55 protein-coding genes are annotated in these 56615 nt (G+C 61.2%); 25 read left to right on the plus strand and 30 right to left on the minus strand.

Annotation, left to right across the window (positions count from 1 at the left end; translation table 11 throughout):
• Positions 1–2 precede the first annotated feature (2 nt).
• Complete coding sequence (locus tag JV201_RS25990) at positions 3–314, minus strand: DUF6124 family protein (RefSeq protein WP_178903047.1); 312 nt, start codon at positions 312–314, stop codon at positions 3–5.
• A 399-nt stretch (positions 315–713) separates the two neighbouring features.
• Between JV201_RS25990 and JV201_RS25995 the strand changes: the two genes are divergently transcribed.
• From JV201_RS25995 to JV201_RS26025, 7 genes are all read left to right on the plus strand, one after another.
• Positions 714–1358: an NAD(P)H-dependent oxidoreductase gene (locus JV201_RS25995; protein ID WP_177021483.1), complete on the plus strand. Its 645-nt coding sequence runs from the start codon at positions 714–716 to the stop codon at positions 1356–1358.
• Complete coding sequence (locus JV201_RS26000) at positions 1297–1689, plus strand: MerR family transcriptional regulator (protein WP_219406193.1); 393 nt, start codon at positions 1297–1299, stop codon at positions 1687–1689. Before JV201_RS25995 ends, JV201_RS26000 begins: the two co-directional genes overlap by 62 nt.
• Positions 1690–2104: 415 nt before the next feature.
• Positions 2105–3244, plus strand: coding sequence for a Fic family protein (locus JV201_RS26005; protein WP_219406194.1), 1140 nt, complete (start codon positions 2105–2107; stop codon positions 3242–3244).
• A gap of 88 nt (positions 3245–3332) precedes the next feature.
• The gene (locus JV201_RS26010; protein WP_003209964.1) at positions 3333–3575 is read left to right on the plus strand and encodes an exodeoxyribonuclease VII small subunit; all 243 of its coding nucleotides are present in this window, start codon (positions 3333–3335) and stop codon (positions 3573–3575) included.
• Positions 3572–4459: a (2E,6E)-farnesyl diphosphate synthase gene (ispA, locus tag JV201_RS26015; RefSeq protein WP_177055603.1), complete on the plus strand. Its 888-nt coding sequence runs from the start codon at positions 3572–3574 to the stop codon at positions 4457–4459. Before JV201_RS26010 ends, ispA begins: the two co-directional genes overlap by 4 nt.
• 110 nt (positions 4460–4569) lie before the next feature.
• Positions 4570–6468 carry a 1-deoxy-D-xylulose-5-phosphate synthase gene (gene dxs, locus JV201_RS26020; RefSeq protein WP_219406195.1) on the plus strand — a complete coding sequence of 633 codons (1899 nt, stop codon included), beginning with the start codon at positions 4570–4572 and terminating at the stop codon, positions 6466–6468.
• A 142-nt stretch (positions 6469–6610) separates the two neighbouring features.
• Positions 6611–8506: a TonB-dependent receptor domain-containing protein gene (locus tag JV201_RS26025; protein WP_219406196.1), complete on the plus strand. Its 1896-nt coding sequence runs from the start codon at positions 6611–6613 to the stop codon at positions 8504–8506.
• Positions 8507–8613: 107 nt separating this feature from the next.
• Here the strand turns inward: JV201_RS26025 and JV201_RS26030 are convergent, their stop codons facing one another.
• The 10 genes from JV201_RS26030 to nrdR form a co-directional block, all read right to left on the minus strand.
• The gene (locus tag JV201_RS26030; RefSeq protein ID WP_219406197.1) at positions 8614–9411 is read right to left on the minus strand and encodes a cobalamin-binding protein; all 798 of its coding nucleotides are present in this window, start codon (positions 9409–9411) and stop codon (positions 8614–8616) included.
• Complete coding sequence (locus tag JV201_RS26035; RefSeq protein ID WP_008436498.1) at positions 9411–9830, minus strand: nuclear FMR1 interacting 1 family protein; 420 nt, start codon at positions 9828–9830, stop codon at positions 9411–9413. The genes JV201_RS26030 and JV201_RS26035 overlap by 1 nt, the downstream gene beginning before the upstream one ends.
• Positions 9827–10444: a GTP cyclohydrolase II gene (gene ribA / locus JV201_RS26040; protein ID WP_003209983.1), complete on the minus strand. Its 618-nt coding sequence runs from the start codon at positions 10442–10444 to the stop codon at positions 9827–9829. Before ribA ends, JV201_RS26035 begins: the two co-directional genes overlap by 4 nt.
• Positions 10445–10572: 128 nt before the next feature.
• Positions 10573–11526, minus strand: a complete 954-nt coding sequence (gene thiL / locus JV201_RS26045) for a thiamine-phosphate kinase (RefSeq protein WP_008436495.1) — start codon at positions 11524–11526, stop codon at positions 10573–10575.
• 18 nt (positions 11527–11544) lie between these two features.
• Positions 11545–12045 carry a transcription antitermination factor NusB gene (gene nusB / locus JV201_RS26050; protein WP_003209985.1) on the minus strand — a complete coding sequence of 167 codons (501 nt, stop codon included), beginning with the start codon at positions 12043–12045 and terminating at the stop codon, positions 11545–11547.
• Positions 12042–12518, minus strand: coding sequence for a 6,7-dimethyl-8-ribityllumazine synthase (gene ribE / locus JV201_RS26055; protein ID WP_003209986.1), 477 nt, complete (start codon positions 12516–12518; stop codon positions 12042–12044). The genes nusB and ribE overlap by 4 nt, the downstream gene beginning before the upstream one ends.
• A 90-nt stretch (positions 12519–12608) precedes the next feature.
• A complete protein-coding gene (gene ribBA, locus JV201_RS26060; RefSeq protein WP_003209987.1) occupies positions 12609–13700 on the minus strand; it encodes a bifunctional 3,4-dihydroxy-2-butanone-4-phosphate synthase/GTP cyclohydrolase II in 1092 nt (363 codons plus the stop codon).
• Between the two features lie 16 nt (positions 13701–13716).
• Positions 13717–14394, minus strand: a complete 678-nt coding sequence (locus tag JV201_RS26065; RefSeq protein ID WP_003209988.1) for a riboflavin synthase — start codon at positions 14392–14394, stop codon at positions 13717–13719.
• Positions 14395–14428: 34 nt separating this feature from the next.
• Positions 14429–15565, minus strand: coding sequence for a bifunctional diaminohydroxyphosphoribosylaminopyrimidine deaminase/5-amino-6-(5-phosphoribosylamino)uracil reductase RibD (gene ribD / locus JV201_RS26070; RefSeq protein WP_003209989.1), 1137 nt, complete (start codon positions 15563–15565; stop codon positions 14429–14431).
• Positions 15562–16032, minus strand: coding sequence for a transcriptional regulator NrdR (nrdR, locus tag JV201_RS26075; RefSeq protein ID WP_003209990.1), 471 nt, complete (start codon positions 16030–16032; stop codon positions 15562–15564). The genes ribD and nrdR overlap by 4 nt, the downstream gene beginning before the upstream one ends.
• 139 nt (positions 16033–16171) lie before the next feature.
• Between nrdR and JV201_RS26080 the strand changes: the two genes are divergently transcribed.
• From JV201_RS26080 to trxA, 4 genes are all read left to right on the plus strand, one after another.
• A complete protein-coding gene (locus tag JV201_RS26080) occupies positions 16172–16630 on the plus strand; it encodes a YbaY family lipoprotein (RefSeq protein ID WP_003209991.1) in 459 nt (152 codons plus the stop codon).
• Entirely contained in the window at positions 16627–17280 is a 654-nt protein-coding gene (locus JV201_RS26085; RefSeq protein ID WP_177051298.1) for a methyltransferase, read from the plus strand. The genes JV201_RS26080 and JV201_RS26085 overlap by 4 nt, the downstream gene beginning before the upstream one ends.
• Positions 17281–17549: 269 nt before the next feature.
• Positions 17550–18551 carry an Abi family protein gene (locus tag JV201_RS26090; protein ID WP_219406198.1) on the plus strand — a complete coding sequence of 334 codons (1002 nt, stop codon included), beginning with the start codon at positions 17550–17552 and terminating at the stop codon, positions 18549–18551.
• A gap of 72 nt (positions 18552–18623) precedes the next feature.
• A complete protein-coding gene (gene trxA, locus JV201_RS26095) occupies positions 18624–19496 on the plus strand; it encodes a thioredoxin (protein WP_003209995.1) in 873 nt (290 codons plus the stop codon).
• Between the two features lie 3 nt (positions 19497–19499).
• Here trxA and JV201_RS26100 read toward each other — a convergent pair whose 3' ends face one another.
• Positions 19500–19847: a hypothetical protein gene (locus tag JV201_RS26100; protein ID WP_003209997.1), complete on the minus strand. Its 348-nt coding sequence runs from the start codon at positions 19845–19847 to the stop codon at positions 19500–19502.
• 135 nt (positions 19848–19982) lie between these two features.
• Between JV201_RS26100 and JV201_RS26105 the strand changes: the two genes are divergently transcribed.
• The 5 genes from JV201_RS26105 to JV201_RS26125 all read left to right on the plus strand — a co-directional run bounded on the left by JV201_RS26105 (position 19983) and on the right by JV201_RS26125 (position 24048).
• Entirely contained in the window at positions 19983–20594 is a 612-nt protein-coding gene (locus JV201_RS26105) for a DUF2796 domain-containing protein (protein WP_219406199.1), read from the plus strand.
• Positions 20595–20742: 148 nt separating this feature from the next.
• Complete coding sequence (locus tag JV201_RS26110; protein WP_003210001.1) at positions 20743–21453, plus strand: ABC transporter ATP-binding protein; 711 nt, start codon at positions 20743–20745, stop codon at positions 21451–21453.
• 1 nt (position 21454) lies between these two features.
• Complete coding sequence (locus JV201_RS26115) at positions 21455–22720, plus strand: ABC transporter permease (RefSeq protein ID WP_219406200.1); 1266 nt, start codon at positions 21455–21457, stop codon at positions 22718–22720.
• Between the two features lie 11 nt (positions 22721–22731).
• Positions 22732–23253 carry a DUF3299 domain-containing protein gene (locus JV201_RS26120; protein ID WP_008436468.1) on the plus strand — a complete coding sequence of 174 codons (522 nt, stop codon included), beginning with the start codon at positions 22732–22734 and terminating at the stop codon, positions 23251–23253.
• Positions 23254–23349: 96 nt separating this feature from the next.
• On the plus strand, positions 23350–24048 hold the full coding sequence (locus JV201_RS26125) for an OmpW family protein (protein ID WP_102369992.1): 699 nt from the start codon (positions 23350–23352) through the stop codon (positions 24046–24048).
• Between the two features lie 98 nt (positions 24049–24146).
• Here the strand turns inward: JV201_RS26125 and JV201_RS26130 are convergent, their stop codons facing one another.
• The 4 genes from JV201_RS26130 to JV201_RS26145 all read right to left on the minus strand — a co-directional run bounded on the left by JV201_RS26130 (position 24147) and on the right by JV201_RS26145 (position 28325).
• On the minus strand, positions 24147–24509 hold the full coding sequence (locus tag JV201_RS26130) for a response regulator (RefSeq protein ID WP_102605740.1): 363 nt from the start codon (positions 24507–24509) through the stop codon (positions 24147–24149).
• Between the two features lie 24 nt (positions 24510–24533).
• The gene (locus JV201_RS26135) at positions 24534–25976 is read right to left on the minus strand and encodes an ATPase domain-containing protein (RefSeq protein ID WP_177068931.1); all 1443 of its coding nucleotides are present in this window, start codon (positions 25974–25976) and stop codon (positions 24534–24536) included.
• A gap of 90 nt (positions 25977–26066) precedes the next feature.
• The gene (locus tag JV201_RS26140; RefSeq protein ID WP_134327390.1) at positions 26067–27191 is read right to left on the minus strand and encodes an ATP-binding protein; all 1125 of its coding nucleotides are present in this window, start codon (positions 27189–27191) and stop codon (positions 26067–26069) included.
• Between the two features lie 243 nt (positions 27192–27434).
• A complete protein-coding gene (locus tag JV201_RS26145) occupies positions 27435–28325 on the minus strand; it encodes a sugar nucleotide-binding protein (RefSeq protein ID WP_008436463.1) in 891 nt (296 codons plus the stop codon).
• Between the two features lie 446 nt (positions 28326–28771).
• Between JV201_RS26145 and JV201_RS26150 the strand changes: the two genes are divergently transcribed.
• Positions 28772–33052, plus strand: coding sequence for a DEAD/DEAH box helicase (locus tag JV201_RS26150; protein ID WP_219406201.1), 4281 nt, complete (start codon positions 28772–28774; stop codon positions 33050–33052).
• A gap of 131 nt (positions 33053–33183) precedes the next feature.
• On the opposite strand, the gene JV201_RS26155 is transcribed toward JV201_RS26150, so the two are convergent.
• A complete protein-coding gene (locus JV201_RS26155) occupies positions 33184–35298 on the minus strand; it encodes a mechanosensitive ion channel family protein (protein ID WP_219406202.1) in 2115 nt (704 codons plus the stop codon).
• A gap of 177 nt (positions 35299–35475) precedes the next feature.
• Between JV201_RS26155 and JV201_RS26160 the strand changes: the two genes are divergently transcribed.
• The 5 genes from JV201_RS26160 to JV201_RS26180 all read left to right on the plus strand — a co-directional run bounded on the left by JV201_RS26160 (position 35476) and on the right by JV201_RS26180 (position 40844).
• Complete coding sequence (locus tag JV201_RS26160; protein WP_008436460.1) at positions 35476–36678, plus strand: MFS transporter; 1203 nt, start codon at positions 35476–35478, stop codon at positions 36676–36678.
• 213 nt (positions 36679–36891) lie between these two features.
• Positions 36892–37818, plus strand: coding sequence for a DUF72 domain-containing protein (locus tag JV201_RS26165; RefSeq protein ID WP_102605439.1), 927 nt, complete (start codon positions 36892–36894; stop codon positions 37816–37818).
• A complete protein-coding gene (locus JV201_RS26170) occupies positions 37815–38591 on the plus strand; it encodes an endonuclease/exonuclease/phosphatase family protein (RefSeq protein WP_003210026.1) in 777 nt (258 codons plus the stop codon). The genes JV201_RS26165 and JV201_RS26170 overlap by 4 nt, the downstream gene beginning before the upstream one ends.
• Positions 38588–39886, plus strand: coding sequence for a cardiolipin synthase ClsB (clsB, locus tag JV201_RS26175; RefSeq protein WP_219406203.1), 1299 nt, complete (start codon positions 38588–38590; stop codon positions 39884–39886). Before JV201_RS26170 ends, clsB begins: the two co-directional genes overlap by 4 nt.
• Positions 39864–40844, plus strand: a complete 981-nt coding sequence (locus JV201_RS26180) for a lysylphosphatidylglycerol synthase domain-containing protein (RefSeq protein WP_219406204.1) — start codon at positions 39864–39866, stop codon at positions 40842–40844. The genes clsB and JV201_RS26180 overlap by 23 nt, the downstream gene beginning before the upstream one ends.
• Here JV201_RS26180 and JV201_RS26185 read toward each other — a convergent pair.
• From JV201_RS26185 to JV201_RS26195, 3 genes are all read right to left on the minus strand, one after another.
• Positions 40831–41583, minus strand: coding sequence for a S9 family peptidase (locus tag JV201_RS26185; protein ID WP_003210032.1), 753 nt, complete (start codon positions 41581–41583; stop codon positions 40831–40833). The genes JV201_RS26180 and JV201_RS26185 overlap by 14 nt on opposite strands.
• Entirely contained in the window at positions 41573–42682 is a 1110-nt protein-coding gene (locus JV201_RS26190) for a DUF3182 family protein (RefSeq protein ID WP_219406205.1), read from the minus strand. Before JV201_RS26190 ends, JV201_RS26185 begins: the two co-directional genes overlap by 11 nt.
• A gap of 171 nt (positions 42683–42853) precedes the next feature.
• Entirely contained in the window at positions 42854–43834 is a 981-nt protein-coding gene (locus JV201_RS26195; protein WP_102605436.1) for a GlxA family transcriptional regulator, read from the minus strand.
• A 95-nt stretch (positions 43835–43929) separates the two neighbouring features.
• Here JV201_RS26195 and JV201_RS26200 point away from each other — a divergent pair, with 95 nt between their 5' ends.
• Positions 43930–44481 (plus strand): cysteine hydrolase family protein, encoded by a 552-nt coding sequence (locus JV201_RS26200; protein WP_178965318.1) that lies wholly within the window; start codon positions 43930–43932, stop codon positions 44479–44481.
• A 12-nt stretch (positions 44482–44493) separates the two neighbouring features.
• On the opposite strand, the gene tam is transcribed toward JV201_RS26200, so the two are convergent.
• Positions 44494–45255 carry a trans-aconitate 2-methyltransferase gene (gene tam / locus JV201_RS26205; protein ID WP_102370003.1) on the minus strand — a complete coding sequence of 254 codons (762 nt, stop codon included), beginning with the start codon at positions 45253–45255 and terminating at the stop codon, positions 44494–44496.
• 103 nt (positions 45256–45358) lie between these two features.
• Between tam and JV201_RS26210 the strand changes: the two genes are divergently transcribed.
• Positions 45359–46267, plus strand: a complete 909-nt coding sequence (locus JV201_RS26210) for a LysR family transcriptional regulator (RefSeq protein ID WP_178965316.1) — start codon at positions 45359–45361, stop codon at positions 46265–46267.
• Positions 46268–46358: 91 nt separating this feature from the next.
• On the opposite strand, the gene JV201_RS26215 is transcribed toward JV201_RS26210, so the two are convergent.
• Complete coding sequence (locus JV201_RS26215; protein WP_003210042.1) at positions 46359–46877, minus strand: single-stranded DNA-binding protein; 519 nt, start codon at positions 46875–46877, stop codon at positions 46359–46361.
• Between the two features lie 9 nt (positions 46878–46886).
• Positions 46887–48281, minus strand: coding sequence for an MFS transporter (locus JV201_RS26220; RefSeq protein WP_003210044.1), 1395 nt, complete (start codon positions 48279–48281; stop codon positions 46887–46889).
• Positions 48282–48459: 178 nt separating this feature from the next.
• Between JV201_RS26220 and uvrA the strand changes: the two genes are divergently transcribed.
• On the plus strand, positions 48460–51294 hold the full coding sequence (gene uvrA / locus JV201_RS26225) for an excinuclease ABC subunit UvrA (protein WP_219406206.1): 2835 nt from the start codon (positions 48460–48462) through the stop codon (positions 51292–51294).
• Between the two features lie 68 nt (positions 51295–51362).
• Here the strand turns inward: uvrA and bfr are convergent, their stop codons facing one another.
• The 7 genes from bfr to rpsM all read right to left on the minus strand — a co-directional run bounded on the left by bfr (position 51363) and on the right by rpsM (position 56546).
• A complete protein-coding gene (bfr, locus tag JV201_RS26230; RefSeq protein WP_003210048.1) occupies positions 51363–51827 on the minus strand; it encodes a bacterioferritin in 465 nt (154 codons plus the stop codon).
• A gap of 155 nt (positions 51828–51982) precedes the next feature.
• Positions 51983–53431, minus strand: coding sequence for a catalase (locus tag JV201_RS26235; RefSeq protein WP_219406207.1), 1449 nt, complete (start codon positions 53429–53431; stop codon positions 51983–51985).
• Positions 53432–53678: 247 nt separating this feature from the next.
• Positions 53679–54065 carry a 50S ribosomal protein L17 gene (gene rplQ / locus JV201_RS26240; protein ID WP_003210053.1) on the minus strand — a complete coding sequence of 129 codons (387 nt, stop codon included), beginning with the start codon at positions 54063–54065 and terminating at the stop codon, positions 53679–53681.
• Positions 54066–54106: 41 nt separating this feature from the next.
• The gene (locus tag JV201_RS26245) at positions 54107–55108 is read right to left on the minus strand and encodes a DNA-directed RNA polymerase subunit alpha (RefSeq protein ID WP_003176403.1); all 1002 of its coding nucleotides are present in this window, start codon (positions 55106–55108) and stop codon (positions 54107–54109) included.
• A 22-nt stretch (positions 55109–55130) separates the two neighbouring features.
• Complete coding sequence (gene rpsD, locus JV201_RS26250; protein WP_003210056.1) at positions 55131–55751, minus strand: 30S ribosomal protein S4; 621 nt, start codon at positions 55749–55751, stop codon at positions 55131–55133.
• Between the two features lie 18 nt (positions 55752–55769).
• Positions 55770–56159 carry a 30S ribosomal protein S11 gene (gene rpsK / locus JV201_RS26255; RefSeq protein ID WP_002555466.1) on the minus strand — a complete coding sequence of 130 codons (390 nt, stop codon included), beginning with the start codon at positions 56157–56159 and terminating at the stop codon, positions 55770–55772.
• A 30-nt stretch (positions 56160–56189) separates the two neighbouring features.
• The gene (rpsM, locus tag JV201_RS26260) at positions 56190–56546 is read right to left on the minus strand and encodes a 30S ribosomal protein S13 (RefSeq protein ID WP_003210063.1); all 357 of its coding nucleotides are present in this window, start codon (positions 56544–56546) and stop codon (positions 56190–56192) included.
• Positions 56547–56615 lie beyond the last annotated feature (69 nt).

The raw sequence follows: 56615 nt of genomic DNA on the forward strand, positions 1-56615 counted from the left end.
CCTCACCTCGGCTGCAAACAGTCCAGCGCTCGATCCACCACCACCTTCGACATTTCCACCAAATGCATCACCGCCCGCTGTGCGCCATTCAGCGGCTCGGTCGACGCCTGGGCGGTCGCCACGGCGCAATGCAATAACTCGGCAGCATGGGCCAGGGCATCTTCGAAACTCAGTTCGTCATCAACGGTAAACGGGTTGGGTGAAGGCTGCGCGTCCGGCGCTTTGAGGTAGTGATCGATAGCGCGCCGAGTGGCGTCATTGTCGCTCAGTAAGGCTTTACGGAAAGTGGGTGGATCGGGGGTAACTTTGACCATGGTAAATCTCCAATCAAACATTTGGAGCCACCACGCCTCGCGACTAAACGAAGGTGGCAGCTGTACGCAGGTTAGTCGACCGGTCGATTGGAAACCCGGCGCGCCCGAGGGCGCCCTGCGCACAGCCACCATAAAAGTGCAGGCGAAAAACGGCCTGACTCATGAACTGATCGTGCGCCAATCGAATCCGGGCGACTAAACCCGATCACTGAATATGCAGTGACGGAACGCAGACTAGTCGCGGGATTTTGCTGGCGCAAGCGCCTGGAATTCTCTAGGAAACGTCCTGCAAATGAAAGGGATCAGTCTTCCTGGCCATTCCCAATCACCGCCTCTTCTTGACTCTCCCCCTAAGGTCACACCTCACCCTGAATCCCCAACTTTCAGGACCCCACCACCATGAGCCAACGCATCCTGGTCATCCTCGGCCACCCTTCCAGCACCAGCTTCTGCTCTGCCCTCACCGACACCTACATCACCAGCGCCAAAAACGCCGGCCACGAAGTACGCATCCTGCGTCTGGGTGAACTGGCCTTCGACCCTATCCTCCACAACGGCTACAACCAGGCCCAGCCTCTGGAACCCGACCTGCTCAACGCTCAATCCGACATCCTGTGGGCCAATCACCTGACGTTTGTTTTCCCCATCTGGTGGGGTGGAATCCCTGCGTTGATGAAAGGTTTTATCGACCGAATTTTCCTATCCGGTTTCGCCTTCAAATACCGCAAGGGAAAGGCCTTCCCCGACAAACTCCTGAAGGGCAGAACCGCGCACTTGCTGGTGACCCTGGACACGCCGCCGTGGTATTACAGGTGGTTCTACCGCATGCCCGCGCTGCACCAGATACGCAAGACGACGCTGGAGTTTTGTGGCATCCAGCCGATCAAGACGTTGCAGTTCGGGCCGGTGCTTGGCTCTACGCCAGCACAGCGGGAACAGTGGCTGAAACAGGCCGGCGCACTCTTTGGGAAAAGGATTTTTCATGTACATCGGCAAAGCCGCGCAACTGTCGGGCACAACCATCAAGGCGATTCGTCACTATGAGGCCATCGGCCTGTTGCCAGCGCCACAACGGGAAGGTCGTTATCGCATTTATTCCCCCCAGAGCGTCGAGCTGCTGAGTTTTATCAAGTGCGCCCAGCAGTTGGGTTTCAAGCTCAAGGAGTTGCAGGTGATTCTGGGTGGGCATCCTGGTGATGGATTGCCTTGGGAGCTGGCGGACATGGCAATCACCAACAAAAAGCAAGAACTGATGAGGCAAATCGAAGCGCTGCAGAAGATGCACAGGGGATTGGTCGAATTTGAAGCCAACCTCAAGGACGCTCAGGGTCAATGCAGCGCACCACTGAAAACCTCGCTGCAGTCAATGAGCTGAATCGCTGTTTTACGTAGTGCCGGGCAGCCGCTCGGTACGGAAAAAGCTTCGCAAGCAATGGGGTGGTTTCCGGCCGCACTGGGAAAGGTCCACTTCAAGCGCGATTGGCAATGGCGTGCTGGCGGGAAGTTGGGCGGCGATCAGCGGGGTGTGGGACGCCATCAAGCAGGTGCAGGAGATCTTCAAGGACCCCGGCAGCTGTTTGAAAGCCTCGGGGCGAAAGCCAGCGAATTGATGGAGCTGGCTCGCACTGCGCCAAAAGTTATGGAACAAGCGATGCTGCTGGCCAGTGATGAGGCGGCGCTGTACCTGATGTGCGCATCTGACTGGACGATGAGCCGAATAGCTTGCACAATCGGCTCACCAAATGAGCCGATTAAGCCTTCTATTCGGCTCACACACCGAGCATGCCCCAATGGATCACCCGAACTGGATCTGGCAACAACCCGACTGGCCGCACTTTCACTGGCAACCTGAGCGCCTCGCAGCGTTATTGCGAGAGTGCACGCAGGCGCAAGGAAAGTTGCTGGGCATGCTCGGTTCGGTAAGCCAGGCACAGAATTCAGAGAATGAACTGGATGCGTTGCTGCAAAACATTCTGACCTCTTCGGCAATCGAGGGTGAGCAGCTGAATGTGGGCTCGGTACGTTCCTCTTTGGCCCGACGCCTGGGCCTGGAGCAATTGCAAGACGGCTCCGTGAGCCGACGTAGCGAGGGTCTGGCTGACTTGATGCTGGACGCCACGCAACAGTTTGCTCAACCGTTTACCCTCACCCGTCTATTCAAATGGCATCGATGGTTGTTTCCCGCCGAGGAAGCCCGCTTTTCCACCCACGGCTTGAACGTAGGCGCGTTAAGGGGGGATGAGCCTATGCAGGTTGTATCGGGAAGACTGGACCGACCCACTGTGCATTTCGAGGCCCCACCCCGCCAAGGACTGGAGCAGTCGCTGGACGATTTCATCGAATGGTTTGAAGCCAGCCGGAATCATGCGGCCCTTGACCCATTGCTCCGCGCAGGCCTGGCGCATTTCTGGTTCGTCACCCTGCACCCCTTCGATGATGGCAACGGTCGTCTGACGCGGGCTATTACTGACCTCGCGCTTGCCCAGGCGGAGAACCAGGCGATCCGCTTCTACGCCATGTCGGCAAGCATCCTTGAAGACCGGGCAGGCTATTACCGTGCACTGGAAACCAGTCAAAAAGCCACGCTGGATGTCACCGATTGGCTAGAGTGGTTCCTGCAAACCCTGCTTCGTAGCCTGCAGCAGGCGATGGCGCGGATCGACCGGGTGCTGGGTAAAACTCGCTTCTGGCAACGGCATCGAGACCACGCACTCAGCGCCGAGCAGACAAAAGTCTTGAATCGCTTGCTCGACGGCGGCGAGAAGGGCTTTGAGCACGGGATCAGCGCGGCCCAATATCAGGCGGTGGCCAAAGTGTCCAAGGCAACGGCGACCCGACATCTGGCCGATCTTCTGGAAAAAAACTGCCTGGTTCGGCTACCCGGCGGCGGCCGCAGCACCCGCTATCAAATCAACACCCAAGGCGATTGATTTACAAGGCAAATCCCCCCACTCATTTGCCCCAATCCCCCATGTCTGCTAGTGTCGCGCCGGTTTACCGTCTACCGGAATAGCCGCCATGGCCCGCAAAAAAGTTGCACTCGATTTCGAACAATCCCTCGCCGACCTGCAAACCCTGGTCGAGCGGATGGAGAACGGCGAGTTGTCGCTGGAAGACTCGTTGACCGCATTCGAGCAAGGCATCGGCCTGACCCGCGACTGCCAGAGCGCCCTGGCGCAGGCGGAGCAGAAGGTCCAGGTGTTGCTGGAACGCGATGGGGAGTTGGCCGAAGAACCTTTCGATGCGGAACAGCCTGAATGATCGACGCTTATCAGGCCGGCAGCCAGGCCCGGGTCAATGCTGCGCTGGAACCGCTGTTTATTGCGCCCAGCCCCGAGCTGAACCGTCTGTATGAGGCTATGCGCTACAGCGTGATGAACGGTGGCAAACGCGTTCGCCCCTTGCTCGCCTATGCGGCCTGCGAAGCACTCGGCGCCCAGGCCGAGGAAGCCAACGGCGCCGCCTGTGCGGTGGAGTTGATCCACGCTTACTCCCTGGTACACGACGATTTGCCGGCGATGGACGACGACGATCTGCGTCGCGGCCAACCCACTACCCATAAAGCCTTTGATGAAGCCTGCGCGATTCTCGCCGGTGACGGCCTGCAAAGCCTGGCGTTCAGCGCCCTGCTGGACCCGCGCCTGAGCAGCGTCAACGCCGAGATCCGTCTGCGCATGGTTACCGCGCTGGCGCTGGCCGCAGGGCCTGCCGGCATGGTCGGCGGCCAGGCGATTGACCTGGGCTCGGTCGGTTTGAAGCTCGATCAACAAGCCCTGGAATACATGCACCGCCACAAGACCGGCGCGCTGATCGAGGCCGCCGTGCACCTCGGCGCCCTGGCCAGTGGCCGTGCCGAAGCGGCGCAACTGGCGGCGCTGCAAACCTACGCGCGGGCCATCGGCCTGGCGTTCCAGGTGCAGGACGATATTCTCGACGTTGAAAGCGATACCGCGACCCTCGGCAAGCGCCAGGGTGCTGATATCGCACGGGACAAGCCGACTTATCCTTCGCTTCTCGGGCTGGAAGCCGCCAAGGCGTACGCCCTGGAGCTGCGGGATCAGGCCCTGGATGCCCTGCGACCTTTCGACGCGGCTGCCGAGCCACTGCGTGACCTGGCGCGGTATATCGTCGAACGTCGCCACTGACAACAGCGGCCTTTTCCACCGCATATCAGCCAAGTTCGGCGCTCTGCGTGGGCAGTTTGCGATGCTTGAGGTAAACTGCCGCCTCTTCTATACCTATAACGATTCGCCTGATGCCCACGACGTTTCAAGAGATTCCCCGCAAGCGCCCGGCCACGCCCCTGCTGGACCGTGCCAACACGCCAGCCGGCCTGCGCCGCCTGGGTGAAGCCGAGCTGGAAACCCTGGCCGATGAGTTGCGCCTGGAATTGCTCTACACGGTCGGCCAGACCGGTGGGCATTTCGGTGCCGGCCTGGGCGTCATCGAGCTGACCATTGCGCTGCATTACGTATTCGACACCCCGGACGACCGGCTGGTGTGGGACGTGGGTCATCAGGCCTATCCGCACAAGATTCTCACCGGACGCCGCGAGCGCATGGCCAGCCTGCGCCAGAAGGACGGCATCGCCGCCTTCCCGCGCCGCTCCGAGAGCGAGTACGACACCTTTGGCGTCGGCCACTCCAGCACCTCTATCAGTGCAGCGCTGGGCATGGCCATTGCCGCCCGCCTGCAAAACAGCGATCGCAAGGCGATTGCGGTGATCGGTGATGGCGCGTTGACCGCCGGCATGGCCTTCGAGGCGCTGAACCACGCGCCGGAAGTGGATGCCAATATGCTGGTGATCCTCAACGACAACGACATGTCGATCTCGCGCAATGTCGGTGGCCTGTCGAATTACCTGGCAAAAATCCTTTCCAGCCGCACTTACGCCAGCATGCGTGAAGGCAGCAAGAAGGTGCTCTCGCGTCTGCCCGGCGCGTGGGAAATTGCCCGTCGTACCGAAGAATATGCCAAGGGCATGCTGGTTCCCGGCACCCTGTTCGAAGAGCTGGGCTGGAACTACATCGGCCCGATCGACGGCCATGACCTGCCAACCCTGATCGCCACCCTGCGCAACATGCGTGACCTTAAAGGCCCGCAGTTCCTGCATATCGTGACCAAGAAAGGCAAAGGCTTCGCCCCGGCGGAAGTCGACCCGATTGGTTACCACGCGATCACCAAGCTGGAACCGCTGAACGCCCCGGCCGCCGCGCCGAAGAAGCCCAGCGGGCCAAAGTATTCCGGTGTGTTCGGCGAATGGCTGTGTGACATGGCCGCCGCCGACCCGCGCCTGGTGGGCATCACCCCGGCGATGAAGGAAGGTTCCGACCTGGTGGCGTTCAGCGAGCGTTTCCCGCTGCGCTATTTCGACGTGGCCATCGCCGAGCAACACGCGGTGACCTTCGCCGCGGGCATGGCCTGTGAAGGCGCCAAGCCGGTAGTCGCGATCTACTCTACGTTCCTGCAACGCGGTTATGACCAGTTGATTCATGACGTCGCGGTGCAGAACCTCGACGTACTGTTCGCCATCGACCGTGCGGGCCTGGTGGGCGAAGACGGCCCGACCCATGCCGGCAGCTTCGACCTCTCGTACCTGCGCTGCATCCCCGGCATGCTGGTGATGACCCCGAGCGACGAGAACGAACTGCGCAAGATGCTCAGCACCGGCCACCTGTACAACGGCCCGGCGGCTGTGCGCTATCCGCGTGGGAATGGTCCGAATGCAGTGATCGAAAAGGACCTTGAGCCTATCGAAATCGGCAAGGGTATCGTCCGCCGCCAGGGCAGCGGCGTTGCCTTGCTGGTGTTCGGCGTGCAATTGGCTGAAGCCTTGAAAGTGGCCGAGAAGATCGACGCCACGGTGGTAGACATGCGTTTCGTCAAGCCACTGGACGAGGCCTTGGTGCGCGAGATCGCCGGCAGCCATGAGCTGCTGGTGACCATCGAAGAAAACGCCATCATGGGCGGCGCCGGTGCGGCAGTCAGTGAGTTCCTGGCGCGGGAGAATATCCTCAAGTCGGTGCTGCACCTGGGCTTGCCAGATGTGTATGTCGAGCATGCCAAGCCGGCGCAGATGCTGGCTGAGTGCGGGCTGGATGAATCCGGGATTGAAGCTTCGGTTCGTCAGCGCATGGCCCTGCTGGGCCTGTAGAAACGCGATTAAAAATGTGGGAGCGGGCTTGCTCGCGAAAGCGCTGGGTCAGTCGACAGATGCATTGACTGACACNGCGCCTTCGCGAGCAAGCCCGCTCCCACATTTGTTTTATGCCAACTTCAAATGCTACGGACAGCCCATGAACCGCCTTCGCCTTGCCCTGCCCCTTCTGTTATTGCCAACCGCCGACCTGCTCGCCGACAGTTTCGAACGCGACCAAGCCCTCAAGCTGCCCGACGTGGTGATCAGCGCCAACCGCCAGGTCCAGGCGCGCAACGACAGCAGCGCCGCCAACACCGTCTTCACCCGCGACGACATCGACCGCCTGCAACCCACCAGCGTGACCGACTTGCTCAGCCGCGTGCCCGGCGTGCAGGTTTCACAGGCCGGTGGCCGTGGCAGTCTGGCAAGCGTCTACATTCGTGGCACCAAGTCGGCCCAGAGCCTGGTGCTGGTCGACGGCCAGCGCATCGGCAACTCGACTTCCGGCGACAGCAACCTGCAGCACCTGAACATCCAGCAGATCGAACGCGTGGAAGTCCTGCGTGGTTCGCGCTCGGTGATCTACGGCAGCGATGCGATTGGCGGGGTGATCCAGATTTTCACCCGGCGTGGTAACGAGTCCGGCCTGCAACCCCGCCTGCATGTGGGATTTGGCAGCAACCAGACGTGGGAACGCAGCCTGGGCTTGTCCGGCGGCGATGCGCAAACCCGCTTCAACCTCGGCGCCAGCCTGGATGACACGGCCGGAATCAATCGCACGTACGACTCCTATCCCAGCGACCGTGACCATGACGCCTATCGCAACCAGGCCATCAGTTTCAGCCTGAGCCATGCCTTCAACGATGACCTCGAAGCGGGTGTGAACGTGCTGGATAACCGCGGCAAAAGCGAATTCGACAACCCGTTCGGTCGCTTCGATTCGACCACCTTCCAAAGCTTCCAGCAAAAGCCCTACACCCACTTCACCGTGAGCAGTGTCAGCACCTATGTTGACGCGCGTATCAATGACACGTGGAAGTCCCGGCTGGAAGCGGGCCACAGCGAAAACCGCGAAGAAACCCGGGACAAGCTCAGCACCGAACGCAGCGTGTTCAACACTTACCGCAACTCACTGAACTGGCAGAACGACCTGACCCTCAATGAGCAGAACAGCCTGATACTGGGCGGCGACTGGTACGAGGACCAGGTCAACAGCAGCACAGCGTTCGCCGAAGACAGTCGCTGGAATCGAGCGGCGTTTATCCAGCACCGTTTTCAAGCCCAGTCCTTTTCCACTGAACTGGGCCTGCGTCGCGACGATAACCAACAGTTCGGCGGCCACAACAGTTGGAGCGGCACCTTCACCCTGCCGCTGAACCCGGACAATGATCTGTTGCTGAGCTACAGCGAAGGCTTCCGCGCGCCTACGTTCAACGACCTCTACTACCCGGACGAATTCGGCTTCAAAAACAGTAACCCGAACCTCAAGCCCGAGACATCGAAAAGCTACGAAGTGCAATGGCGCAGCCAGCTGAGCGACAGCAGCCGACTGGAAGCCTCGCTGTACCGCACCGATATTCAGGATGCGATCGTGTTTGCCAGCAACGGCCCGCAAAACGTCAGCGCCGCACGCATCAACGGCTTCGAGGCGGCGCTCAAGCAAGAACTGTTCGGCTGGCAAAGCAGCCTCGCCGTTGCATTGATCGACCCACGCGACCGCGACACCGGGCGCACACTGGCGCGTCGAGCCCGGCGCACCCTGAGCCTGGACCTGGATCGCCAATTCGATCAATTCGGCGTCGGCGCCAGCTGGCAAGCGGTGAGCAGCAGCTACGACGATGCGGCGAACCAGCAACGCCTGGGCGGGTATGGCTTGCTGGGGCTACGGGGCAGTTGGGCGGTGAACCATGAAGTCACGCTGGAAATGAAGCTCGATAACCTGCTGAACAAGGACTACAGCCGGGCGCTGTATCAGTATCAAGGCCAGCAATATGGCTATCGGGAAGAAGGCCGGGCACTGATGTTCGGGGTGACCTGGACGCCGGAACTCTAAGTCGCCTGCACCGGCCTCATCGCGGGCAAGCCCGGCTCCCACAGGGGACCGTGCTTATCCAGACGACTCGGTCAAATGTGGGAGCTGGCTTGCCTGCGATAGCGGTCTCACAGCCCCGGTGCAATCACCTGACACAACCGCGCCACCGCCTGCAGCATCTGCCCGCTGGGCCGTTCCAGGCCCTTGTCAGGCACCACCAGCAAACGCCCGCCAGCCACCGCCGCCACCTGGGGCCAGGCCTTCCAGGCATCCAGCTGCGCTTGGTCGCCCGCCAGAATCACCTCGGGATTACGCTGCAACACCGACTCAACGCTGACCTGCGGTGCCGGTAATTTCAGGTCATCGAACACATTGCGCGCGCCGCACACACTCAGCGCATCGCTGATGATCTGCCCGCCACCCACGGTGTACAGCGGCTGGTTCCACACCTGATAAAACACCCGCAACGGCTCGGCCCGGTGATAGCGCGAGCGCAACTCGGCCAAGCGCTGACGCAACTGCGCTGCCAATTGCCGGCCGGCGTCATCCCGCCCTAGTTGCCGGGCAATGGTTTCGACCTGTGAGGTGAGTTGTTCGAGGCTGTGGGGTTCGGCGACAAATACCGGGATGTTCAGGCGTTGCAGCTGTTCACGCTGGCCCGGGCCGACGCTGCCGGGCCAAAGCAGGATCAGGTCGGGCTTGAGGCTGAGCAGCCGCTCCATGTCCAACTGCCCGTAGTTGCCCACAGACGGCACGTTCGCCAACGCCTGTGGCCGCTCGCCGCCATCCAGCACGCCCACCAGCAAATCGGCGGCGCCCAGTTCAACGACGATTTCAGACAACGAAGGCGCAAGGCTGACCACCCGCTCGACCGCCGCAGCCTGGGCCGCGACAACCAGCAGCCACACCGCCAGCCAGACGCGCATCAACCCAACTGGCGCGGGATGCGGTAGAGGTAGAACAGCACCAGGGTCGACAGTGCCAACAGAAACAGCGGCACCGCTTCCAGCCCGACAAACACTGCCAGCGCGCCGACCCAGGCCGGCAGTGCAGCCACCAGCAACGCCACACGACGGCGGGCCGCGAGGGTGATCCAGGCAGCCGGCTCTTCAGGGGTATCGAGGGCTTTGCCGGTGGCGATCAGCGCGTGTTTATAGCCGTGAAAGTAACGCAGGCTGACAAACATCGAGGCTACGCCGGCGATAAAAAACGGCATCGCCAGCACCGGCAGCAAGGGCTCGGCCTTGCCAAACACGAGGTTGATCACAAACAACGGCGCCAGCGCCAACGCCAGGTATTGCCACCAGTTAAACGACAGCCGCCGCTTGACCTGGCCGCGCGTCACGCCCGATCGGCCTCGCCCTGGTGCTCGTTGCCCATCATGTGGTCGAGCTTGCTGGCCTTGGTGGCCAGGTAGAGCTTGTTGTGCGGGTTGTGGCCGGTGTGCAGCGGCACGCGCTCGGCGACGGTGATGCCCATGTCGGTCAAGGCTTTGACCTTGCGCGGGTTGTTGGTCATCAGCCGCAGGGATTTAACGCCCAGGTGCTGGAGCATCGGCAGGCAGATTCCATAGTCGCGCTGGTCAGCGGCAAAACCGAGGCGCTCGTTGGCTTCCACAGTGTCGGCGCCGCCATCTTGCAGCTCATAGGCGCGGATCTTGTTCAGCAGGCCAATGCCACGGCCTTCCTGACGCAGGTACAGCAACACGCCACGGCCTTCACGGGCGATGGCCTGCAGGGCGGCTTCCAGTTGCGAGCCGCAGTCACAGCGCTGGCTGAACAGCGCATCACCGGTCAGGCACTCGGAGTGCACGCGACCGAGGACCGGGGCACCGTCCGCCACGTCACCGAGGCTGAGAACAACGTGTTCGCGCCCGGTGGCTTCTTCAAGAAAGCCATTCATGGTGAACGTGGCAAAAGGGGTTGGCAGCTTGGAAGCGGCGACGAAAACGACGGGCACCTTGTGCTCCTGATTTCAGATTTCACAGGGGAGGGATTGTAACAGTAGGTTCCTACAGACGCTTAAGCTGAATTATCGCTGATAAAGATCAATAGGTTCGATTGGCCTTCAGCTTGGTTCTATGCCTTTCAGAAATGTTGATAGCCACGAATGGCCGGCGTGACGTCCTGGCCAGACGCATCCAGCAGGGTAACGCCCTGCCCCGCCTCGACCCGGCCGATTACATGCACCGGCACACCGGCGGCCAACAGCGGCGCCAGTTCGGCGGGCGGCAAGGTGAACGCCAGTACGTAGTCGTCCCCCCCGCTCAACGCGGCCACCCGGGCATCCGCTTCACCGACGAACGCCAGCAAGGCGGCGGACAACGGCAGTTTTTGCTGCTCGATCAACAAGCTGACAGCCGACGCCTTGGCGATATGCCCGCAATCAGCCAAAAGGCCGTCGGAAATATCCATGGCAGACGTGGCCTTGCCCCGCAACGCCAAGCCCAGCGCCAACTGCGGTTGCGGCGACCAGTAATGGGCCAGCAGCGGCTCGGCGATAGCCGCCTCCGCCGTGCGCTGCCCCAGGACCAGCGGCAAGGCGCCCGCTGCGTTACCCAGCTCACCGCCCACACACAGCAAGTCGCCGGGCCGCGCGCCGCTGCGGGTCAAGGCCTGGCCCGCCGGCACCCGGCCAAACACGGTCATGGTCAGGCTCAGCGGCCCACGGGTGGTGTCGCCACCTACCAGAACCACGCCACAAACCTGCGCCATGGCGTTCAAGCCCTGGGCATAGCGTTGTAGCCAATCGGCATCAACCGTCGGGGTGGTGAGGGCAAGGGTAAACGCGAGGGGATTGGCGCCCATGGCCGCCAGATCGCTGACTGCTACGGCCAGCGAGCGCTGGCCGAGCAGAAACGGATCGCAGGGGTCGGCAAAATGCACGCCGGCCACCAGGGTATCGGTAGAAATCGCCAGCTGTTCCCCGGGAGGAACAGCCAGCAAGGCACAGTCGTCGCCAATCCCCAGTGCAATGCCTTCGCCGCCCTGCGCACAGGGCGCGGCGGCGAAGTAGTTGCGGATCAGCTCAAACTCGCCCATTGAGTCAGCAAGCGCCAGTTAGCGCTTGTACGCCTTCACTTCGGCTTCACGCAGGCGCGGGGCCAGCTTGTCGAGCACGCCGTTGACGAACTTGTGACCGTCGGTGGAACCGTAGACTTTCGCCAGTTCGATCCCTTCGTTGATCACAACGCGGTAAGGCACGTCGACGCGCTTGAGCAGTTCCCAGGTGGACAGGCGCAGTACGGCCAGTTCAACCGGGTCCAGCTCTTCGATCGCCAGGTCCAGGCACGGCGTCAGTGCAGCGTCGATCTCCGCCAGGTTGGCCGGAACACCGTGCAGGATGTCGTGGAAGTAGCTGGCATCGGCCGCGCTGAAATCGTTGTCGACGCGAAACTGCGCCTCGATTTCGTTCAGCGAGGTTTTCGCCATGTGGCGCTGGTACAAAGCCTGGGTCGCGAGCTGGCGGGCCGAACGACGCTTTTCGCTTTTCGATGGCTTGCCGGCGTCTGCCGGGCGCGGGTCCTGGGGGTTGAACTGATCGCTGTCGTCGCTAATCACTTGGCCTCCAACTGCGCCAGCAGGCTGACCATTTCCAGGGCGGACAGGGCAGCTTCAGCACCTTTGTTGCCGGCCTTGGTGCCGGAACGCTCGATGGCTTGTTCGATGGAATCAACGGTCAGCACGCCAAAGGCGACCGGCACGCCGAACTCCATGGACACCTGGGCCAGGCCCTTGGTGCATTCGCCAGCCACGTATTCGAAGTGCGGAGTGCCGCCACGAATGACCGCGCCCAGGGCGATGATCGCCGCGTATTCACCCTGCTGTGCAACTTTCTGCGCAACCAGTGGAATTTCGAAGGCGCCAGGAGCGCGGATGATAGTGATGTCGCTTTCGCTCACACCGTGGCGAACCAGGGCATCCACGGCACCGCTTACCAGGCTTTCAACCACGAAGCTGTTGAAGCGGCCAACCACCAGGGCATAGCGGCCTTTGGGGGCGATGAAGGTACCTTCGATGGTCTTCAGGGTCATTCGACAAATCTCTTAAAGAGCCGGGACGCGCTTAGTGCGCGCCCCTCAGTGATATTTGAACCGCGAACAAGGGGCAAACAACGCCGGCCTTTATTCGGAGGGCACGTATTCTACTACTTCCAGGTCGAAACCGGATATGGCATTAAATTTCATTGGCGCACTCATCAGGCGCATTTTGCGTACGCCCAGGTCCCGCAGGATCTGCGAACCGGCACCGACGATGCTGTAGGTGGTCGGTTTTTTCACCGGCGCGTGGTCGGCGGTTTCGCGGATATGCGCCAGCAGCACGTCGCCGTCCAGCGGATGGCCCAGCAGCAACACCACACCGCTGCCGGCCTCGGACACCGCGGACATCGCGGCCCGCAGGCTCCAGCGCCCCGGTTGCTTGACCATCAGCAGGTCCCGCAGCGGGTCCATGTTGTGCACCCGCACCAGGGTCGGCTCTTCAGCGCAGATGGTGCCCAGGGTCAGGGCCATGTGCACGTCGCCTTCCACGGAATCACGATAGGTCACCAGGTTGAACTGGCCCAGTTCGCTGTCCAGCGGCTGCTCGGCAATCCGCTGAACGGTACGTTCGTGGATCATCCGGTAGTGGATCAGGTCGGCAATGGTGCCGATCTTGATGTTGTGCAGCGCGGCAAATTCTTCCAGCTCGGCGCGACGGGACATGGTGCCGTCGTCGTTCATCACTTCGCAGATCACACCGCTCGGCTCGAAACCGGCCATGCGCGCCAGGTCGCAGGCCGCTTCGGTGTGGCCGGCGCGAGCCAGGGTGCCACCCGGCTGGGCCATCAGCGGGAAGATGTGGCCAGGGCTGACGATATCTTCGGCCTTGGCGTCTTTCGCGGCAGCGGCTTGTACGGTGCGGGCGCGGTCAGCAGCGGAGATACCGGTGGTGACACCGGTAGTGGCTTCGATGGACACGGTGAACTTGGTGCCAAACCCGGAACCATTGCGCGGCGCCATCAACGGCAGCTTCAGCAGCTCGCAGCGCTCGCGGCTCATCGGCATGCAGATCAGGCCACGGGCGTGCTTGGCCATGAAGTTGATGTGTTCCGGCTGGCAGCACTCGGCGGCCATGATCAGGTCGCCTTCGTTCTCGCGGTCTTCGTCATCCATGAGGATGACCATCTTGCCTTGGCGGATGTCTTCAACCAGTTCTTCGATGCTGTTGAGCGCCACGCGGCACCCCCTTGGGTCAGGATTTAAGGTAGCCGTTAGCGGCTAAAAAACTTTCAGTGATGTTCCCGGCGGGCCCTTGAAGAGAGTCAGACTCTGCGGCCTTATCGCCCAACAACAGGCGCTCCAGGTAACGGGCAAGCAAGTCCACTTCCAGGTTCACCCGGCGACCCGGCTGGTACGACGCCATGATGGTTTCGCTCAGGGTGTGGGGAATGATGGTCAGTTCAAATTCGGCGCCATTCACGGCGTTCACCGTCAGGCTCGTGCCGTCGACGGTGATCGAGCCTTTGTGGGCGATGTACTTGGCCAGCTCTTTCGGTGCGCGAATGCGAAATTCCACGGCACGCGCGTTTTCGCTGCGGGCAACCACTTCGCCGACACCGTCGACGTGGCCGCTGACCAGGTGCCCACCGAGGCGGGTGGTCGGGGTCAGGGCTTTTTCCAGGTTCACCGGGCTGCCGCTCTTGAGGTCGTTCATCGCGGTGCAGTCCAGGGTTTCCCGACTGACATCGGCGGCAAAGCCGTTGCCAGGCAACTCGATAACGGTCAGGCACACACCGCTGACGGCGATGCTGTCGCCCAGTTTGACGTCGCTCAGGTCGAGCTTGCCGGTTTCAACCAGCAGGCGTACATCGCCGCCTTTTGGGGTCATTGCACGGATGCTGCCGATGGATTCGATAATGCCGGTGAACATGCCGTTCTCCTGAAGACGTGGCGCAGGCCGGGAATTATACGCTCGCTGATGGCAGAGGGATGGCAGTGACTCGCCAGTCATCTCCCACAGCGCGCATTTCAGTGATCTTGAGTTGGGGGGCGTCGGCCAGTTTCTCAAGCGGCCAGTCCAGCAAAGGCCGGGCGGCAGAGCCAAGAAACTTGCCGGCGACGAATATCACGTACTCGTCCACCAGCCCTTGCTGGGCGAAGGCACCCGCCAGGCTTGGGCCGGCTTCCACCAACACTTCGTTGACACCACGGGCCGCCAGGGCCACCAGCGCGGAACGCAGGTCGACCTGGCCGTCGACACCCGGCACCACCAGGCACTCGGGGCCTGTGGGGTACTGGTTGTCCGGCGTCACGCAGGTGATGACCAGCGCGGGGCCAGCCTTGAAGAACGGCGCATTCAGCGGCACCCGCAGGCGGCCGTCGATCAGCACACGCAGCGGCGGACGGGACATCGCCAGGGCGGTGGTTTCTTCATCCAGGCCCAGTTCGGCGGCGCGCACGGTCAGGCGAGCACCATCGGCCAGCACCGTGTCGGCGCCGGTCAGCACCACACTGGCCTGGGCACGCAGGCGCTGCACAGCGGCACGGGCGGCCGGGCCGGTGATCCATTGGCTTTCGCCGTTGGCCATCGCGGTGCGACCGTCCAGGCTCATGGCCAACTTGACCCGCACAAACGGCAGGCCATGCTCCATGCGCTTGAGAAAGCCCGGGTTAAGCGCCCGCGCTTCGTTTTCCAGCAAGCCGCTGTGGGTCTCGATCCCGGCCTGGGCCAGGCGGCGCATGCCACGCCCGGCGACTTCCGGATTCGGGTCCTGCATCGCTGCCACCACACGGGCCAGGCCGGCATTCACCAAGGCATCGGCGCACGGCGGTGTGTGCCCGTGGTGGCTGCACGGCTCAAGGGTCACGTAGGCCGTGGCGCCCCGGGCTTTGTCGCCCGCTGCCCGCAGGGCATGGACTTCCGCATGGGGTTCGCCGGTGCGCACGTGCCAGCCTTCGCCGACAACCTGCCCGTCACGCACGATCACGCAGCCAACCCGGGGGTTGGGGTGGGTGGTGTACAGGCCCTTGCGCGCCAGTTCCAGGGCACGGGCCATGTAATGGGCGTCGAGTACCGCTTGTTCTGCCGAAGGTGGGTTCATTCTTTTACCGGCTCACGGGCCAGGCGGTCGATCTCTTCGCGGAACTCGTTGAGGTCCTGGAAGCGTCGATACACCGAGGCGAAACGGATATAGGCGACTTCGTCGAGCTTTTGCAGCTCGCCCATCACCAGTTCTCCAACCACCAGGGATTTGACTTCGCGCTCGCCGGTGGCGCGCAGCTTGTGCTTGATATGCACCAGTGCCGCTTCCAGCCGCTCGACACTCACCGGGCGTTTTTCCAGGGCGCGCTGCATTCCGGCGCGCAGTTTTTCTTCGTCGAAAGGCTGGCGACTGCCGTCGGTCTTGATCAGACGTGGCAATACCAGTTCGGCGGTTTCGAAGGTGGTGAAACGTTCACCGCAGCCAGAGGCCAGGCATTCACGCCGGCGACGCACCTGTTCGCCCTCGGCGACCAGACGCGAGTCAATGACCTTGGTGTCGTTGGCACCGCAGAAGGGACAGTGCATGGTGGCAGGCAACAAAAAATGGGAGGGCCATGGTAGCGCATCCCTGTGGCAAGACAAGCCATAGCCTTTACGGTATATAGGCTGACTATTATGTTTCATATTTTTTAAGCCACGGATTTTGTCCTTTCTGGAGCCGTACATGCAGTTACGACCACTTGTTTTGCTCACGTTGCTCGGTTTTCTGGTCGCCTGCAGCAGCCATGCCCCAAAACCTGCGGCGCCGGCTCCGGCACCGCAACAAGAGAAAAAACTGCCGGGTGTGGAAGAAGATCTCGGCCCGTTGCCCGCTTATCAGCGTGAAGTCAGCGGCCAATTGAACGGTATACCGGCGGGTGCGGAAGTCGAACTGGCGCTGCTGGTGATCGACGACCGTTCGCGCCCGCAACAACTGCTGGCAAGCAGCGTGCTGATCGGCAACAACAAGCCCCTGGCCTTCCGCCTGCGCTTCAACCCGCAAGCGTTCCCGGCGGGCGGGCGCGTTGAATTGCGTGGTCGCGCCAGCCAGTCCGGCCAGTTGATCCTGCACCTGCCGCCGGTGCGCATCACCCAGGCGATCACCCAGACCACCGGGCCGCTGCAACTCGTTCCCGCACCATGACGCCACCGCTGGACCTGCAACGCGCACTGAGCGAACTGATCGGCGACGCCCAACTGGTGCCCTGCCCGCTGCCGGGCACCGAGTTGTCGCTGTGGTTACTGGACGCCGACAACATGGACCGCGCCTTCAGCCCCGAAGAAACCCGGCGCATCCTGCATGAGCCGCCGTACTGGAGCTTTTGCTGGGCCAGTGGCCTGGCGCTGGCGCGATACCTGGCGGCCAACCCCGAGTGGGTCGCGGGTAAGCGGGTGCTGGATTTCGGCGCAGGTTCGGGTGTTGCCGGGATTGCCGCGGTAAAGGCCGGAGCGCTGGAAGTGGTGGCGTGCGACCTGGATCCGCTGGCCCTGGCTGCCTGCCGGGCGAATGCCGAACTCAACGGCGTAACACTGGGCTATTCAGAAGACTTCTTCACCGAAGCCGACCGGTTTGACCTGATCCTGGTCGCCGATGTGCTGTACGACCGGGCGAACCTGCCGCTGCTGGATCAATTCCTGACACGCGGCCGCGAAGCGCTGGTCGCCGATTCCCGGGTTCGGGACTTCCAGCACCCGGAGTATCAGCGCCTGGGTATCCTCGACGCCCTGACACTGCCCGACCTGGCCGAGCCGTGGGAGTTTCGCAAGGTGAGCCTGTACCATTCGCAGCGATAGTCGCGCCTATCAAACCCGCAAATCTCCAGTAACAGATGGGCTAAGACAGTCTTCAGCGTAGCGTGGAAAATGGCCGCCTCTCGCACGCTACCTGGACGACCAAACGGTATGCCAAACCCCCGATTTGCATCCGTCGCCTCTTGCTCAAAAAGCTTGCAAACGTTACCGCTACTGCCTAATCTTTGCCGCAATACACCCGCCATGCCTCTGGTCGCGCAAGTGACTAAGCACAAATTGTGCGGGTTTTTTATGCCTGGCGTTTTTTGGGCATGAGAACGTTCGACAAACCTGCCATTGATGTTCCCTCCCAGATAGAACTGCTCAAACAACGTGGCTTGCTCATTCAAGATGAAGCCCGTGCGCAGTGTTTCTTGCAGTCCGTCAGTTTTTTCCGATTGAGCCCCTACATGCGCCCTTTTCAGCAATCGGGGGATGTCGATCATCGATTTCGCGATGGCACAGGTTTTCGTCAGTTAACTCGACTCTACGATTTTGACCGCAGGCTTCGATTGTTGAGCATGGATGCCATTGAACGCGTGGAAATAGCGACCCGCTCGATGATCAGTAACCATATGGGGCCCAACTATGGCAGCCATTGGTATACCGATATCGGAATGTTTCAACAGGCATTTGACCACCAACGCCTACTTGCAACATTGCAGTCCAAGCAATGTGCCGCTATCCGAGACTATGAGCGCGAATGCCTGCGAATAGATCGACTGCAAGCCGATAGCGGTCGCAAAGCGCATCTCAAATGCCAAAGAGCAAAAGAGAGTTACGCCCGACACTACCCCACCACCTATGACCAACCACCACTCATGCCCGGCTGGGCAATGCTGGAAGAACTCACACTCGGTGACCTGTCCCATCTCTACAAAGGCTTGGCCAGGGATTCGGACAAGAAGGCTATCGCCAGACGCTTGGAACTCCCCGCCCCTTTGATGCAATCCTGGCTGCACACGCTGACCACTATTCGTAACATCTGCGCACACCATGCGCGAATGTGGAATCGAGAATTGGGCATTCGCCCAGAACTGCCCAAAAAAGCCAACTTCCCATGGCCCAGGCACCTTCTTCATCCTGGCACTCATACCCGTATGTTTGCAGCACTCTGCATTCTTAATCACCTAATGCATAAAGTGTGTCCACACGCTCACTGGGACCGGCGCCTGCATCAACTGACTGAAGACTTTCCCGATGTCAGCCTCAAAGCGATGGGTTTTCCTCAAGACTGGTACCAAGACCCTTTCTGGCATCCTGTACGCGCTTAATCGCGGCATAGCTTCCGGTCGCCTCCTCCAGTCTTTATAGTTGCCCCATTCCTGCTTTCTTCGAGATTCCCCATGAGTGAGCCCACGCCGTACATCTTCGATGCCACCACCGCCACCTTCGATCAGGCGGTGATCCAGAACTCCTTCGAAAAACCCGTGCTGGTGGATTTCTGGGCCGAGTGGTGCGCGCCGTGCAAGGCGTTGATGCCGATGCTCGCGCAGATTGCCGAGAGTTATCAGGGTGAGTTGCTGCTGGCCAAGGTCGATTGCGATGCCGAGCCGGACGTGGTCTCGCGCTTTGGCATTCGCAGCCTGCCGACCGTGGTGCTGTTCAAGGATGGCCAGCCAGTGGATGGGTTTGCCGGTGCGCAGCCTGAATCCGCCGTGCGCGCGATGCTGGAGCCCCATGTGCAGATGCCACCACCGGCGGCTGCCGATCCACTGGAGCAGGCCCAGGCGTTGTTTGCCGAAGGCCGTATCACCGACGCCGAGGCCGTGCTGGTCACCCTGCTTGGCGAAGACAACACCAACGCCGCCGCGCTGATCCTGTACGCACGCTGCCTGGCCGAGCGCGGTGAACTGGGCGAAGCGCAAACCGTGCTCGACGCCGTCAAGAGCGATGATCACAAGGCCGCACTGGCCGGCGCCAAGGCGCAGATCACTTTCCTGCGCCAGGCCGCCGACCTGCCGGACGCCGCAGACCTGAAAGCCCGCCTGGCGCAAAACCCGCAGGATGACGAGGCGGTGTACCAACTGGCCGTGCAACAACTGGCGCGCCAGCAATACGACGCCGCGCTGGATGGCTTGCTCAAGCTGTTCATCCGCAACCGCAGCTACAGCGAAGGCCTGCCCCACAAGACGCTGTTGCAGGTGTTCGAACTGCTCGGCAACGATCATCCGCTGGTCACCGTGTACCGCCGCAAGCTGTTCGCCGCGCTGTATTAAGCCTTACTCGATCCAACTGTACAGCGGCGTATCCCCGCCGCTGGCTACCTTGACCTTGGCGCTATGGCGCAGGCGCACCAGCAGGCGCTTGCCCGCCGAGGCGCTGCCGGCCAGGCCTTCCAGCTGATCAAGCAATTCCAGGCCGTTGAGTTGCCCGGCCTTGCGCAGTAAATCCTGGGCGGCCTGCCACAGGCTCTCGTCCAGGTTACCCGCCGCCGGCGTCACTACCGGTTCCGCACTCGGGGTTTTGCTGGCCTGCAACTGCGCGCCCAGCCGGGCCCAATCGCCGTCATCCAGCTCCAGGGTCAAGTCCACCGGCAGGTCACCGACGGTTCCACGAATTCTCAACATCGCACTTACTCCCGCACTTTTCTGACGAGCATGCTCCCACGCGTCTTGCGCTACGCCAAGCGGGCGGTCAAACTCCTCGCAAAATTGTTATAAGATCACATAACAAAACTTTCATCTTTGTCCGGGAGCTCCACCATGCGCCGTTTGCTGCTCGCTTTGCCGTTTGCCCTGTTGCCACTGGCCATCGCCCAGGCTGCCGACGAGCACGACCATGATCACGAGCACGGCAGCCTCGGTGCCCACGAACACGGCGTGGGTCGCCTCAATGCGGTGCTCGACGGCCAGGCCCTGGAGCTGGAACTGGACAGCCCGGCGATGAACCTGGTGGGCTTCGAACATCTCGCCACCACCCCTGCCGATAAAGCCAAGGTCGCCGCTGCCCGCAAACAACTTGAACAACCTTTGGTGCTGTTCAGCCTGCCCAAGGCCGCCGGTTGCGTGATCAGCACCCAGGAACTGAACAGCCCGCTGTTCGGCGACAAGCCTGAAGCCGACCACGATGAAGACGATGACGACCACGCCACCGATGGCAAAGGCGCCGCCGCCCACGAACATCACCACGACCACAGCGAAATCCACGCTCACTACCAGTTCACTTGCGCCACGCCGACCGCCCTGAGCAACCTTGACCTGACCCATGTGTTCAAGACCTTCCCCGCCACCCAGAAAATTCAGGTACAACTCATTGGCCCGAGCGGCCAGCAGGGTGTGGAAGCGACGGCCACAGCAGCCACCCTGAAATTCTGATGTAAACACCACACTGTAGGAGCTGGCTTGCCTGCGATGCAGACGCCGCGGTGCTCCAGAAACACCGCGGTGATGCCATCGCAGGCAAGCCAGCTCCTACAGTTGATCGGTGTCATCATCCAAATCGAGCCAGACCACTGACCTCCCTATGACCCAAGCACTTATCGAACTGTCTGACCTGGGCTTCAATTGGCCCGGTCACCCACAGTTGCTGGACATCCCCACGTTCCGCCTGGAGCCGGGGGAAACCCTGTTCCTCAAGGGCCCCAGCGGCAGTGGCAAGACCACCCTGCTGGGCCTGTTGGGCGGTGTGCAAAAGCCCAGCCGCGGCAGTATTCGCCTGCTGGGCCAGGAACTGACGGAACTCTCGGCCGGCGCCCGCGACCGTTTCCGGGTCGACCACACCGGCTACATCTTCCAGCAGTTCAACCTGCTGCCGTTTCTCTCGGTGCGCGAGAACGTCGAATTGCCCTGCCACTTTTCAACGTTACGGGCACAGCGGGCAATCCAGCGGCACGGCAGCGTCGACCAGGCTGCCGCGACCTTGCTCGCCCACCTGGGCCTGAAGGACAAGAGCCTGCTGGAGCGCCGCGCCGACTCCCTGTCCATCGGCCAACAACAACGGGTGGCCGCTGCCCGTGCGCTGATCGGCCAGCCGGAGCTGGTGATCGCCGACGAGCCGACCTCGGCCCTGGACTACGACGCCCGGGAAGCCTTCATTCAGTTGCTGTTCGCCGAATGCCGCGAAGCAGGCGCCAGCCTGTTGTTCGTCAGCCATGACCAGAGCCTGGCGCCGCTGTTCGACAGCAACCTGTCGCTGGCCGAACTCAATCGCGCCGCCACGCCCGCAGAGGTTTGAGATGTATTTGTTTCGACTAGCCATGGCCAGCCTGGCTAACCGCCGCTTTACCGCGATCCTCACCGCCTTCGCCATCGCCCTGTCGGTGTGCCTGTTGCTGGCGGTGGAACGGGTACGCACCGAAGCCCGCGCCAGCTTCGCCAGCACCATCAGCGGTACCGACCTGATCGTCGGCGCGCGCTCCGGCTCGGTGAATTTGCTGCTGTATTCAGTGTTCCGCATCGGCAACGCCACCAACAACATTCGCTGGGACAGCTACGAACACTTCGCGGCCAACCCGCAGGTAAAATGGGCGATCCCGATTTCCCTCGGCGACTCCCACCGTGGCTACCGCGTGATGGGCACCAACGAATCCTATTTCGAACACTATCAATACGGCCGCCGGCAGAACCTGGAACTGGCCAGCGGTCGCGCCTTCGCCACCGATCCATTCGAAGTGGTGCTCGGCGCCGAAGTGGCCGACGCGCTGCATTACAAGCTCGGCGACAAGCTGGTGCTGGCCCACGGCGTGGCGGTGGTCAGCCTGGTCAAGCACGATGACAAGCCGTTCACCGTGGTCGGCATTCTCAAGCGCACCGGCACTCCGGTGGACCGCACACTGCATATCAGCCTCGGCGGCATGGAAGCGATTCACATCGACTGGCACAACGGCGTACCGGCCCAGGGCAAAGGTCGGATCAGCGCCGATCAGGCCCGCAACATGGACCTGACGCCACAAGCCATCACCGCGTTCATGCTCGGTTTGAACAACAAGATTTCCACCTTCGCCCTGCAACGGGAGATCAACGAGTTCCGTGGCGAGCCGATGCTGGCGATCCTGCCGGGCGTGGCGCTGCAAGAGCTGTGGAGCATGATGGGCACCGCTGAAAAAGCGCTGTTCGTGATCTCGCTGTTCGTGGTGCTGACCGGCTTGATCGGCATGCTCACCGCGATCCTCACCAGCCTCAACGAGCGCCGCCGGGAAATGGCAATCCTGCGTTCGGTGGGCGCACGGCCCTGGCATATTGCGACCTTGCTGATCTTCGAAGCCTTCGCCCTGGCATTGTCGGGCGTGATCGCCGGCGTCGGGCTGCTGTATGTGTGCATCGCCGCGTCGCGCCGGTATTTGCAGGCCAATTACGGCCTGGACCTGCCGCTGTCGTTGCCGAGCGAATATGAATGGACTTTGTTGGGCGGTATTCTCGTCGCAGCCCTGCTGATGGGCAGCGTGCCGGCCTGGCGCGCCTACCGGCAATCGTTGGCCGACGGCCTGTCGATACGTTTATGAGGAAGCTGTTGATGCGTCGCGTCGTGCTCGCACTGTTACTGCTGGTGGCCCTGCCCGTGTGGGCTGAAGACCAGCCCAAGGACCTGTCGTGGCAGGAGATGATCCCGCCGGACGCGCCGCCGGAAATCCCCAACATGAAACCGCTGCACGACTTGTCGGGCATGGCCGATGCGTTGTCGGTGGAGTCAGCGCCGGCCGCCAAGCAGGACCTGCCCAACGCGCCGGTCGTACAAAGCCTGGACGGTAAGCACATCCGCCTGCCGGGTTATATCGTGCCGCTGGAAGTCAGCGAAGAAGGTCGCACCACGGAGTTCCTGCTGGTGCCGTATTTCGGCGCGTGCATCCATGTACCGCCACCGCCGTCGAACCAGATCGTGCATGTGAAAAGCGAAGTCGGCGTGAAGCTCGACGAGTTGTATCAACCGTACTGGATCGAAGGCCAGATGCAGGTCAAACCGTCCAGCAGTGAACTGGCCGATGCCGGCTACCAGATGGATGCCGACAAGATCTATGTGTACGAGTTGCAGGAATAACCCGTGATTGCGCTTTCATTGAGCTGAGTCAAAAGCTCGAACGTTACGATCTTTACCATTGGACACAAGCAATTAATAACGTCCTTTGGAGCTCCCATGAACAAGTCCCTGCTCGGCGCGTCGCTTGTCGCGCTCGCCCTCGTCGCCCCTGTTGCCCACGCTCACGAAGCGGGTGACATCCTGATTCGCGCCGGTGCCATCACCGTCAACCCGAAAGCGGACAGCAGCAGTGTCAAGGTTGACCAGGGCCCGCTGGCCGGGACCAACCTGGGCGGCAAGGCGACCATGAGCAGCGACACTCAACTGGGTTTGAACTTCGCCTACATGTTCACCAGCCACTGGGGTATCGAACTGCTGGCGGCCACGCCGTTCGAACATGATGTGAAGATCAAGAACACCGCCCTGGGCGCTGCCAACGGCAAGCTCGGTACGCTGAAGCACCTGCCACCGACCCTGAGCGTCGTGTACTACCCGCTCGACAGCAAGTCGGTATTCCAACCGTACATCGGCGCCGGTATCAACTACACCTGGATCTACGACGAGCACGTCGGCAGCCGCGCCGAGCAGGCCGGCTTCAGCAACTTCAAGGCGGAAAACTCCTGGGGTTGGGCCGCGCAGATCGGTGCGGACTACATGATCAACGACAAGTGGATGATCAACGCCCAGGCGCGCTACATCGACATCAGCACCAAGGCCACCGTGGATAACAACGCCCTGGGCCAGGGCACTCGGGCCAAGGTCAATGTGGATGTTGACCCGATGGTGTACATGGTCGGTATTGGCTACAAGTTCTAGGTTCTACCCAAGGCCCTGTTGTACAGGGCCTTTTTTGTGAGGCTTCCCCTGGAGGCAAGCGCCAATCAGAGGCCAGGCACACGCCCGTGTGCTGCGAATCAGGCGTCAGCCAGGAGCTGGTGCACTTCAGCTATGACCAAGTCAATGTTGAACGGCTTTTTCAACACCGCATTGAACAAGTCCGACCGCTCCATACCAATATGTGCCTGGGCTCCGCTGATCAGAATGATGGGCAAGTGTTTGACTGCCGGCAGAGCACGAACCGCTTCGGCAAACTCCTGGCCATCCATGACCGGCATCATGAAGTCGGTGATGATCAACGCTGGCCGCTCGCGCTCCAGGACCTCGAGTGCTTTCTGGCCATTGCTCGCTTTTACGACCATGTACCCCTCATCCTCCAGCGCATAGCCGAGAATGTCAGCGATCAAATACTCGTCGTCGACGACCAGGATGGTGGTCATGTCAATTCAACCCGAATCAGAGACTTAGGACGTTGAGCCCGGCAGCGAAGAATCATTAGGGACAGCCAATGCATTTCTTGATGCCTTCTTCAGGTCAACGCCGTTTTCATGGATTACCACTTCAAGAAGCGAAGGATCGTAGAAGCTATCTCGTACCTTAAGAATCGAAAGCATTCTTCTTAGTTCAGATTGAATCTCGAAGAAACGCATCAGCAGCAGGTTATCGACAATACTGGACAGGTCCGGGGTTGGAGAGCTGACCTCCGAACCAAAAACGTCACGCATCTCCCATGAGGCAAACACCGTTACGCCACGGGCACGAAGCTCGCTCATCAGGGCGCTGTAGAAATCAGTGATACGTGCCGGGTTTGTCGACACTCGGGTCATGCCGCTCAAGCTGTCGATGAACAGGCGCTTGATGCCCTTTTCCTCAACTATTTTCAGCAGACGTGCGCCGAGACCGTCGAGCAGGCCTTCTGTCGTGGGTTGCCAGGCAAGACTCAGCGCACCACTTTCTTCCATACCCTTGATATCAATCCCCAGCGATTGGCCTTTGAGGCGTAACCGCTGCGGGCTTTCATAAAAACCGAAATGCAGGCCCGGCGCTTCCACTGTCGACTCAGCGAGGAACCGGAGCCCCAATGTGGTTTTCCCGACGCCGGAAGGCCCCATGACGAGGGTAACGGAGGAACTGTGCAGGCCACCGCCGATGATGGCGTCCAGCGAACCGATGCCGCTGGTGATACGCGTCAGATCAGCACTGTCAGGTAAAGACGGATGGCTGTAGAGGCTTTCCAGACGCGGATAAACTACCAGGCCATCGTCGGTGATTTCACACTCGTGCAATCCGGTCAGTGCACCACTGCCGCGAGTCTTGCGCAGTTGAATACGGCGCACTGAACGGCTGCCGTGAAGCTCTTCACCCATCTCGATCACACCATCAACCATGGTGTGCTCAGGACTGCCGTCGTCCAACCGGGAACTGGTGAGAAACAGCACCGTACAACCGGCGAACGCAGCGTGCCCTTGCAGCTCGGAAATGAATTTCTTGGTGTCGATGGGCGAGTCAGCCTTGGAGCGTGCATTGAGCAAGCCGTCGACCACTAACACGGTGGCCTTCTGGCGACTGATCTCACGCCGAAGCAGCTTGACCACTTCATCGAGACCGTCGTTCTCAAGGGTGTCAAATGCACTGACGAACTGAATTTCGGCCCCCACCCGGGAAACATCAAAGAAGTTCAGGGTCGAGAGGAACTGAAATAAACGGTCGTGGGACTCGGCCAGCAACGTGGCCACCAGTACTCGGCCCCCGTTGCGCGCATGATTGAATCCCAGTTGATTGGCGAGGATGGTTTTACCCGATCCTGGGCGCCCCTGGATAATGTAGGAGGCACCTGCGACTAGCCCGCCCTTGAGCAGAGCATCCAGCCCTTCTATTCCGCTTTGAAGGCGATTTAGCTTTTCCACAATGCAACCCTGATGTGAACAACAGGCTCTTGAGCCGAAGGTTTACGATGCTAACTCCATTTGTGCAATCGGGCTATCCACTCATCCCGTTCAAGCGCGGGGCAAATAAAGCGTGAACGTACTTCCCTGCCCCAGACGACTCTCGACCCTGACCTCTCCCCCCGACTGTTTGGCAAAACCCAATACCTGACTGAGCCCCAGCCCACTTCTCTGGCCTTTGCCTTGGGTGGAGAAAAACGGTTCAAAGATTCTATCGAGGCTGAACGGAGCGATACCCGAGCCATTGTCTGTGATGGACACGGCAACAAAACGCCCCTTGATAAGGGGATAGCCATCGGACGCAGGGATAAGGTCCATCGACTCAACACGGATGACCAGCTCCCCCTTATCCATCATGGCGTCGCGGGCGTTCATGACCATATTGAGAATGGCCGCTTCAAACTGTCCTGGGTCGACGTGAACAACGCAGGGTAATTCTGCGGACTCGATGCGTACGTGGATGCCTGTGCCAACCCGCACAGCAATCGTATCGGCCATGGCCAACGTGCTTGAATTGACGTCCAGCGGTGCGGGATGCAGGGCTTGCCTGCCAGCGAAGGACAGCAATTGACTGGTGAAATGAGAACCACGCTCCACCGCCTCGGAAATGGCTTCCACCAGGCGCAGCCGCCGCTCTTCCGATACGGAAGGACGCTTCAAAAGATCCGCTGAAGAACGTATCACCGTCAGCAGATTATTAAAGTCATGAGCCACTCGGCCTGTTACCCGCCCCAGCGCGTCCATCTTCTGCGACTGAAGTGACTGCTCTTGGCTCACATCCTGAACGGTTCCCGTCATCGTGACGGGTAGACCATCATCGGCATAACGGGGTCTTGCGCACACGTGCAGCCAGCGAGTTTCACCGATTGGCGTGATGACGCGGTAGCGAACGTCGTAGTCGCCACGTTGAGCGATTGAGCGATCCCACGCTTCGGCCACTCGACGCTTGTCTTCGGCGTGCACCAAGCGCTGCATGTGTTCATAGCTGAACGGTACGTGAGGTTCGAGTCCGAAGTTGAGGCGGCAAGTGGCCGAGGTCTTCAGCTCGCCCGTCGTCAAATCCAGGCGCCATATACCAAGCCCGGCGGCACTCAAAGCGAACTGCAGGTCGTGCGCTTCCTCATACACATCATCGTGAGGCGGCGGCGAACCATTCACCGGAGAATGTGTTGCCATGATGGGTGGGGCTCCTCTTTTAGGCTGCCCATGGCTGGATGGGCGAAGTCTTCTTCTGAATGCAGACTTTTGCTTTTGCTGAACGAGCCGTAAGCACAATCAATCCCTATTGGCATGGATGACCGGGCGCACCAAAGGTTTCAAATTTTTCGTATGCCGTGGCGCATCCGACTTGCCAACACATATCACTTTTAACCGTCCGCGCACCGCCACAAAAAAAGGCGCCTGTTTCAGGCGCCTTTTTTATGTTTGACCGTGTCGATAGAACCGGTCGAGCAACGCCGGCAGCCCGGCCCGCCATGCCCGTGGCTTGATGCCGAAGGTGTGGAGGATTTTCTTGCAGGCCAGCACCGCGTGTTGCGGCTCGTCGGCTGCATCCGGACGGGCGGCGTGGGCCTGGGCGGTCGGCGCTTCCACGGCCAGCGGGTGGAAGTTGCGCGCTTCGGTCAGGATCGCCTGCCCCAGCGCCAGCGGGGTAGTCGCTTCGTGGCCGGCATAGTGATAAGTGCCCCACAACGGCGCGGCGCAATCCAGTTGCTTAAGCACCGAAATGATCACCCGCGCGGCATCGTCCACCGGCGTCGGGTTGCCCCGGCGGTCGTCGGCCATCAGCAGTTCGTCAGGTTTTTCGGCACGGGCCAGGAAGCGCCCGAGGGTGCCGTCGACGCTGTCATCCAGCAGCCAGCCGAAACGCAACAGCACGTGCTGCGGGCAGGTGGCGCGTACGCTCTGCTCGATGCGCCACAACGCCTGGCCTCGCAGGCCCAAGGGCACGGGTTCGTCTTTCTCGCTGTAGGCGGTGGCGCGGGAGCCGTCGAACACCCGGTAGCTGGACGGTTGCAGCAGGGTGATGCTGTGGTGCTGGCACAGTTCAGCCAGGCGCTCGATCGCATATTCCTGGGCGGCCAGGCGTGTCTCGCTGACCGTCTCCGCCTGAAACCAGTCGAAGTAATAGGCGAGATTGATCAAGGCATCGGGACGGGTGTCGTCGAGCAGTTGCGTGAGGCTCGCGGCATCCCAGCCGTCTTGGGGCGGGCGCGGGGCGAGGAAACCGATGTCTTCCTCCGCACCGAGGCGAATCAGCGCCTGCCCGAGGGCATTCCCGCCGCCCAGTAACATAAGGCGCATTCGCATAGATTGAGCAGGCCCGGTCTGTTTGGAACGATGGTTATTATCGACAGGCTTGTGAGCCATGCCGTTGGCATTTGCCAGAATCGTTGCATTTTGCGGGTTTGTAGCGCAACCGTCACTTATAAAGTGCGCCGCCGATTGCGGCCGGGGGGGGGCTTTAAGTAGAGAGAGCCTTTTTATGGCTAGGGAGCATGCTGTGGCCAGGGAGCTTGCTGTGGCCAGGGAGCTTGCTGTGGCCAGGGAGCTTCTTGTGGCGAGGGAGCTTGCTCCCGCTGGGCTGCGTAGCGGCCCCAAAAAAGCGGGAGCGCTGCGCACTCCAGCGGGAGCAAGCTCCCTCGCCACTGCAAGCTCCCTGGCCACACCAAGCTCCCTTACCGCAGCAAGATCCCTCACCACAGGGAATGCATCCCGGGGTTGCAAGTTGCCAGGGCCGGCCGCATAAATTGGGGATGAACCTTCCAGAATCAACGGACACGGTCTTGAACGGTTTCCACCCCGCCGTCAGCACCTGGTTCCGCAGCACGTTCCCGTCGGTGACCGCCGCCCAGGCCCAGGCGTGGCCGCTGATCCGCCAGCGCCGCTCCACACTGATCGCCGCACCCACCGGCTCCGGCAAGACCCTGACTGCCTTTCTCGCGGTGCTGGACGATCTCGTGCACCAAGGCCTGGCCAATGGCGGCCAACTGCCAGACCAAACGCTGGTGGTCTACGTCTCGCCCCTGAAGGCTCTTTCCAACGACATCCAGATCAACCTGCAAACCCCGCTGGCCGGCATCACCGAGCACTTGCAGCGCCTCGACCTGCCACCGCTGGCGATCCGCACCGCCGTGCGTACCGGCGACACCCCACAGAAAGACCGCGCCCTGATGCGCAAGCACCCGCCGCACATCCTGGTCACCACCCCGGAATCGCTCTACGTGCTGCTCGGCTCGGACTCGGGCCGGCAGATGCTTGCCAGCACCCGCACGGTGATCGTCGATGAGATCCACGCCATCGCCGCCAGCAAGCGCGGCAGCCACATGGCCCTGACACTGGAGCGCCTGCAGGGTTTGTGCAGCGAACCGCTGACCCGCATCGGCCTGTCCGCCACGCAAAAGCCCATCGAGGCGGTGTCGCGCTTTCTGGTGGGCACCGACCGGCCTTGCGAGATCGTCGATATCGGCCACGCACGCCCACGGGACCTGGATATCGAAGTGCCGCCGGTGCCGCTGTCGGCCGTCATGGCCAACGACGTGTGGGAGCTGGTCTACGACCGCCTCGCCGAACTGGCCAGGCAACACCGCACCACGCTGATTTTCGTCAACACCCGGCGCCTGGCCGAACGCCTGGCCCGGCACTTGAGCGAGCGCCTGGGCAAAACCGCCGTCGCCGCCCACCACGGCAGCCTCGCGAAGGAAATGCGCCTGGACGCCGAACAACGGCTCAAGGCCGGTGAGCTGCAGGTGTTGATCGCCACTGCGTCGCTGGAACTGGGGATTGATATCGGCGATGTCGACCTGGTGTGCCAGATCAGCTCGCCCGGCTCGATCAACGGTTTTCTGCAACGGGTCGGACGCTCCGGGCATCAGGTCGGCGGCACGCCCAAGGGCCGGTTGTTCGCCACCACCCGTGACGACCTGATCGAATGCGCCGCCCTGCTCGACTGCGTGCGCCGGGGCGAGCTGGACACCTTGCTGATTCCGGTTGCGCCGCTGGATGTGCTGGCCCAGCAGATCATCGCCGAAGTCAGCTGCCAGGAATGGCAGGAACAGGCCCTGCTGACGCTGATCCGCCGCGCCTCGCCCTACGCCGAGCTGGATGAGCGTCACTATCAGGCACTGCTGCAAATGCTCGCCGAAGGCTACAACGGGCGCCAGGGCCTGCGCAGCGCCTACCTGCACCGCGACGCCATCACCCGCACCCTGCGTGGCCGGCGGGGCGCCAAGCTCACCGCCGTGACCAGCGGCGGCACCATCCCCGACAACGCCGACTACAGCGTGCTGCTTGAGCCGCAAAGCCTGAACATCGGCAGCGTCAACGAAGACTTCGCGGTGGAAAGCATCGCCGGCGATATCTTCCAGCTGGGCAACACCTCCTACCGCATCCTGCGAGTGGAACCCGGCAAGGTGCGGGTCGAGGATGCCCACGGCCAGCCGCCGACCATTCCGTTCTGGCTCGGCGAAGCACCGGGGCGCAGCGCGGAGTTGTCGTTTGCCGTGGCGCGTTTTCAGGGGCAACTGGACGCGCTGCTGGGCGCCACGCCGGGTAACCTGCAACCGGCGCTCGATTGGCTCACCGGCACCCTCGGCCTGAACCTGGCCAGCGCCGAACAACTGCTGGATTACCTGGCGCGGGCGCGGCTGGCGCTGAGCGCGCTGCCGTCCCAGGACACGTTGATCATGGAACGGTTTTTCGACGAGTCCGGCGGCACCCAATTGATCATCCACACGCCGTTCGGCAGTCGCATCAACCGCGCCTGGGGCTTGGCGCTGCGCAAGCGGTTTTGCCGCACCTTCAATTTCGAACTGCAAGCCGCCGCCAGCGAGGACGCAATCGTGTTGTCGCTGTCCACCAGTCACAGCTTTGAGCTGGATGAGGTGTGGCGCTACCTGAACAGCAACACGGCCGAGCACATCCTGATCCAGGCGGTACTGGATGCACCGCTGTTCGGCGTACGCTGGCGCTGGAATGCCGGGGTGGCCCTGGCATTGCCGCGCTACACCGGTGGGCGCAAGGTGGCGCCGCAGATCCAGCGCATGAAGAGTGAAGACCTGATCGCCAGTGTGTTCCCCGACCAGATCGCCTGCCTGGAAAACCTCGCCGGCGAGCGCGAAGTGCCCGAGCATCCGCTGGTGGAGCAAACCCTCGACGACTGCCTGCACGAGGCCATGGACAGCGAAGGCTGGCTGGCCCTGTTGCGGCGCATGGAGCGCGGCGAAATCCGCCTGATCAGCCGTGATCTGCCGGCGCCGTCGCCACTGGCAGCAGAGATTCTCAGCGCCCGCCCCTACACCTTTCTCGACGACGCTCCGCTGGAGGAGCGCCGCACCCAGGCCGTGCTCAACCGGCGCTGGAGCGATCCGCAAAGCACCGATGACCTTGGCGCGCTGGATGCCGAAGCGATTGCCGGTGTGTGCGAGGAAGCCTGGCCGGCGCCCAATGGCCTGGACGAGATGCATGAAGCGCTGATGAGTTTGGCGTGCATTGCCGAATCGGAGGTCACGGCGCAGTGGGCCGAATGGCTGCAAGTCCTGGCCGACGGTGGGCGCGCCAGCCGATTGCAGAGCGGTACCGACCAGGCCGTTTGGGTCGCTCTGGAGCGCTTGAGCTGTTTGACGGCGATCTACCCGAACGAGCTGCCGCTGTTGCCCGGTTTCGATGGGCCCTGGACCTTCGATGAAGCCTTGGTGGAAGTGCTGCGGGCGCGCCTGAGCGGCTTCGGCCCATTGACGCTGATCGAGATCGCCGCGCCCCTGGCCTTGCCGGTGGCCGACGTATCACAGGCACTCGCGCGGCTGGAGAGCGAAGGCTACGTGCTGCGCGGCCGTTTCAGCCCCGGCGCCAGCGCCGAACAATGGTGCGAACGCCACCTGCTGGCGCGCATTCACCGCTACACGGTCAAGCGCCTGCGCCGGGAAATCGAGCCGGTGGCGTTGCAGGATTTCATGCGTTTTCTGTTCGACTGGCAGCACCTGTCGAACGGTACCCGCGGCCAGGGCAGCGCCGTGTTGCCGCAGATCGTCGCGCAGTTGGAAGGGTACGCCGCAGCCACTTCGGCCTGGGACAGCGATTTGCTCAGCGCACGAATCAAGGATTACGCGCCCCACTGGCTGGACGATTTGTGCCGCAGCGGCAAAGTGGTGTGGACGCGCCTGAGCAACAAGGCCGGCGCGACGGCCCTGCGCAGCACGCCAGTGGTGCTGTTGCCCCGCAGCCAGGTGCCATTATGGAGTGGACTGACCGAAGCGCCGGACAGCACCGAGCTGTCGCCCAAGGCACAGAAAGTCCATCAGGCGCTGCGGGAAAACGGCGCGCTGTTTTTCGATGAATTGATCCACGAAGCCCATCTGCTGCGCAGCGAACTGGAAACCGCGTTGCAGGAACTGGTGGGCGCGGGGCTGGCGAACGCCGACAGTTTTGCCGGCCTGCGCGCCCTGACCACGCCGGCGAGCAAACGTCAGGCCCGCAGCAGTCGGCGCGGGCGTGGCGCGTTTGTCGGCGGGATGGACGATGCCGGGCGTTGGGCCCTGGTACGGCGGGCGCCGGTGGCGGATGGCACACGTCCGGGGGCTCACTCGGCCGAGACACTGGAGCATGTCGCGATGACCTTGCTGCGCCGCTACGGGGTGGTGTTCTGGCGCCTGCTGGAGCGCGAGGCGGACTGGCTGCCCAGTTGGCGCGAATTGCTGCGTACGTTCCACCGGCTGGAGGCCCGGGGCGAGATTCGTGGCGGGCGGTTTGTGAGTGGTTTGGCGGGGGAACAGTTTGCGTTGCCGGAAGCGATTCCGCTGCTGCGGGAAGTTCGGCGGCGGCCTCACGATGGAAGCTTGATTGCCGTGTGTGGGGCGGATCCGCTGAACCTGGTCGGTACGCTGCTGCCGGGTAGCAAGGTGCCGGCATTGAGCGGTAATCGGCTGGTGTACCGGGATGGTTTGCCAGCGGCGGTGGAGATTGCCGGCAAGCAGCAGGTGTTGCTGGAGTTGGATCAGCAGGAGGCCGGGTTGGTGCGGGAAAAACTGATCAGGCGCTGACTCGTGCAGCGCCCGTAATGACGCCTTCGCGAGCAAGCCCGCTCCCACTTTTGACCGCATTCCAAGGGTGGAACCGGATCGAATGTGGGAGCGGGCTTGCTCGCGAAGAGGCCGGCGGCCTCAACACAAAACTATTGGGTTCTAGGCTGCTCGGTAAGCACCACCGACGAAGGCACTTCTTCCTCCGGCTCATCCACCTGCTGCCCGACCCGCTGCGGCAGCATCACCTGCTGTGGATAAGTTTGCGCGAAGTGAACAAAGGCACAGTTATCCACAAGCTTTTTCAAGCGCTGGTTAAACGCGCGGCTCACCGCATATTGCCCACCCGACACCGTGCGGAACTGCGCCGTCAGCACCACGCCGTTGAGGTCCATCTTGTCGACGCCAAATACCTCCAGCGGCCCTTGCAGGTTGTACTTGAGGAATACGTCGTCGCGGATCGACTGCCCCGCCTCGCGAATCAGTTCCACGGCCTTGTCGACATCGGTGTCGTAGGTGAACTGCACCGAGAAGAACGCATAGGCGAACTGCCGCGATTGGTTGGTGACGGCCTTGATCTGCCCGAACGGCACCGAATGCACAAACCCCTTGCCGTCCCGCAGGCGCAGGGTGCGGATGGTCAGGCCCTCCACGGTGCCGGCGTGGCCGGAGTCGAGCACCACCCAATCGCCAATCGACAGGGTGTCTTCGATGATGATGAACAGCCCGGTGATTACATCCTGCACCAGTTGCTGGGAGCCAAAACCAATGGCCAGGCCCACCACCCCGGCGCCCGCCAGCAGCGGTGCGACGTTGATCCCCAGGTTGGCCATGGTGGTGATCGCGCAGATCACCACCAGGACGATTTTCACCGCGTTGCGCAGCAGCGGCAGGATGGTTTTCACCCGCGTGCTGGGCTGGCGGCTGGAGCGTTTGTTGACCGGGGGTTTCAATGCTTCCTGAATCGCCGTGTCGAGCACCACCCAGAACAGCCAGGTCACCAGCAGGATCAAACCGATGCTGCTCAGGGAATCACTGATGGCCCGCCCCACGGAGTTGCGCTGGGCAAACTCAAACAGCGAAACGCCCCAGATACGCCCGAGGATTTCGATAAAGGCGATGGCCATCACGATGCGCAACAGCGCGTGCAGCAGGCTGAGGAAACGCTCTTTGTAGGCGCTGCTGCGCTGCACCGCCACCGTGCTGCGGGACTGGAACAGGTGCTGCAACACCGTGCTGAGGAACACCGTGCCGATCAGCAGGATCGTGGTGAACAGCGCACAGCGCAGGGCTTTCTGGCTGTCGTCGCCGGCGCCGATCAGGTTGATCGCCGACACCAGCACCATCAGCAGGATCGGCCAATACCACAGGCCGGAAAACACCCGCAGTGATTGCTGCACCGCCGGGTGTTTCAGGCGCTGGGCCAGGGGCCGGTTGCGGATCAAATGCGCCACCGGACGGCGCAGGCGAATCACCAGCATGCCGAAGATCACCGAGGCAAACAGCCCGGTGAAGATCGCGACACTGGCGGTGATATTCCCCCCCAGTTGGCGGGCGATCTGTGGGCTGGTCAACGCATCGCTGAGGGCGGCAAGGAAGCCGATCAGGAACAGCGGCTTGGGGCAGTAGTCCCGAATAATCTTCACCGCAGGGCGCTTGTGGCCGACGTTGAACATGACGATCACGCACAACAGGATCGAGGTGGAGAAAATGCCGCTGCTGGTGGCGTAGGCAAAACACAGCGCCAGCGCACGGCCCACCGAGGAGGGCAGGAAGTGGCTGACGTAGAGAGTCAATGGCAGGCAGATAAGCGCCGGTATCGTGTAGGGAATCAGGTAACCCAGCAACGCCTGGAGGCGCTGGCGAGGTGCGATATGCCGCTGCAGGCTCAGGCGCTTGACGATAAAGCGCCCCAGCAGGGTCAGCGCGGCGAACGCGCCGATCCACACCCCGGACAACAACAGGAAATCCCCGGCTACGCTCCACGAGGAACGTTCGGACGGCTGGTTGACCAGCTTGTCCACCTCATCCGCCGCCCGGTCGGCCCGCAGCCGCCAGGCGTCGACCAGGTTCTGGTTGAGGTCGAGTTTGTCCTGCACATCATCGATGCTGGAGCTGATGGCGCCGAGCAGGCCGCCTTCTACCAAAAGTTCCGGCTGGGCCGGGGCGGCAGGCGCAGGAGCCGCGGGGGCAGTGGCCGCTTGCAGCGCACCGCTGCCGCAGAACAGCAGCGTGCCGAGCAGTAGCACAGTCTTTAAATTCAACAAAACACCGGGCTCCTTCAGAAGGGTCTGTAAGGAACTGACGGGTTTGACGCCTGATCGTTCCCCCAGTACTTCGATCCGTGCGCCCCAGGCAAATATCAAATGCCAATACCTGGCTTTTTCCGCACAAGCCGAGCCCCGAGACTGCGCTCCTGATTGAAACCCACCGGAGTTGCAGCCATGCCCATTGCCTTGCTCGCGCTGACCCTCAGCGCTTTTGCCATCGGGACGACCGAGTTCGTCATCGTTGGCCTGTTACCCACCATCGGCGCCGACCTTGGCGTCAGCCTGCCGTCCGCCGGCCTGCTGGTCAGCCTCTACGCCCTGGGCGTGGCCATCGGCGCGCCGGTACTCACCGCCCTCACCGGCAAAGTGCCACGCAAACTGCTGCTGTTGTCGCTGATGGTGCTGTTCACCCTCGGCAACCTGCTGGCCTGGCAAGCGCCGAGTTATGAGTCCCTGGTACTGGCACGGATCGTCACCGGCCTGGCCCACGGGGTGTTCTTCTCGATTGGCTCCACGATCGCCACAAGCCTGGTGCCCAAGGAAAAAGCCGCCAGCGCGATTGCCATCATGTTTACCGGCCTGACCGTCGCGTTGGTGACCGGTGTGCCACTGGGGACGTTTATCGGCCAGCACTTCGGCTGGCGCGAAACCTTCCTCGCCGTCTCGGCCCTGGGCTTGATCGCGTTTATCGGCAGCCTGCTCTACGTACCGAAAAACATCGCCCACAGCAAACCCGCGTCGCTGTTGCAGCAACTGCAAGTGTTGAAACAACCACGGCTGCTGCTGGTGTACGCCATGACGGCGGTGGGTTACGGCGGCTCGTTCATCGCGTTCACCTACCTGGCGCCAATCCTTCAGGACATCTCCGGGTTCAGCGCCGGCACCGTCAGCCTGGTGTTGCTGGTGTATGGCATCTCGGTGGCCATCGGTAATATCTGGGGCGGCAAGCTGGCCGACAAACGCGGCCCGATCAGCGCCCTGAAAATCATCTTTGCCCTGCTCGCTGCCGTGTTGTTTGTACTGACCTTTACCGCAGGCAACCCATGGCTGGCCCTGGCCACTGTGCTGGTGTGGGGCGCGGTCGCTTTCGGCAACGTGCCGGGCTTGCAGGTGTATGTGGTGCGCCAGGCGGAACATCACACGCCGAATGCGGTGGACGTGGCCTCGGGCCTGAACATCGCGGCGTTCAACTTGGGGATTGCCGGTGGCGCGTGGGCCGGCGGCCTGATCGTCGCCCACATGGGCTTGATCCACACGGCGTGGATTGGCGGTTCGGTGGTGTTGGTGGCCTTGGCGCTGACGGCCTGGAGCGGGCGCCTTGACCGGCTGGGGCCGGTGTATGCCGAGAGCTCGACCCGGGTGGTTGGCGGGCACTGATCCCGCAGCGATAAAGAACCCAATGTGGGAGCGGGCTTGCTCGCGAAAGCGGTGTGTCAGTCAACAGAGATATCGACTGACCCACCGTCTTCGCGAGCAAGCCCGCTCCCACATTTTGAGAGGTGCCGTCTGTAGGACCATCGAAACTTTCTCCCGATCCTCACAGTCATCCAAAAACGGAGGTCACCACACAGTTAACCCACGGGAGTCACCATGGCCGCGATTCATATCGGCATTTCCGGCTGGCGCTACACGCCCTGGCGGGGGGATTTCTACCCCGAGGGCCTGACCCAGAAGCGCGAGCTGCAGTTTGCCTCACGGGCGGTCAACAGCATCGAGATCAACGGCTCGTTCTACGCGCTGCAAACACCCAAGCGCTACGCCGAGTGGTATGGCGACACGCCTGAAGGGTTTGTGTTCAGCGTCAAGGCGCCGCGCTATATCACGCATATCCTGCGGCTGCGGGAGGTGCACAAGCCGATGGCGAATTTCTTCGCCTCCGGGGTGCTGGAACTCAAGGAAAAGCTCGGGCCGATCCTCTGGCAGTTCCCGCCCAGTTTCAAATTCGACCCGCCGTTGTTTGAAGCCTTTCTCGCCGAATTACCCACCACTACCCAGCAGGCCGCCGCCCTCGCCCGCGAGCATGAGCCGCGCCTGAACGGCAAGGCGAGCCTGCAAGCCCACGGTAAAAAGCCGCTGCGCCATGCGGTGGAGATTCGCCACAAGAGTTTCGCCGTGCCGGAGTTTGTCGAGATGCTCGACAAGCACGGCGTGGCCCTGGTGGTAGCGGACACAGCCGGCAAGTGGCCTTACCTGGAAGACGTCACGGCCAACTTTGTGTACCTGCGTCTGCATGGGGACAAAGCGCTGTATGCCAGCGGCTATACGTCCGAAGCGCTCAAGCGCTGGGGCGATCGCATCGAACGCTGGAGCCACGGCAAACAACCCGCCGATGCACAGTTGATCGACCCGAAGCACAAACCCCGCGCCCGCAAGCAGCGCGAGGTGTTTTGCTACTTCGATAACGACATCAAGGTGCGCGCGCCCTTCGATGCGCGCCAATTACTGCAGCGTTTTGGCCTGGACCAGGCACTGGCCACCGAACCCGGCAAGTTGCCGGACACGGGAGTGTTGCCATGACCCATCCGGAACTGATGCCAACCACGCCCACCGAAACCATCACCCGCTTCAGGGTGCTGACGGTCAATACCCACAAGGGCTTCACCGCGCTCAACCGGCGCTTCATATTGCCCGAGTTGCGGGAGGCGATTCGCAGCGTGGCCGCCGACGTGGTGTTCCTTCAGGAAATCCACGGCACCCATGAACGCCACCCCAAGCGCTACAGTAACTGGCCGAGCATGCCGCAATACGAGTTCCTCGCCGACAGTATCTGGCCGCAATACGCCTACGGTCGCAACGCGGTGTATCCCCATGGCGACCACGGTAATGCGCTGCTGTCGAAATTCCAGATCATCCGCTACGACAATCTCGACATCTCCCAGAGCGGCCACGAAAGTCGCGGGCTGCTGCATTGCGTGCTGCGCTTGCCGGGCAACGTGCAGGACGTGCATGCCATCTGCGTGCACCTGGGGCTGCGGGAAGTCCATCGCCAGCAGCAACTGCGCCTGATCGCGCAGCGGGTCGCCGAGATTCCCGCCGACGCGCCGGTGATTGTCGCCGGTGATTTCAATGACTGGCGCCAGCGCGCCGATCTCGCCCACTGCGGGCTGCGGGAAGTGTTTATCGAAACCCACGGCAAGCCGGCCCGCACCTTCCCGGCGCGCCTGCCGCTGCTGCCGCTGGACCGCATCTATGTGCGCAACCTCAAGGTGCATCAGCCCCAAGTCCTGACCAGCCGCCCGTGGTCACACTTGTCGGACCATGCGCCGCTGTCGGTGGAGATCGAGTTATGAACAGCGCACCACTGGAAAAGGTCGCGGTGGAACACATCGCGACCGACCAACCGCCGGACGATGCCGTGGCCCGGGACCTGGATTACGGCTGGCAAAGCGGTAACCAGATCGAGTTGCTGGAGAACGGCGAGGCCTACTTTCCCAAAGTGTTCGAGGCGATGCGCCAGGCCCAGCGGGAGATCTTGCTGGAGACCTTTATCCTTTTCGAAGACAAGGTCGGCCACGAGCTCAAAGGCATTTTGATCGAGGCGGCGCAGCGTGGCGTCAAGGTCGTCGCCAGCCTCGATGGCTTTGGTTGTGGCGAGCTGACACCGGGGTTTCTCAGCGAATTGAGCCAGGCCGGCGTGACCGTGCAGATGTTCGACCCGGCGAGCAAGACATTGGGTTTTCGCACCAACTGGTTTCGCCGCTTGCACCGCAAGATTGTGGTGGTGGATGCCAGTGTGGCGTTTATCGGCGGGATCAATTTCTCGGCGGATCACCTGGGGGATTTCGGCCCCGAGGCCAAGCAGGATTATGCCGTGCAGGTGCAGGGCCCGGCAGTCGCCGACCTGCATCATTTCGCCCTCGCACAAAGTGGCCGGCGTGTGCGCAAGCGGCGCGGCTGGCGGCGCGAGCAACGCCCGTCGCCATGGGCTACCGGCGAAGGCGATGGCCTGGTACGGCTGATCTACCGGGACAATCTGCAACACCGTACCGATATCGAAGAGGCCTACCTGCACGCCCTGCGCAAGGCCGAGCGGCGGGCGGTGATCGCCAACGCCTATTTCTTTCCCGGCTACCGCCTGCTGCGGGAAATTCGTAATGCCGCGCGGCGCGGCGTGCACGTGCAGTTGATCATGCAGGGCCAGCCGGATGTGCTGCTGGCCAAGCTGGCGGCACGCATGCTCTATGACTATTTGCTCAAGGAGGGCGTGGTGATCCACGAGTACTGCCAGCGTCCGTTGCACGGCAAGGTGGCGCTGGTGGATGAAGAGTGGAGCACGGTGGGTTCGAGCAATCTCGACCCGCTGAGCCTGTCGCTGAACCTGGAGGCGAATGTGCTGGTTCGTGATCGTGCCTTCAACCAGCAGTTGTTCGAGCGCCTGGAATATCTGAGCCAGAACCACTGCAAGACCATGCCGGAAAACCGCGCGCCTCGCGGCTGGTTCTGGCGGGTGACCGTGGGTTTCGTGGTGTTCCATGTGCTGCGGCATTTTCCGTCGTGGACCGGCTGGTTGCCGGCCCACAAGCCGAGGTTGAAACCCTTCGTTCTTGAGGAGCGTGCGGATCATGACCCAAGCTCGCACTGCTGAAGAAAGCGCTCGCCCCGGCTTCTTGAAACGCTGGAAAAAACCGCTGACGGTGGTGTTTTTCCTGGTGCTGATCGTGTTGTTCACCCTGCTCGCCCGGCGTATCGACTGGAGCGAAGTGCTCGACACCCTGGGCGACTTCAAGCTGCGCACGCTGCTCATCGCGGGTGGGCTGACGTTGTGCAGTTTCCTGGTGTATTCGTGCTTCGACCTGATCGGCCGCACCTACATCCGCCAGCCGTTGGGCTGGAAGCAGATTTTGCCGGTGGGCATCATCAGCTATGCGTTCAACCTCAACCTGAGCGCGTGGGTTGGGGGCATCGCCATGCGCTATCGGTTGTATTCCCGACTCGGGGTGAGCAACGGGAACATCGCGAAGATCCTCGGCTTGAGCCTGGCCACCAACTGGTTCGGCTACATGGCGATTGCCGGCGCGGTATTCAGCAGCGGGCTGGTGACATTGCCGCCGGGGTGGAAGCTCAGCAGCGGTGCGTTGCAAGGCGTCGGCGTGCTGTTGGTACTGGCGAGCCTGGGTTACCTGCTGGCCTGTCGCTTGTCGAAAAAGCGCGCATGGTCGATACGCGGGATTGAAATCAGCCTGCCGTCGCTGCGCATGGCAGTGTTGCAGTTGGCGCTCGGCGCGCTGAACTGGTCGCTGATGGCAGCAGTGATTTTTACCCTGCTGCCCAAGCAGCTGGATTACCCCGTGGTGCTCGGGGTGTTGCTGATCAGCAGCATTGCCGGGGTGGTCACGCATATCCCGGCAGGGCTGGGTGTGCTGGAGGCAGTGTTCATTGCCTTGCTGCAGCACGAAGCGTCCCGCGGCAGTCTGCTCGCGGGGCTGATCGCCTACCGCGCGATCTACTTCATCCTGCCGTTGCTGGTGGCCCTGGTGATGTACCTCGCGGTCGAAGCCAAGGCCAAGGCATTGCGCGTGAAGAAAACGCCTACGACTGGATGATGCTCAAGCGCTCGCCCACCACCATCTCGGTAATCCAGTCCACCAGGATCGAGGTGTAGGCCTGCTGGGAAACCGGATCACTCAGGGAATGATCCGCACCGTCGATAATCCGGTGAGTCAGCGAATGCGTCTGCTGGCAGGCGGCGCGGTAGCTCATGATGGTGGCGTGGGGCACGTGGTCGTCGGTCTCCGACTCCACGATCAACACATCACCGGTAAACGCCGCGCAAGCATGCAGGGCACGATTGGTTTCGGCGTGCACAAAGGTGCCGCGATAATCCATCAGGTCGGCTTTATCGAGGTCGCGCTTGGGCTTGAGCCATTCCTGGTCGCGGTACAGCGCCGGCACCCGCAAAGCCAGCCAGCGCACGGGGCGCAGTGAAGTGAGGATGGCGGCCAGGTAACCGCCGTAGCTGGTGCCAACCACCGCCACCGCCGAGGTGTCGATGGCCGGGTGTGACAACAGGCGGTCGTAGGCCGCGAGCAGGTCGCGCAGGTTGTCTTCGCGGGTGACGCGGGATAACGGAATGCCGTTGCCGGCATGGCCGCGCAGGTCGAATGTAAGGCATACACAACCGAGCCCGGCGATACCCTTGGCGCGTTCCAGGTCACGCTCCTGGCTCCCGCCCCAGCCGTGCACAAACAACACCCCCGGTACTTTCGATTTGGGACTGAGGAAGGTCCCGCTCATCTGTTCGTCGTCGATATCAATGGCAATGGTTTCGCTTCTAGCCGTCATAGGATTTGACCGTCACGTACTTGAGAAGAAAGTCGCTGTTTTCTGCCGGGCCCCGGTACACCTCGATCGCGTCAGCCGGCAGTGGCTGGTCGACGTAGGTTTCTACCGACGAGACATAAATCGCCCGCAGCCCGGGATTGTTGACGAAGCTTTGCAGCGCCGCGACTTCCGCGCTGCTGGCCCCGCCCATGCGCCAGGATTGCTCGAGCACGCCGCTGCGGCGTTGGCCGTCGCTGTCCAGGCCCTGGGCGATGTCGTAATTGCGCCGCGAGGCGTAGAACCCGGGATAGGCCTCATCCGCCGCGTTATCGAAGACCTGCGCTTGCTGGATGGCCAGGCGCACGTCAGCGGGCAGGTCGAGCTTGAGCAGGTCTTCGTAGTAGCCCTGGACCACCAACAGGTTGGAACCACCATAGACCTCTTCGCCCTGCCCGTCCCGGGTCAGGTATTGATCGCCGCAGTAGCTGATGACGTGATCGCCGATAAAGCTCTGGCCGACACTGTGGGTGACCACGTCGCGCAGGTCCTGCTCCAGCACCACGCCGTCGCTGAACAATTGCGCCGCATCAGGGCGCGCGAGGATGGCGTCGAACTCGTCGAGGCTGCGGATCACTTCCTGGCCGCGACCGGCGCAGGCATGCACGGGCTTGAGACGGATCGGGCCGGTGTACAGCAAATGGGTCGCCGCCGGCCGCGCATCTTCCAGGGCGTGCACACTCAACCCATCCAGCACCACATTGCGGATGCGCTCGGAAAACAGCGGCGACCAGCCTTCGGGCGCAACCGCGTTTTTATTCAGCAAACCGTGGCTGATGGCCTTGGTGCAGATGAAATCGTGATCGACGTAGCCGCCCCACAAATCCTCAGGGCCTTTGACGCCGAATTGCCGCGCCTGGGCCGCGCCGACCAGCGTCTGAGTGGGCAATAGATAGAGGTCGCGCCCACTGTGCAGCTCAGGGTTATAGCTGCCGCCATATTTGAGCCCAAGGACGTGCGCCAGCCAACGGGCCAGGGCGCGGTTGGTCTCCACTTCGTGCAATGGCGCTTGCGGACGGATTGAATGCGCCACCACGATTTTTTTGCGATTTGTCGGGGTCATGCGTCCCCCTTGGCTCTGCTGCCATGTGTGTAAGGAAAAGGTAGCAGGGATCAAGCCAAGGCGGCGTTTGTTTAAACGCGCGGGGAATCAATCAGTTGCGGGAAAAGCGATAGCACTTGGCCTGTTTTATTCTGCACGAAATGCTCAAGGTGTCGCGGCGTTCTGCACGATTCAGGCTTGCGCCTTGGAGGGCGTCACGCCGAAACGGCTGCGGTAATCACTTGGCGCCAGCCCGGTGATTTTCTTGAAGGTGGCGCGGAAGGCGCCGGGGTCCTGATACCCCACGGTCCAGGCGATGTGATCAATGGTGCCGTTGGTGAACTCGAGCATCTGGCGCGCCTTGCCGACACGCAGGTGCTGGCAATATTCGGTGGGTTTCAAACCGGTGGCGGCGCGGAACCGTCGCAGGAAGGTGCGTTCCTCAAGTCCCGCCTCCTGCGCCATGGCAGCCAACGAAACATCCACCGCACCGCTGGCCTGCAGCCAATGTTGCACCTTGAGAATCGCAGCGTCGCCATGGGCAAGGATCGGCGCAAAGTTACTGCCGCACTCACTGGCGCTGTCACTGTGTTCGATCACCAGGAAACGCGCGGTGCTGGCAGCGATGCTCGGGCCGAGCAAACGGTCCACCAGGCGCAGGCCCAATTCGGACCAGGCCATGAGGCCGGCGGTGGTGATCAAGTCGCCGTCGTCGACGATGGGTTTGTCGGCTTCCAGGCGAATCGCCGGATAACGGGCGGCGAAGGTTTTCGCCGACGTCCAGTGCGTGGTGGCGCTGCGACCGTCCAACAGGCCGCTTTCCGCCATCAGGATCGAACCTACGCACACGCCGCCCAGAATGGTCCCGGAGCGATGTTGCTGGCGCAGCCAATCCAGCAATTCGGCGGACGCCTGGCCCTCGGAAAAGCCGGCAATGGAGGGTGGAATCAGCAAGGCCGTCAACCTATCCCCGCTACCGGGCTCGCTATCGAATACACGGGTCGGCGCACCGCCTGTTTCAGCCTGCCAATGGCTGATGCGCAGGGACGGCAGTTGCTCGGACTGATGCTCGGTCGCAATCCGGTTGGCGACCGCGAACAGGTCGGTCAAGCCATGCACGGCGGCCATTTGCGCACCGCTGTAGATCAGCACGCCGAGTTCGACGATCGCCATTGTCAGTTTTCCCTCTGTTATTGTCGGTGCGGCCAATCCCCAGGCGTCACGCCAGCCAGGATACTGGACGCATCAACCCTCACAAGGAAACCAACATGGCCAAGCAAGCGCTCATCCTAATCGATATCCAGAACGACTACTTCCCCCAGGGCAAGTGGCCGCTAGACGGAGTGGACGCGGCGGCAGACAAGGCGCAGCAAGTGCTACAGGCATTTCGCCAGGCAGGCGATACGGTGATTCACGTACGCCACGAATTCACCTCCGACGATGCCCCCTTCTTCACCCCGGGCTCGGAAGGTGCACACCTGCACCCCAAGGTGCTGAACCAGGCCGACGAGCCCGTGGTGCTCAAGCATTTCGTCAATGCGTTCCGCGAAACCAACCTGCGGGCCCTGCTGGAACAATGCAGCATCACCGAACTGGTGGTGGTGGGCAGCATGAGCCATATGTGCATCGACGGCGTGGTGCGCGCCGCGTCGGACCTGGGCTACAGCGTGACCGTGATCCACGATGCCTGCGCCACGCGGGACCTGGAATTCAATGGCAGCGTCGTGCCGGCAGCCCAGGTGCATGCGGCGTTTATGTCGTCGCTGGGGTTTGCTTATGCGAGCGTGGTATCGGCGGAACAGTTCTTGTCCGCCGATTGACCTTCTCCGCGCTTACCGGGTAGCGATGATGAACAGGCGCGGAAACGGCAGCAACACAGTGCCATCGGCCAGCGCTGGATAAGCCTTGGTGATCCGCGCCAGGTACTCGTCGAGGAAGGCGTTCCTTTCTGACTCGGTCAGGGGCGCCAGGAATGGACGCAACGCCGAACCCTTGAACCACTCCACCACCGCGGCGGAACCTGCCAGCGGATGGTGGTAAGTGGTGCGCCACACATCCACGGTGGAACAGTGTTGGCTCAGCAACTCAAAGTAGTAGCTCGCGGTATGGCGTTCATTGTGTTTGACGCTGCCGATCTTTGCGGCCCACGGGCCGTCCGCCGCGACTTCCCGCGCCAGCTTGTGGGCCGGCTCGTCAAGATTGTCGGGCGTCTGCACCGCCAGGGTGCCGCCGGAGGTCAGTTGATTGACTAAATGCGGATACAGCGTGGCGTGATCAGGCAGCCATTGCAGCGACGCATTGGCGAGGATGACGTCGAATTTCTGCGCCGGGTTCCAGGCGCCAATATCAGCCAATTCGAAGTTCAACGCGGGCAGGCGCTTGCGGGCGTCGACCAGCATGTCATCGGAACTGTCCATGCCGGTGACCACTGCCTGCGGAAAGCGATCAGCCAGGACTTCAGTCGAATTGCCCGGGCCGCAACCCAGGTCGACGGCGGTGCGCACATCACCCTCAGGGATGGCCGCTACCAGATCCCGGACGGGACGAGTGCGCTGTTGTTCGAACATCGAGTATTGCTTGGCTGACCAGGTCATTGCGGCATTCCTTCTTCTGTGAGGAGTGAGGACAGCCTAAATCTTGTGATCCATGAGAACAAATGCCACGATTGATCATCTCCCATACCTGAAAAGTATTCCTATGCTGGAGCTCAGGCAGCTCAGGGCCTTCGTCGCGATTGCCGAAGAAGGCTATATCACCCGCGCGGCAGAACGACTGGGCATGCAGCAACCGCCGCTGACCCGCCTGTTGCAAAGTCTTGAAGCCGAGTTGGGTGTGGTGCTGATGGAGCGCCTGCCACGAGGCGTGCGCCCGACCACTGCGGGGCTGGCCTTGCTGGAGGAGGCGCGGCATATCTTGGCCAGCGTCGATGGTGTGGCCGACATTGTGCGCCGCGCCGCCCGAGGTGAACGCGGACGCCTGGCGATTGGTTTCACCAGCTCCGCCGCCTTGCATCCGTTTGTGCCCAGCGTACTGCGCCTGTTTCGGGAAACCTTTGTCGGCGTTTCAGTGGTACTGGAAGAAGCCGGTACCGGTGAACTGCTGGACGCGTTGCTGCACGAAAAGCTCGACGCGGCGTTCATTCGCTCGCCGCTGAGCGGGACGCAGGCGTTGCAGGACCAGCCAATTCTGGTAGAGCCAATGTTGCTGGCGCTGCCTACCGATCATCCACTGGCTATCAACCCGTCGACGCCGCTGCCATTGGCGGCATTGGCCACCGAGGCGTTTGTGCTGTATCGCCGCCGGGTGGGGCTTGGGTTGTATGACGCGATTCTGGTGGCGTGTCGAGAAGCGGGTTTCAGCCCGCAGGTTGTGCAAGAGGCGCCGCGCATGACGGCGACGTTGAGCCTGGTGGCTGCGGGGCTTGGGGTTTCGATTGTGCCTGCCTCAATGCAACGGTTGCGGGGCGACGGGATTGTTTATCGCGAGCTTTCGGAGTGCCGGAGCCTGGTGGCGCCGTTGCACCTGGCTACCCGGGTAGGTGATACGTCGTCGGTATTGGAGAGGTTTCGGGAGTTGGTGGTGGGCGCCGCTTCTACTGACGTTTAGCGGATTGCCGTGTCCGCAATGAAAAACCCCCGGGGCCAAGGCCACCGGGGGTTTTCTGGTGTTACGCGACAGTTCTGGGTCTCAAGCGACCTTAGAACGGAATATCGTCATCAAAGCTGTCGAAGTCGGCTGCCGGCTGAGGAGCGGCCTGCTGTGGCGCTGGACGCGACTCACGCTGTGGCTGCTGGGTTGGCTGCGGACGGGACTGCTGCTGTGGACGCGGCGCCGAGTTGGACATGCCGCCCTGGCCCTGTTGGTCGCCCTGTGGACGGCCGCCCAGCAGTTGCATGGTGCCTTGCATGTCGACCACGATTTCAGTGGTGTAACGCTTGATGCCGTCTTTTTCCCACTCGCGGGTTTGCAGCTTGCCTTCGATGTAGACCTGCGAACCTTTGCGCAGGTATTCACCGGCGATCTCTGCAACCTTGCCGAACATCGACACACGGTGCCATTCGGTTTTCTCGACCTTCTGGCCGGTTTGCTTGTCGGTCCACTGTTCGCTGGTCGCCAGACTCAGGTTGGTCACGGCGTTACCGTTCGGCAAGTAGCGAACTTCGGGATCCTGGCCGCATGTACCGACCAATATGACTTTGTTAACCCCACGGGCCATAACGTTCTCCTAGGCTGGGCGCGCTGTCGGCACTGGGTTGACCAGTTGCTCGAGCGTCGCGCGATCCAATAATTCGGTGTCCAATTTGATGTAGATGGCGGCTTCTTCAGTAACAACCACAGCATCCGTAACCCCAACAACGGCCTTAAGGCGCTCGACCAGACCGGCTTCGCGGATCGCTTCGGGCGATAACGGCAAGCGCAGGCTCGTCACATAGGGAGGTTCGCGCATGGTAACAGCAAAGGCTAGCCAGAGGGCAGCCAGACCTGCGCATCCCAGGAACACAACCGACAAACCGCCATGCTGGAACATCCAGCCACCCATGATCCCGCCCAGTGCAGAACCGAGGAACTGGCTGGTTGAATACACGCCCATCGCCGTGCCTTTGCCGCCGGCCGGTGAAACCTTACTGATCAGCGAAGGCAGTGAAGCCTCCAGCAGGTTGAACGCGGTGAAGAACACCACCGTGCCGATCACCAGCGCCCGCAGGCTGTCGCCGAACTGCCAGAAGAATAGCTCAGTGAGCATCAGTGTCGCGACGGCGCCCAACAGAACTCGTTTCATTTTGCGTTTCTTCTCGCCGTAGATGATGAACGGGATCATGGCGAAGAACGAAATCAGCAGCGCGGTGAGATAGACCCACCAGTGCTGCTCCTTGGGCAACCCGGCTTTTTGCACCAGGGCCAGGGGCAAGGCGACGAAGCTGCACATCAGCATCGCGTGTAATACGAAGATACCCAAATCCAGGCGCAACAGGTCCGGGTGCTTGAGTGTCGGCAGCAATGCCTGCTTGGCGACGCCCGACTCACGGTGCTGCAACGGCCCCGTGGAATGCGGAACCATGAAGGCGACAATCACGATGCCGAACAGCGCCATGCCACCGGTGGCCAGGAACAGACCGTGCAAGCCGAACGCGCGGGTCAGCAGCGGGCCGACTACCATCGCCACGGCGAACGAAAGACCGATGGTCATGCCGATCATCGCCATGGCCTTGGTACGGTGTTGTTCGCGGGTCAGGTCGGAGAGCAGTGCCATGACGGCGGCGGAAATCGCGCCGGCGCCTTGCAGGACGCGTCCGGCGATCACGCCCCAGATAGAGTCGGCATTGGCCGCAAGCACACTGCCCAGGGCGAAGACGATCAGGCCGAGGTAGATCACCGGCCGGCGGCCGATGCGGTCGGAAATGACGCCGAACGGAATCTGAAACAGCGCCTGGGTCAGGCCATAGGCGCCAATCGCCAGGCCGATCAGGGCCGGGGTCGCTCCTGCGAGATCCATTCCATAGGTCGCCAGCACCGGCAACACCATAAACATGCCAAGCATACGGAATGCGAACACCAGGGCCAGACCGCTTGCTGCGCGGGTCTCGCTGCCACTCATGCGTTCGCTGTGGGGATCGTGCATGGATAAACCTCGTGTGAACCGGCGGCGATTCTACCAGTCCCATCGATTGAGAGGGTATATGCGGCGCTTTGCCGCGCAGCTTTCATGTAAGGCTGCACCCGGCACTTTGACAGTGTATATTCATCCAGTCTTTAGCCGTATACTCCTGCATTATTTACGCCCGCCGTGCGAGGCCATCTTGGACAAGATCCTGATTCGTGGGGCTCGAACCCACAACCTGAAGAACATCGACCTGACCCTGCCACGGGACAAACTGATCGTCATCACCGGCTTGTCCGGGTCCGGCAAGTCGTCCCTGGCGTTTGACACGCTGTACGCCGAAGGCCAGCGCCGCTACGTGGAATCCCTGTCGGCCTATGCCCGCCAGTTCCTGTCGATGATGGAAAAGCCCGACGTCGACACCATTGAAGGCCTGTCGCCTGCGATTTCCATCGAACAGAAATCCACCTCCCACAACCCGCGTTCCACCGTGGGCACCATCACCGAGATCTACGACTACCTGCGCCTGCTGTATGCCCGCGTGGGTATTCCCCGCTGCCCGGACCACGACATTCCCCTGGAAGCCCAGACCGTCAGCCAGATGGTCGACCTGGTGCTGGCCCAGCCGGAAGGCGCCAAGCTGATGCTGCTGGCACCGGTGATTCGCGAGCGCAAGGGTGAACACCTTTCGGTCTTTGAAGAACTGCGTGCCCAGGGTTTCGTGCGTGCCCGCATCAACGGCAAGCTCTACGAGCTGGACGAAGCGCCGAAGCTGGATAAACAGAAAAAGCACTCGATTGATGTGGTCGTCGACCGTTTCAAGGTGCGTGCCGATTTGCAGCAGCGCCTGGCGGAGTCTTTCGAAACCGCGCTGAAGCTGGCAGACGGCATTGCCCTGGTAGCACCGATGGACGACGAGCCCGGGGAAGAAATCATCTTCTCCGCGCGCTTCGCCTGCCCGATCTGCGGCCATGCCATCAGCGAGCTGGAACCGAAGCTGTTTTCCTTCAACAACCCGGCCGGCGCTTGCCCGACCTGTGATGGCCTGGGGGTTAAGCAATTCTTCGACATCAAGCGCCTGGTCAACGGTGACCTCACACTGGCGGAGGGTGCGATACGTGGCTGGGACAGGCGTAACGTCTATTACTTCCAGATGCTGGGGTCGTTGGCTTCGCACTACAAGTTCAGCCTGGAAGTGCCGTTCAACGAACTGCCCGCCGAACAGCAGAAATTCATCCTGCATGGCAGCGGTTCGCAGAACGTCGACTTCAAGTATTTGAATGACCGTGGCGATATCGTCAAACGCTCGCACCCGTTCGAAGGCATCGTGCCGAACCTGGAGCGGCGCTACCGCGAGACGGAGTCCGCCAGCGTGCGCGAGGAACTGGCCAAGTTCCTCAGCACCCAGCCTTGCCCGGATTGCCGTGGCACACGCCTGCGCCGTGAGGCGCGGCATGTGTGGGTTGGCGAGAAGACCCTGCCGGCAGTGACCAACCTGCCGATTGGCGATGCCTGCGAATACTTCGGCACGCTGAAACTGACGGGCCGCCGCGGGGAAATTGCCGACAAGATCCTCAAGGAGATTCGTGAACGGCTGCAGTTCCTGGTCAACGTGGGCCTGGACTACCTGTCGCTGGACCGCAGTGCCGACACGCTTTCCGGCGGTGAAGCCCAGCGGATTCGCTTGGCCAGCCAGATCGGTGCCGGCCTGGTGGGCGTGTTGTACATCCTCGATGAACCGTCGATTGGATTGCATCAACGGGACAACGACCGCTTGCTGGGCACGCTGAAGCACCTGCGGGACATCGGCAATACGGTGATCGTGGTCGAGCACGATGAAGACGCGATTCGCCTGGCCGATTATGTGGTCGATATCGGCCCGGGAGCGGGTGTTCACGGTGGGCACATTGTCGCCGAGGGCACGCCGGCTGAAGTGATGGCGCATCCTGACTCGCTGACCGGTAAGTACCTGTCGGGTCGCGTGAAGATCGCCGTGCCGGCCAAACGCACCCCGCGCAACAAGAAGATGGCACTGCACCTCAAGGGCGCGCGCGGCAACAACCTGCGCAATGTCGACCTGGAGATCCCGCTGGGCCTGCTGACCTGTGTGACCGGTGTATCCGGTTCGGGCAAATCAACGCTGATCAACAACACGCTGTTTCCGTTGAGTGCCACTGCACTGAACGGCGCGACCACCCTGGAAGCCGCCGCTCACGACAGCATCAAGGGCCTGGAAAACCTGGACAAGGTGGTCGATATCGACCAAAGCCCGATTGGCCGCACACCGCGCTCCAACCCGGCGACCTACACCGGGCTGTTCACGCCGATTCGCGAGCTGTTCGCCGGCGTGCCGGAATCGCGCTCCCGTGGCTACGGGCCTGGCCGGTTCTCGTTCAACGTCAAGGGCGGCCGCTGCGAAGCGTGCCAGGGCGATGGCTTGATCAAGGTGGAGATGCACTTCCTGCCGGACATCTACGTGCCGTGCGACGTGTGCAAGAGCAAACGCTATAACCGCGAAACCCTGGAGATCAAGTACAAGGGCAAGAGCATCCACGAAACCCTCGAGATGACGATCGAGGAAGCGCGGGTGTTCTTCGACGCGGTACCGGCCCTGGCGCGCAAGCTGCAGACACTGATGGATGTTGGCCTGTCGTACATCAAGCTGGGGCAGTCGGCGACGACGCTGTCGGGCGGCGAGGCCCAGCGGGTCAAGCTGTCTCGCGAGCTGTCCAAGCGTGACACCGGCAAGACGCTGTACATCCTCGACGAGCCGACCACAGGCCTGCACTTCGCGGATATTCAGCAATTGCTGGACGTGCTGCATCGCCTGCGTGACCACGGCAACACGGTGGTAGTGATCGAGCACAATCTGGATGTGATCAAGACCGCCGACTGGCTGGTGGACCTGGGGCCGGAAGGCGGTTCCAAAGGTGGGCAGATCATTGCGGTCGGCACACCGGAGCAAGTCTCGGAGATGAAGCAGTCTCACACCGGCTTCTACCTCAAGCCTCTGCTGGCTCGCGACAAGGACTGATTGTTCAGCCCCACGAAAAAGCCCCTGTCACCGTGTAAGTGACAGGGGCTTTTTAGTAGCTGGAGGAATCAGAACTGCGATTGCAGGTAATTCTCCAGGCCAATCAGCTTGATCAGGCCCAACTGCTTTTCCAGCCAGTAGGTGTGATCTTCTTCGGTGTCATTCAACTGCACCCGCAGGATTTCCCGCGTGACGTAGTCGTTGTGCTGCTCGCAGAGCTCAATGCCCTTGCAGAGCGCGGCACGGACCTTGTACTCAAGGCGCAAGTCGCTGGCGAGCATCTCAGGCACCGTGGTGCCGGTATCCAGGTCGTCGGGACGCATACGGGGCGTGCCTTCGAGCATCAGGATACGGCGCATCAGTGCGTCGGCGTGCTGTGCCTCTTCTTCCATTTCATGGTTGATACGCTCGTAGAGCTCGGTAAAGCCCCAGTCTTCGTACATCCGCGAGTGAATGAAATATTGGTCACGAGCTGCCAGTTCGCCCGTCAGCAACGTGTTGAGGTAATCGATTACGTCGGGGTGACCTTGCATCGCCCTACATCTCCCTGCTTGAAAGTCTGTAGTTTGAACCATGATGACCCGGAGGTCACGGGACCAACGGCAGAAAAGTGAAGATTTCCGGTGAAAAGTAGCTTAAATAACGCAAAAACCGCCCAAATGAGGGCGGTTCTGCTTATCGTTTAGAGTCAGTTCAGCGATACACCCAGTGCAGATGCGATCCCTTCTCCATAAGCCGGGTCGGCCTTGAAGAAGTACTGCAACTGGCGCTGCACCACGTCGCTGGAAACACCCGCCATTGCGCCGGCGATATTGTTGATCAGCAGGGCTTTCTGCTCATCGTTCATCAGGCGGAACAGCGCACCGGCATGGCTGTAGTAGTCGGTATCTTCGCGGTGATCGTAACGATCAGCCGCACCGCTCAGGGCCAAGGCTGGCTCGGCGTACTGAGGAGCCTGCTTCGGCGCATCGGCGTAGCTGTTTGGCTCGTAATTGGGGGCCGCACCACCATTGGAGCCGAATGCCATCGAACCATCACGCTGGTAGCTGTTGACTGGGCTGCGTGGCGCATTCACCGGCAGTTGCTGGTGATTGGTACCTACGCGGTAGCGATGGGCATCGGCGTAAGCGAACACGCGCCCTTGCAGCATGCGGTCTGGCGACAGGCCAACACCCGGGACCATGTTGCTTGGACCGAAAGCCGCCTGTTCAACTTCAGCGAAGTAGTTCAGCGGGTTGCGGTTCAGTTCCAGCTCACCCACTTCGATCAGCGGGAACTCTTTCTGCGACCAGGTCTTGGTCACGTCGAACGGGTTTTCGTAGTGAGCGTTGGCCTGGGCCTCAGTCATGATCTGAATGCACACGCGCCATTTCGGGAAGTCACCACGCTCAATAGCACCGAACAGATCGCGCTGAGCGTAATCAGGGTCGGTACCGGCCAGGCGTGCAGCGTCAGCCGGCGCCAGGTTCTTGATACCTTGCTTGGTCTTGTAGTGCCACTTCACCCAGTGACGCTCGCCTTCGGCGTTAATCAAGCTGTAGGTGTGACTGCCGAAGCCGTGCATGTGACGGTAGCCGTCCGGGATGCCACGGTCCGAAAACAGGATGGTGACCTGGTGCAGCGCCTCAGGGGAGTGCGACCAGAAGTCCCACATCATCTGTGCACTTTTCAGGTTGCTTTGCGGCAGGCGCTTTTGGGTGTGGATAAAGTCGGGAAACTTCAGCGGGTCGCGGATGAAGAACACCGGGGTGTTGTTACCAACGATGTCCCAGTTGCCTTCTTCGGTGTAGAACTTCAACGCGAAACCACGCGGGTCGCGCTCAGTATCAGCCGAACCACGCTCGCCACCCACCGTGGAGAAGCGCAGGAAAGTCGGAGTTTGCTTGCCCACAGAATCGAACAGCTTGGCGCTGGTGTACTGCGTGATGTCTTGAGTGACGGTGAAGGTACCGTAAGCGCCCGAGCCTTTGGCGTGTACACGACGCTCAGGAATGTTTTCACGGTTGAAGTGAGCGAGCTTCTCGATCAGGTGAAAGTCGTCGAGCAGCAGCGGGCCGCGTGGGCCGGCGGAACGGGAATTCTGGTTATCCGCGACAGGTGCGCCGCTGGCGGTAGTAAGGGTTTTATTCTGGCTCATGCTCAATCTTCCTCAGGTCAGTCTTGGAACTGCCGGCTAATCGGCTTGGAGCGATTATTGATCAGGAAGATGACACCATCAAATTTATTAAATCATACCCACCGATAGAAATTAACTAACGATCCATCCGAACGGATATCAGAAGTAGCTGCACGGGCTGAACGTGTATTCGCTCGAGGTAATTCCAGTTTTCAACGCGCACAAAAAACCGGGCACTAGGCCCGGTTCTTCGTTACAGACTGACGTCTTACTCAGCGGATACAGCTTCACCGCCAACTGGACGATCGATCAGCTCAACGTACGCCATAGGCGCGTTGTCACCAGCGCGGAAACCGCACTTGAGGATGCGCAGGTAGCCACCCTCACGGGTAGCGTAACGCTTGCCCAGGTCGTTGAAGAGCTTACCAACGATAGCTTTCGAACGAGTACGGTCGAAAGCCAGACGGCGGTTAGCCAGGCTGTCTGTCTTGGCCAAAGTAATCAGCGGCTCAGCAACGCGACGCAGTTCTTTAGCTTTCGGCAGTGTAGTTTTGATCAGCTCGTGCTCGAACAGCGACACCGCCATGTTCTGGAACATAGCCTTACGGTGCGAGCTGGTACGGCTCAGGTGACGACCACTTTTACGATGACGCATGGTTCATTCCTTACCAAACTCACGTTCGGTGATTACGACGATCAGGCAGTCGCCTTGTCGTCCTTCTTAAGACTTGCAGGCGGCCAGTTGTCGAGGCGCATGCCGAGGGACAGACCGCGGGAGGCCAGAACGTCCTTGATTTCAGTCAAGGATTTCTTGCCCAGGTTCGGAGTCTTCAACAGTTCTACTTCGGTGCGCTGAATCAGATCACCGATGTAGTAAATGTTTTCCGCCTTAAGGCAGTTAGCCGAACGTACAGTCAGTTCCAGATCGTCAACCGGGCGAAGCAGGATCGGATCGATCTCGTCTTCCTGCTCGATTACCACTGGTTCGCTGTCACCCTTGAGGTCGACGAACGCAGCCAACTGCTGTTGCAGAATGGTTGCAGCGCGGCGGATAGCCTCTTCAGGATCCAGAGTACCGTTGGTTTCCAGATCAATAACCAGCTTGTCCAGGTTAGTACGCTGTTCGACACGGGCGTTTTCCACCACGTATGCGATACGGCGAACCGGGCTGAACGAAGAGTCGAGCTGCAAGCGACCAATGCTGCGGCTTTCGTCTTCATCGCTCTGACGCGAGTCGGCCGGTTCATAACCACGACCACGAGCTACGGTGAGCTTCATGTTCAGGGCGCCGTTAGACGCCAGGTTAGCGATTACGTGATCGGGATTAACGATCTCGACATCATGATCCAGCTGAATATCGGCAGCGGTAACCACCCCCGAACCCTTCTTCGACAAGGTCAGCGTAACTTCGTCACGGCCGTGCAGCTTGATAGCCAGACCTTTAAGGTTCAACAGGATTTCAATTACGTCTTCCTGTACACCTTCGATGGCGCTGTACTCGTGGAGCACACCGTCAATCTCGGCCTCGACTACTGCACAGCCGGGCATTGAGGACAACAGGATGCGGCGCAGCGCGTTGCCCAGGGTGTGGCCAAAACCACGCTCGAGAGGCTCGAGAGTGATCTTGGCGCGGGTTGGACTGACAACCTGCACATCAATGTGACGGGGTGTCAGGAACTCATTTACCGAAATCTGCATGGATGCACCTATTTTCTAGCCCTTACTTGGAGTAGAGCTCGACAATCAGGCTTTCGTTGATGTCGGCGGACAGATCACTGCGAGCAGGAACGTTCTTGAAAACGCCCGACTTCTTCTCAGTGTCTACTTCTACCCATTCTACGCGGCCACGTTGGGCACACAGATCGAGAGCTTGGACAATGCGAAGTTGATTTTTTGCTTTCTCGCGAATCGCGACCACGTCACCAGCACGAACCTGGTACGACGGGACGTTAACGGTTTGGCCGTTTACGCTGACGGATTTGTGCGATACCAGCTGACGGGATTCGGCACGAGTCGAACCAAAGCCCATACGGTATACAACGTTGTCCAGACGGCATTCGAGCAGTTGCAGCAGGTTTTCACCGGTTGCACCTTTCTTGCCAGCAGCTTCTTTGTAGTAGCCGCTGAACTGACGCTCGAGAACGCCGTAGATACGACGGACCTTCTGCTTTTCACGCAGTTGGGTGCCGTAATCGGACTGGCGACCGCGGCGTTGGCCGTGGATACCAGGTGCTGCTTCAATGTTGCACTTCGATTCGATCGCGCGCACGCCGCTCTTCAGAAAGAGATCGGTGCCTTCACGACGAGCGAGTTTGCATTTTGGACCAATGTAACGAGCCATTCTTTACAATCTCCTGGATTACACGCGGCGCTTCTTCGGCGGACGGCACCCGTTGTGCGGGATTGGCGTCACGTCGGTGATGCTGGCGATCTTATAGCCACAGCCGTTCAATGCACGGACAGCAGACTCACGACCTGGACCTGGACCTTTGACGTTGACGTCGAGGTTTTTCAGGCCATATTCCAGCGCAGCTTGACCAGCACGTTCAGCAGCTACTTGAGCAGCAAACGGGGTGGACTTGCGGGAACCGCGGAAACCCGAACCACCGGAGGTAGCCCAAGAAAGCGCGTTACCTTGACGGTCGGTGATGGTCACGATTGTGTTGTTAAAAGATGCATGGATGTGGGCGATGCCATCAACCACTGTCTTTTTAACTTTTTTACGAGGACGAGCAGCAGGTTTTGCCATGATTAATTTCCTGTCGATTCGCGTGGGCGATTACTTGCGGATCGGCTTACGCGGACCTTTACGGGTACGCGCGTTAGTCTTGGTACGCTGACCGCGTACTGGAAGACCACGACGATGACGCAGACCACGGTAGCAACCGAGGTCCATCAAACGCTTGATTTTCATGTTGATTTCGCGACGCAGGTCACCTTCAGTGGTGAACTTCGCCACTTCGCCACGCAACAGCTCAATCTGCTCGTCGCTCAGATCCTTGATCTTTGCGGCTGGGTTTACCCCAGTATCTGCGCAAATTTTCTGCGCAGTAGTGCGACCAACACCATAGATGTAGGTCAGCGAGATAACAGTGTGCTTGTTATCTGGAATGTTAACGCCTGCAATACGGGCCATTCAGTGGGACTCCAATTGACAGCTACCTACGCCCCGGAAGCCAAGAAATAGGGCGCGAGATAATATCGC

Source organism: Pseudomonas sp. Colony2 (assembly GCF_019382755.1).
GTDB lineage: Bacteria > Pseudomonadota > Gammaproteobacteria > Pseudomonadales > Pseudomonadaceae > Aquipseudomonas.

Bases quoted from the DNA above. Each gene is read 5' to 3' on its own strand.
- rplQ (WP_003210053.1), bottom strand. From the start codon at position 54,065: ATGCGTCATCGTAAAAGTGGTCGTCACCTGAGCCGTACCAGCTCGCAC.
- JV201_RS26190 (WP_219406205.1), bottom strand. From the start codon at position 42,682: ATGACCCCGACAAATCGCAAAAAAATCGTGGTGGCGCATTCAATCCGT.
- rpsD (WP_003210056.1), bottom strand. From the start codon at position 55,751: ATGGCTCGTTACATTGGTCCAAAATGCAAACTCGCTCGTCGTGAAGGC.
- JV201_RS26185 (WP_003210032.1), bottom strand. From the start codon at position 41,583: ATGACGGCTAGAAGCGAAACCATTGCCATTGATATCGACGACGAACAG.
- JV201_RS26220 (WP_003210044.1), bottom strand. From the start codon at position 48,281: ATGCACGATCCCCACAGCGAACGCATGAGTGGCAGCGAGACCCGCGCA.
- JV201_RS26090 (WP_219406198.1), top strand. From the start codon at position 17,550: ATGAGAACGTTCGACAAACCTGCCATTGATGTTCCCTCCCAGATAGAA.
- JV201_RS26200 (WP_178965318.1), top strand. From the start codon at position 43,930: ATGGCCAAGCAAGCGCTCATCCTAATCGATATCCAGAACGACTACTTC.
- JV201_RS26115 (WP_219406200.1), top strand. From the start codon at position 21,455: ATGTATTTGTTTCGACTAGCCATGGCCAGCCTGGCTAACCGCCGCTTT.
- JV201_RS26210 (WP_178965316.1), top strand. From the start codon at position 45,359: ATGCTGGAGCTCAGGCAGCTCAGGGCCTTCGTCGCGATTGCCGAAGAA.
- JV201_RS26105 (WP_219406199.1), top strand. From the start codon at position 19,983: ATGCGCCGTTTGCTGCTCGCTTTGCCGTTTGCCCTGTTGCCACTGGCC.
- JV201_RS25995 (WP_177021483.1), top strand. From the start codon at position 714: ATGAGCCAACGCATCCTGGTCATCCTCGGCCACCCTTCCAGCACCAGC.
- clsB (WP_219406203.1), top strand. From the start codon at position 38,588: ATGAACAGCGCACCACTGGAAAAGGTCGCGGTGGAACACATCGCGACC.
- JV201_RS26025 (WP_219406196.1), top strand. From the start codon at position 6,611: ATGAACCGCCTTCGCCTTGCCCTGCCCCTTCTGTTATTGCCAACCGCC.
- ispA (WP_177055603.1), top strand. From the start codon at position 3,572: ATGATCGACGCTTATCAGGCCGGCAGCCAGGCCCGGGTCAATGCTGCG.
- dxs (WP_219406195.1), top strand. From the start codon at position 4,570: ATGCCCACGACGTTTCAAGAGATTCCCCGCAAGCGCCCGGCCACGCCC.
- nrdR (WP_003209990.1), bottom strand. From the start codon at position 16,032: ATGCACTGTCCCTTCTGCGGTGCCAACGACACCAAGGTCATTGACTCG.
- JV201_RS26165 (WP_102605439.1), top strand. From the start codon at position 36,892: ATGGCCGCGATTCATATCGGCATTTCCGGCTGGCGCTACACGCCCTGG.
- JV201_RS26170 (WP_003210026.1), top strand. From the start codon at position 37,815: ATGACCCATCCGGAACTGATGCCAACCACGCCCACCGAAACCATCACC.
- JV201_RS26215 (WP_003210042.1), bottom strand. From the start codon at position 46,877: ATGGCCCGTGGGGTTAACAAAGTCATATTGGTCGGTACATGCGGCCAG.
- JV201_RS26100 (WP_003209997.1), bottom strand. From the start codon at position 19,847: ATGTTGAGAATTCGTGGAACCGTCGGTGACCTGCCGGTGGACTTGACC.
- JV201_RS26150 (WP_219406201.1), top strand. From the start codon at position 28,772: ATGAACCTTCCAGAATCAACGGACACGGTCTTGAACGGTTTCCACCCC.
- tam (WP_102370003.1), bottom strand. From the start codon at position 45,255: ATGACCTGGTCAGCCAAGCAATACTCGATGTTCGAACAACAGCGCACT.
- JV201_RS26030 (WP_219406197.1), bottom strand. From the start codon at position 9,411: ATGCGCGTCTGGCTGGCGGTGTGGCTGCTGGTTGTCGCGGCCCAGGCT.
- trxA (WP_003209995.1), top strand. From the start codon at position 18,624: ATGAGTGAGCCCACGCCGTACATCTTCGATGCCACCACCGCCACCTTC.
- JV201_RS26080 (WP_003209991.1), top strand. From the start codon at position 16,172: ATGCAGTTACGACCACTTGTTTTGCTCACGTTGCTCGGTTTTCTGGTC.
- JV201_RS26140 (WP_134327390.1), bottom strand. From the start codon at position 27,191: ATGGCAACACATTCTCCGGTGAATGGTTCGCCGCCGCCTCACGATGAT.
- JV201_RS26145 (WP_008436463.1), bottom strand. From the start codon at position 28,325: ATGCGAATGCGCCTTATGTTACTGGGCGGCGGGAATGCCCTCGGGCAG.
- JV201_RS26110 (WP_003210001.1), top strand. From the start codon at position 20,743: ATGACCCAAGCACTTATCGAACTGTCTGACCTGGGCTTCAATTGGCCC.
- JV201_RS26160 (WP_008436460.1), top strand. From the start codon at position 35,476: ATGCCCATTGCCTTGCTCGCGCTGACCCTCAGCGCTTTTGCCATCGGG.
- ribD (WP_003209989.1), bottom strand. From the start codon at position 15,565: ATGAACCCACCTTCGGCAGAACAAGCGGTACTCGACGCCCATTACATG.
- JV201_RS26130 (WP_102605740.1), bottom strand. From the start codon at position 24,509: ATGACCACCATCCTGGTCGTCGACGACGAGTATTTGATCGCTGACATT.
- JV201_RS26120 (WP_008436468.1), top strand. From the start codon at position 22,732: ATGCGTCGCGTCGTGCTCGCACTGTTACTGCTGGTGGCCCTGCCCGTG.
- rpsM (WP_003210063.1), bottom strand. From the start codon at position 56,546: ATGGCCCGTATTGCAGGCGTTAACATTCCAGATAACAAGCACACTGTT.
- JV201_RS26065 (WP_003209988.1), bottom strand. From the start codon at position 14,394: ATGTTCACCGGCATTATCGAATCCATCGGCAGCATCCGTGCAATGACC.
- JV201_RS26085 (WP_177051298.1), top strand. From the start codon at position 16,627: ATGACGCCACCGCTGGACCTGCAACGCGCACTGAGCGAACTGATCGGC.
- JV201_RS26010 (WP_003209964.1), top strand. From the start codon at position 3,333: ATGGCCCGCAAAAAAGTTGCACTCGATTTCGAACAATCCCTCGCCGAC.
- JV201_RS26245 (WP_003176403.1), bottom strand. From the start codon at position 55,108: ATGCAGATTTCGGTAAATGAGTTCCTGACACCCCGTCACATTGATGTG.
- JV201_RS26180 (WP_219406204.1), top strand. From the start codon at position 39,864: ATGACCCAAGCTCGCACTGCTGAAGAAAGCGCTCGCCCCGGCTTCTTG.
- JV201_RS26125 (WP_102369992.1), top strand. From the start codon at position 23,350: ATGAACAAGTCCCTGCTCGGCGCGTCGCTTGTCGCGCTCGCCCTCGTC.
- bfr (WP_003210048.1), bottom strand. From the start codon at position 51,827: ATGCAAGGTCACCCCGACGTAATCGATTACCTCAACACGTTGCTGACG.
- JV201_RS26195 (WP_102605436.1), bottom strand. From the start codon at position 43,834: ATGGCGATCGTCGAACTCGGCGTGCTGATCTACAGCGGTGCGCAAATG.
- rpsK (WP_002555466.1), bottom strand. From the start codon at position 56,159: ATGGCAAAACCTGCTGCTCGTCCTCGTAAAAAAGTTAAAAAGACAGTG.
- JV201_RS26235 (WP_219406207.1), bottom strand. From the start codon at position 53,431: ATGAGCCAGAATAAAACCCTTACTACCGCCAGCGGCGCACCTGTCGCG.
- JV201_RS26000 (WP_219406193.1), top strand. From the start codon at position 1,297: ATGTACATCGGCAAAGCCGCGCAACTGTCGGGCACAACCATCAAGGCG.
- JV201_RS26005 (WP_219406194.1), top strand. From the start codon at position 2,105: ATGGATCACCCGAACTGGATCTGGCAACAACCCGACTGGCCGCACTTT.
- JV201_RS25990 (WP_178903047.1), bottom strand. From the start codon at position 314: ATGGTCAAAGTTACCCCCGATCCACCCACTTTCCGTAAAGCCTTACTG.
- thiL (WP_008436495.1), bottom strand. From the start codon at position 11,526: ATGGGCGAGTTTGAGCTGATCCGCAACTACTTCGCCGCCGCGCCCTGT.
- ribE (WP_003209986.1), bottom strand. From the start codon at position 12,518: ATGACCCTGAAGACCATCGAAGGTACCTTCATCGCCCCCAAAGGCCGC.